Consider the following 57,671-nt stretch of genomic DNA (forward strand, 5'->3'; position numbering starts at 1 on the left):
CGAGACCGACTTTATTGGGCAGGCGCTTTTCGACGGCAATGTGCTGCGCCTCGCGGTTTTTTTGCGTCGCTGTTGTCGCATTCGTTTCAGTGCCCATCTGTTGGCTGAGGCAGCCATAGTCGGGCGCCTTATAGCCATCCACCGTGACCTCTGCGCAAGTGTCTGCATGGGCGATCAAGGGCAGGGCAGTGCACAGCAACAGGCTGGCAAGGGACGCTAACACTTTCATCGGAGCCTCCTGGCGGGCCCGCAGGAGTGGGCCAGTAAGGCTTGAGAGTCTAGTGCAGCTGGCTGCTCGTCACCGTGATGTTTTTTTTGCTATCACCGTAACATCAGGTTCATAAACTGGCCTCAGGATGACGGTTTTCTAGGGCGCGTCGGCCGTGCAGCGATGCAGAGCAGGGGGTGGACAGGGGGGCTGGCGGCGCGCCGTGTGCGCCCTGGTCTTGCTGTTGCTGCTGCTCGGTGGTCGCGCCGCGCAGGCCGAGGCTCCGCTGCTGTCGTTGAACCTTGCGGCGCAAGACCTGGAACACGCACTGCAAGCGTATAGCCGCGCCACCGGGATGGCCGTGCTGGTGGACCGCGAGTTGACGCGGGGCCGGCGCTCCATCGCGGTGCGCGGGCGCTTTACGGCGCAAGAAGCACTGGCAATGTTGCTGACAGGGAGTGGCCTGATGGCACGTTATGCACGCAGCGATGCATTTACCTTGCAGCTGCCCGATGTCAGCCCGCCACCCCCGACCCAGGGGACGGCGGCACGGCATATAGCGCGGATCAACACCAGCTATGCGACGGCATTGCAGCACGCCATCGAGACCAGCCTGTGCCGTTCGCCGCTGACCCGGCCCGGCGGTTTTCGTGCGCTGGTGCAAGTATGGGTCAACCCGGACGGGGTGATTGCACACAGCCGGTTGGTCAGCTCCACCGGCGATGAACAACGCGATGAAGCACTGGTACGCAGCCTGGCAACAACACGGGTCGAACGCCCCGCACCCAGCTCACTGCGCCAACCTGTGACTTTACTTTTGATGCCTGACACCACAGGAACGCGCATGGAATGCACAGTAGCGAAAGGAGCCTCGGGCGGATGAAAAACTCCGGGCACAGCACCATGGTCAGCTTGTTCCTGGCCTCCTACGAAGACTTCAAGGTGCGTTTGCGCAAGCGCCTGGGCTCGGAGGACCTGGCCAACGACGTGCTGCATGAAACCTACCTGCGGGTCGACCGCATGGAGGTGCCGCCGAACCTGCAACAGCCCAATGCCTACCTCTACCGCATGGCCCTGAACATCGCCGCCGACCGCCGCCAGGCCGACGCGCGCTTGCTCACCGGCAGCGAGGTCGAAGAATTGTTGCAAAGCGCCGACGAAGCCCAGGACCCCTCGCGGGTGGTAGGCGGCCAGAAAGAAATCCAATCCCTGGTCAAAGCCCTTTACGAGTTGCCGGCACGCCGCCGCAAAATCCTGATCGCCGCCCGCCTGGAAGAGGCGCCGCACCTGGAAATTTCCCAGCGTTTCGGCATCTCCACGCGCATGGTCGAGAAAGAAATCAAGGCCGCCCTGGGCCATTGTGCCAAGCGCCTGGAAAGAAAAGTGATTCAGCGGTTCGGTCCCGGTGCCGGAAAACCGTCTTAGTGTCGAGTCCCTGATAAATCCGTGAGTACGTGCGCGCTTGAATATTTTTAGCTTCTCCACCGCCCGGCAGTCCGCCGCCAGCCCCCTGCACGATGAAGCCCGCGACTGGCTGGTCCTGCTGACCTCGGGCCGCGCCACCGTGGCCGATGCCAAGGCCCTCAAGGCGTGGTGCGCGCAGAGCCCCGCGCATGCCCAAGCATTCGAACAGGCCAAGACGCTGTGGCAGCAAGTGGCACCGGCGCTCGATCACGTGTCGCAACCGCGCAGCTTTGGCCGGCGTGCTTTCCTCGGCGGTGCGCTCGCCGCTTCGGCGGCCGTGGTGATGGTGCGCGTCGGCGTACCGGGCGGTTTTGCCGGGCTCACGGCTGACTATCGCACCGCCGTTGGCGAGCAGCGCCAAGTGGTGTTGAGCGACGGGGTCAGCCTGGAACTCAATACCCAGACCCGCATCAGCCGGGTCGGGCAGGGCATTGAATTGCTCGAAGGTGAAGTCGAGGTGTTCGCCCACGTTGCCCAACCGCTCAAGGTCCAGGCTGGCGAGGGCTGGGTGAGTGCGGCGCAGGCGCGGTTCAATGTGCGCAACACCGACCATAACGTGTGTATCACCTGTATCCAGGGTTCGCTCTCGGTGGATATCGCCGGGCGCAGCGTGCGCCTGGACCAAGGCCGACAATTGACCTACGGCGCCGCCGGAATCAGCGACGTGACAAGCGTGGACACCCAGGCGGTGCTGGCCTGGCGCGAACAGGTGCTGGTGTTCAACAACGCCACGCTGGCGACGGTGGTGGATGAGATCAACCGGTATCGGCCGGGGATGCTGGTGTTGCTGAATAAACAACTGGGCCAGCGCCGGGTGCAGGCGCGGTTCAGTTTGCAGCAGCTGGCGGGCGTGGCGTTGTTGATCCGGGATGCCTATGGGGCCAAGTGCACGGAGTTGCCGGGTGGGGTGGTGTTGTTGAGCTGACTCACTTCAACGGCCCCACCACCTGCCTATACGTTTCCACCCCCTGCGGCGTCTGCCGCACCAGGCTGATTTCCAATCCCAACGGATCCTCGCGCCGATTCCCGCTTAACTGCCGCCAGCCCTTATCCGGTTCCCACACTCGCACCTGCAGGTCACTCACGCCGGTCAACACCACCAGCCCATCCTTCGCCGCCGGCAACGGGTAGCGGTCCCGTGTCGGCGCGGCGGCGCGATACAGGGCGTCGCCCTTGAGCCACCAGCGCACCCGTTGCAGGCCATCGCCTGCCACCGGGGCGCTGCGGATCACGTCGAGACGGAAGCCTTTGCTGTCGGAACTGCGCACCGTGATTGCGGCCAAGCCTGTGTCTTGCGGCGCGTCTGGGGCTGTCAGTTCAACACTGGCCCGCAGGCTGATATCCCGCTGCATCTGGTTCAACGCTCTTAGCAACACCTCGGTCTGCTCGGTACTCGCCTGCAAGTGCTGATCCGCACGGGTGACGCTGTCCAGCCCGCGCCAGGCGATCAGGCTGACCACCGCCATGAGCATGATCGCCACCATCACTTCGATCAGGGTGAAGCCGTGCTGGGATCGGTTCATGGCTGGCTCACCACGCGCATCAAGCCGGCGGCGTCGCGTTGCAGGCTGAGGCTGTGTTGCCCGTCGGACAGCACCACGCGCAGCGGTGGGTTGATCCATTCGGCATTAAGCACCAGGGGTTGCGGGGGTTCGATGTTGATTTGCATCGGCGTGCTTTCCCATAGGCGCGGGCGCAGTTGGCTGTCGCCCTGGAAGGATTCCACGCTCGCGCCATCATCGCTGCGGCGGTTGAAGCGAAAGCCCTTGGCGTCGGCGCGCCAGGTGATGGGGCGGCCGTCGGCGTGGGCTTCGGCCTGGGCGACTTGCAGCAGTTGGCTCAGGCGTTCGGCGTCCTTGCGCAGCAGGTGCAGCGGGTCGGGTTTGATCGTGAGGCTGATGGCGGCGCTGGCGATGCCGATGATCACCAGCACCACCATCAGCTCGATCAGGGTGAAGCCTTGCTGTTTCATCGCGTGCTTCCTGGAACACTGGGGAGTGTGTGAAATAAAAGCGTGCGAATTGACCTGTAGGCTGGTGCGACGGACAAACAGGAGGTCCTCCCCATGACATTTGCCCCTCGTATCACCCTGGCCCACGGCGTGCAGGCGCTGGGCGTATTGGCTGCCTTGGCGGGCGTGGCGGTATGGACGCCGCTGCTGCTCACCCGCGCCGAATCCCACACCCCGCAAGCCACGCCCCAGGCGTTGGCGGCGCGCAGCGATAACCCGGCGCTGCAATGGTTTTCGAATGCGCCGACGGCGTTGCAGGTCAAGGTCACGGGCGTGCTGGCGGGGGCCCGAGGCGCAGTGGCGATCCTCAGTCTGAATGACGGCCCGCCGCGCAGCTTTCTGTTGGGTGAGCGGCTCAGCCCCGGCGTGCGGCTGACGGCCATCGAAGGCGACGGTGTGGAGATCGAACGCGGTGGCGAGAAGCTGCGCGTCAACCTCGACAAGCTGCCGCAGGGCCCCGCGCTGCCGCTGCTCACTCGGCCATGACCTGGGTGTCCAGGCGCGCCAGGGGCGGCGCTTCGCGGCTGGCGTCGAGCACCTGCAGGTTGACCTGAAACAGGCGGCCATCGGCGTTGATGGTCTGCTCGCAACGCAGCTTCAAGCGGCCTTGGTCACACACGAAGGTGCGCTTGCCGCTGCGCAAGTGTCCCTCCAGGCGCAGTTCCGCCAGGCGACTCTGCGCCGCCAGCAACGCGATCGACTTGTCCCGCAGCAAGCCGTTGCTCTGGGTCATCAGCCCGGCCACGCGCACCGCGGCGGCCATGGCCACGGCGATAATCGCCAGCGCCACCAGCACTTCGATCAGGGTAAAACCTTGCGCGTTGCGACGGCCGTACATGGCGCTCTCAAAGCCGGGAAACAGGTCCGCAGACTAGCGCCGGCAGTTGACCGATTGGCGACCGAAACTCCCGAGGATTTTCAATACGACTGACATGTGTTCTTGCAACACTGCGCCACGAATTGCACTCAAGCCAAGGAATGTCGAGATGGATATCGCGCGCCCAACATCCCCATTGCCGGGCCCTCGCGGCCAGCGTGGCTTCACGCTGATCGAGATCATGGTGGTGGTGGTCATCCTCGGGATCCTGGCCGCCATGGTGGTGCCCAAGGTCCTCGACCGTCCGGACCAGGCGCGGGCCACGGCGGCCAAGCAGGACATCGGCGGGCTGATGCAGGCGCTGAAACTCTATCGCCTGGACCACGGCACCTATCCGAGCATGAACCAGGGCTTGAAGGTGCTGGTAGAGCGCCCGGCGGATGCGAAGAACAGCAATTGGCGCGCCTACTTGGAACGCTTGCCCAACGACCCCTGGGGCCACCCTTATCACTACCTCAACCCGGGCGCCAACGGTGAGGTCGATGTGTTCTCCCTCGGTGCCGACGGCCAACCGGATGGCGATGGCGTCAATGCCGATATCGGCTCCTGGCAGTTGTAAGGCCCGTCATGAAAGGGTATTCGCCCCCAGCGGCGAAGCAGCGCGGCATGGCGATTATCAGCGCCTTGCTGATCGCGGCGGTGGTGGCGGTTCTGGCCGGCGCCATGCTCACGCGCCAGACCGTGTTCACCCGCAGCCTGGAGGCCGAGCAACTGCGCATCCAGGGCCAGTGGCTGTTGCAAGGCGGCCTGGAACGCAGCCGGCAGATGCTCTGGGACGCGCGCCAAAAGGAGGTGCTGACGCGCCTTGATCAACCCTGGGCCCGTGCCCTAGGCGGCGCGTTCGAGGGGCGGATTGAGGACGAGCAAGGCAAGTTCAACCTGCGCAATTTGGTCAATCGCCAGCAGGTGGACAGCGAGCAGTTGCAGAGTTTCGAGCGGCTGTGCCAGTTGATCGGCGTCGACCCTGCGGTGAGTCGCCGCGTCAGCCAGCGAGTGATCGCCTCTTATCTCCCCCCGGTCAAATACCCGATGCTGCGCAGCCTGGATGACTTGAGTGGCCTCGAAGGCCTCGACCCCCTCGTGTTGCAGCGCATGCAGGCGTACATCAGCGTGTTGCCCGGGCCTACTTGGGTCAACGGCAACACCGCCAGCGCCGAAGTGCTCAGCGCGGTGGTGCCGCAGCTCAGCCTGTCCCAGGCCCATGGGCTGGTGGCTGAGCGTGACAGCGGGCAGTGGTTTATCAACCGTGGAGACTTCGTCAACCGCCTGCATTTACCCGAGGTGGTGATGGATTCGGTGCAGGTCGGTATTACCAGTGAGTGGTTTCGCCTGCAGGGCCAGGCCCGGCGTGAGCAGCGCCGGGTCACGATTGACGCGTTGCTGCATCGGCCCGAAGACCGTCAGCCACGAGTGATCTGGTCGCGGGTGGGCGTATGAAACGCTTGCGCATCGGCTTGCCGCCGCTGGATCAATTGACCGCCGAAAGCCAGGTCAGGTTTGCCTGGCTGGAGCGTGGCGTGATCGTTGAAGAGGGCTATGAACACCTCGCGCAGTTGGGTAAGTCCCGCCAGGCAGTGGACTGCTTCCTGCACCCCCAGGACAGTCTGCTGACCCGCCTGGATCTGCCGCCATTACCGGCGGCGAAAACCGCTGCCGCCGTGGCCTGTGCCGCGCAGGCGCTGATACTCGGCCCGGTGGACCAGATGCAGGTGGCCCACGGCCCGCGTGACAGCGATGGGGGCGTGCAGGTGGCCTGGGTGCCCAAGGCCGGGTTGGCGCGGCTGGCGCAACTGCCACTCAAGCTGCGCGGCCTGTACCCGGCGCCCTATGCCTTGCCGGTGGGCGCGGCGGCGTTGGACGAAGGCTATCTGTTGACGCGTGACAGCCTGCAACAAGGCGCGGTGCACCCGTTGGGGTTGCAGGCGCTGGATGTGCCGCTGGTGGAGGCCACGCAGCGTTGGAGCGGGCCGGTGCCGGCTTGGGGGTTGCACGGTCGCCTCAACCCACCCTCGACCGGCGGATGGGGCAGGGCGCTGGCCTGTGTGGCGATGGCCACGGCCATCTGGACCGTCGGCCTCAACCTTTACGCGGCCCGCCAGGTGGAGGAAGGCCAGCGACTCAAGGCATCGATGAGCCAGCAGGTGCGCCAGGCCTTTCCCGAATTGCCGGTGGTGCTCAACCCGTTGCAACAGGCGCGTCAGCAATTGGCCGCCCGCCAGACCGGCGCGGCGGCCGACCCAGGGCAACGCTTCGCCAGCCTGGTGCAACTGGCGGGCAATAACCTGCCCTTCATGGTGGGCAGCGTCGACAACCTGAGCTTTGAGCAGGGGCGCCTGCACGTTGAATTACTCGCCGACAGTCGCAACCCAAAGGCCGAAGGTGAATGGCAGGCAGCGTTGGCCCAGGCCGGTTTTACCGCCAGCCGCGATGAGCATGGCTGGACCCTTGCCCCGGCGCAGGCCGCAGAACAACCCGCAGGGGCCGGTGATGAATAAAGTCCAGCGACTGCGCAGCCAGGCCCAGGTGTTCTGGAACGGCCTGGCCCTGCGCGAAAAGCGCCTGCTCGGCGGGGCCGGCCTGGTCCTGGCGAGCCTGCTGACCTGGCTCGTACTGGTGCAGCCCGCGCTGAAGAAGATCGATTACTGGCAGGCCGAAACCCCCAAGCTGCGCGCCCAGGCCGAAGCCTTGCAAGTGCTGTTGCAAGATGTCGCCGCGCCCAGGCCGGGCGACGACACCGCACTGCGCCAAGCCCTGGATGGCGCCGGTCTGCAAGGCCATTACCAATTGCAGGCACTGGAATCCGGCGGTTGGCGCCTGACCTTCGACAACGCCCCGGCGGATGCGGTGGTGGGCTGGCTGTTGGGCAATGCCCGTTCGTTTTCCCTGGAGGTGTCCGAGGCGCGTTTGCAGCGCGCCCTCGATACCGTCGATAACTCGGCCGGCACTGTGTCCGGGACCGTTCGCATGGATCAGGCGCTTGGCGCTAAGGAAGCTTCATGAAGTGGTCAGTCACCTCTTTTCGTAGGGTCGCGCCTTTACTGGTGCTGGCGTTGAGTGCGTGCAGCAACCCGTCAACCACGCCGTTGCTGGTGGACAGCGAACTCGGTCAACCGTTGGCGGACACCCAGCGCAGCGGCGAGAACGTGTTGGACCGCCAGCGCGACCTCGCACCCAAGCCGCCCGTACAGCACCGCGTGACCAACAGCGCCCGTGGCCACGCCCCGGCGGCCGTGAAGGCGCGCAACCCGCTGGGTGACCAGCCGGTGCAACTCAATTTCGTCGATGCGGACATCCAGGCGGTGGTCCGCGCACTGTCCCGCGCCACCGGCCAGCAGTTCCTGGTGGACCCGCGTGTAAAGGGCAACCTCACCCTGGTCAGCGAAGGCCAGGTGCCGGCGCACCAGGCCTACGACATGCTGTTGGCGGCGCTGCGCATGCAGGGCTTCAGCGTGGTCGATGTGGGCGGTGTCGCCCAGGTCGTGCCCGAAGCTGATGCCAAGTTGCTCGGCGGGCCGATCTACAGCGCCGGTAGCAGCGGCATGCAGACCCGCACCTTTCGCCTGCAATATGAAAACGCGGTGAACCTGATCCCGGTGCTGCGCCCCATCGTGTCGCCGAACAACCCGATCAATGCCTACCCCGGCAACAACAGCATCGTCATTACCGACTACGCGGAAAACCTTGCGCGGGTGGCGCAGATCATCAGCGGCATCGACACCCCCAGCGCCATCGACACCGACGTGGTGATGGTCCAGAACGGCATCGCCGTGGACATCGCCGCCATGGTCTCGGAGCTGCTGGAAACCCAGGGTGCCGACCAGACCCAAAAGATCAACGTGATCGGCGACCCGCGCTCCAACTCGATCATCATCCGTTCCGGCAGCCCGGAACGCACGGAACTGGCGCGCAACCTGATCTACAAGCTCGACAACGCGCAGAGCAACCCCAGCAATATGCACGTGGTGTACCTGCGCAACGCCCAGGCGAGCAAATTGGCCCAGTCGCTGCGCGGATTGCTCACCGGGGAAAGCGATTCCGGCGTCAGCGACGACGCGCGTGGCAAGCTCAGCGCCATGGGCGGTAATGGCAAGAACACCCAAGGTACCAGCAATGCGCAAAACAGCAGCGGCACGCCGACTGGCAGTGGTGTGCAGTCGGGGTATGGGCAAACCACCGGTTCGACTCCCAGCACCAGCGGCACCTCCACTGAGAACCAGGACACCGCGTTCAGCGCCGGCGGCGTGACCATCCAGGCGGACGCCACCACCAACACCCTGCTGATTTCCGCGCCGGACCCGCTGTACCGCAACCTGCGCGAAGTGATCGACATGCTCGACCAACGCCGCGCCCAGGTGGTGATCGAAAGCCTGATCGTGGAAGTCGGCGAAGACGATGCCACCGAGTTCGGCGTGCAATGGCAGGCCGGCAACCTCGCCGGCAAGGGCGGTTTTGGCGGGGTCAACCTGGGCGGTAGCGGCGTGAACAGCACGCCGACCAGCAAGACCAGCATCGACGTGTTGCCCAAGGGCCTGAACGTAGGGCTGGTCAACGGCACGGTGGATATTCCCGGTATCGGCAAGGTACTCGACCTCAAAGTCTTGGCCCGAGCGCTGAAGAGCAAGGGCGGCACCAACGTGCTGTCGACGCCGAACCTGCTGACCCTGGACAACGAAGCGGCGAGCATTTTCGTCGGCCAGACCATTCCGTTTGTCACCGGCAGCTATGTGACCGGTGGCGGGGGGACCAGCAACAACCCGTTCCAGACGGTGCAGCGTGAAGAAGTGGGGCTCAAGCTGAATGTGCGGCCGCAGATTTCCGAAGGGGGCACGGTGAAGCTGGATATCTACCAGGAGGTCAGCACCGTGGATACACGGGCGTCGGTGGACGCGGGCACGGTGACCAACAAGCGGGCGATCGATACCAGTATTTTGTTGGATGACGGGCAGATCATGGTGCTCGGCGGGTTGCTGCAGGATGGGTATAGCCAGAGTAATGATGCGGTGCCGTGGTTGTCGGATATTCCGGGGTTGGGGGCGTTGTTTCGTAATGAGAAGCGCAGTGTGAACAAGACCAACCTGATGGTGTTTTTGCGGCCGTATATTATTCGGGACAGTGGGGCGGGGCGCAGTATTACCTTGAACCGGTATGAGTTTATGCGCAGGGCGCAGGGGGGGCTGCAGCCGGAACATAGTTGGGCGATGCCGGATGTGCAGGCGCCGCAGTTGCCTTCGGTGGAGAAGGCGATTCCTGGGGGGCAGCAGCAGGGGCCTAGGGCTGTGATTCGGGCGGTGCCTAAGTGAGCGTACCTATCCGTTGCTGCGGTAACGGCCGCTTAGGGTTCCGCTCTTACAGCGGGTCACTTTTGGCAAACGCCCCAAAAGTAACCAAAAGGTCTTCGCCCCACCACTCGGCACCTCGCCTGGGCTCGGTGTGCCCTCACTCCGGCTTGAATCCGTGGGCCGCCGCCACGCGCCATCCATGGCGCGGGGCGGCTAACCCGGCGTCCTGCCGGGTTACCCACGGATTCAAGCCTGCGTTCGGCCAGCGTGGTTTTACGGGGCGCCGAAGATCAAGAGCAAGATCAAAAGCGGCTCGCTACGCATCGTGGGTACACTGTTTTGTCGGCGTCGGATTGCCGGCGAAAAACGGGCGGGCATTGCGTTCTGTCTGGTGTTTTATGAGTTCAAATAAAGATCCAAATGTGGGAGGGGGCTTGCCCCCGATAGCGGTGGTTCAGTTTCAAATGGGTTGGCTGACACACCGCCATCGGGGGCAAGCCCCCTCCCACATTGGCACTGTGTATTCCTGCGGGAGAAGGGTATGAGCCTGCTCCCCTACGCCTGGGCCAAATCCCAACGCATCCTCCTGCGCCCCGGCGAGGACGGCATGCTGCTGACCGTCTGCCCCTCAACCCCCGGCTGGTCGATCAGCGAAGTGCAGCGCCAGTTCGGTCAGTCGCAGGTTGAGCAGATACGCGATGACGAACTCGACGGCCTCCTGGCCAGCGCCTACGCCGACACTGGCAGCGCCGCCGCCGTAGTGGGTGCGGCGGAAAACGAGGTGGACCTCGACCGCCTGATGCAAGACATGCCCGAAATCACCGACCTGCTCGACACCCAGGACGGCGCCCCGGTGATCCGCATGATCAACGCGTTGCTCACCCAGGCCGCCCGCGACGAGGCCAGCGACATCCACATCGAACCCTACGAAACCCACTCCGTGGTGCGCTACCGCGTCGACGGCACCCTGCGGGACGTGGTCTCACCCCGCAAGGCCTTGCATGGCGCGCTGGTGTCGCGGATCAAGATCATGGCCCAGCTCGATATCGCCGAAAAACGCCTGCCCCAGGATGGACGTATTGCACTGCGTGTGGCCGGGCGGCCCATCGACATTCGGGTGTCGACCGTGCCCACCGGGCATGGCGAACGAGTCGTCATGCGGCTGCTGGACAAACAAGCCGGGCGCTTGCAGCTGGAAACCCTGGGCATGGAGGCGCAGTTGCTGGCGCGCCTGGATACGCTGATCCGCCAGCCCCACGGCATCGTGCTGGTCACTGGGCCTACCGGCAGCGGCAAGACCACCAGTCTGTACGCCGCCTTGGCACGGCTGGACGCGAGCACCAGCAATATCCTCACCGTGGAAGACCCGGTGGAATACGACCTGCCGGGCATCAGCCAGATCCAGGTCAACGCCAAGATCGACATGACCTTCGGCCTGGCCCTGCGCGCGATCCTGCGCCAGGACCCCGACATCATCATGATCGGTGAGATCCGTGACCTGGAGACCGCACAAATCGCCGTGCAGGCTTCGCTCACCGGTCACCTGGTGCTGGCGACATTGCACACCAACGATGCGGTGTCGGCGGTCAATCGCTTGATCGATATGGGCGTTGAACCGTTTCTGTTGGCTTCGTCATTGCTCGGCGTGTTGGCCCAGCGCCTGGTGCGCCGCCTGTGCCCGCACTGCAAGCAGGAGGACCCTGCGGCGCCCGGCACCTGGCGCCCGGTGGGGTGTGCGCAGTGCAATCAGATCGGCTACAGCGGGCGTACCGGTATCCATGAATTGTTTTGCGTCGACGACGATGTGCGCAGCCTGATCCACCAGGGCGCCAACGAGCAGGACTTGCGCCTGGCCGCACGCCGCGCCGGGATGTTCAGCATGCGTGAAGACGGCGAACGCTGGGTGCGCAGCGGTGCCACCGCGCCCGAAGAAATCCTGCGCGTGACACGGGACGCCTGATGAATCGCTATCGCTATGAAGCCGCCGATGCCAGCGGCAAAGTCGAGGCCGGGCATGTGGAGGCCGACAGCCAGAGTGCGGCCTTCGCCAGTTTGCGCAGCCGGGGTTTGACCGCGTTGCTGGTGCAGATCGAAGGCGGCCAGCCAGCGGCGGCGGGCAGCAGCCTGTTCACTGCCAAACTCTCAGACAATGATTTGGCCTGGGCCACGCGGCAACTGGCGAGCCTGCTGGGCGCCAGCCTGCCGTTGGAGGCGGCGTTGAGCGCCACGGTGGAGCAGGCCGAGAAAAAACACATCGCCCAGACCCTCGCCGGTGTGCGCGCCGATGTGCGTGGCGGCATGCGCCTGGCGGAGGCGTTGGCGGCGCGGCCACGGGATTTTCCGTCGATCTACCGCGCGCTGATCGCGGCGGGGGAGGAGTCCGGCGACCTGGCCCAGGTGATGGAGCGCCTGGCCGATTACATCGAGGAGCGCAACAACCTGCGCGGCAAGATCCTCACCGCGTTTATTTACCCCGGTGTAGTGGGACTGGTGTCCATCGGCATTGTGATTTTCCTGTTGAGCTACGTGGTGCCCCAGGTGGTCAGCGCGTTTTCCCAGGCGCGCCAGGACCTGCCGGGGCTGACCCTGGCGATGCTCAACGCCAGCGACTTCATTCGCGCCTGGGGTTGGCTGTGTTTCGGCGGGATCGTCGGCGGTTTCTGGAGTTGGCGCCTGTATTTGCGCAACCCGGTGGCGCGTTTGAATTGGCATAGCCGCGTCTTGCGCCTGCCGCTGATCGGGCGTTTTGTGCTGGGCCTGAACACCGCGCGGTTTGCCTCGACCCTGGCGATTCTCGGCGGGGCCGGCGTGCCATTACTAAGGGCCTTGGAAGCGGCGCGGCAGACCCTGTCCAATGATCGCCTGAGCCAGTGCGTCAACGACGCCACCGCCAAAGTGCGCGAAGGCGTCAACCTGGCCCCGGCACTGGCAGTGGAGAAAGTGTTCCCACCGGTGCTGATCCACCTGATCGCCAGCGGCGAAAAAACCGGCTCGCTGCCGCCCATGCTCGAGCGCGCGGCGCAGACGCTGTCGCGGGACATCGAACGCCGCGCCATGGGCATGACCGCGTTGCTGGAGCCGCTGATGATCGTGGTGATGGGCGCCGTGGTGCTGGTGATCGTCATGGCGGTGCTGTTGCCGATCATCGAGATCAACCAGCTGGTCACCTGAATACACGCGGTCAAAAAAGTGTGGGAGCTGGCTTGCCTGCGATGGCCATAGGTATCTACACCCCTTTGTAGTGAGCGGGCTTGTCCCGCGCTGGGTGGCGAAGCCGCCCCAATAAGGCCTCCGCGGTTTTTCAGAAAGACCGCAGCGCCTGGGTTTGGGGCGGCTTCGCCACCCAGCGCGGGACAAGCCCGCTCACTACAGGGAAACTTTTCAGTCTTTGAAAGTTGTTTAGATACCTATGGCCATCGCAGGCAAGCCAGCTCCCACATTTGGATCAGGTTTCTTCAGTTGCGTTTTCCGGTACTCGATGCCGCCACGTCCAACCTCGGGTTCCTCATTCCGTCACATCTCGCCCCCTACGCGGTCTCTAGGCCCGCAAGCTGAAACCTCGCTGTCACTTCCCTCCAAACCGCTCAAAACCATGACCAAAACACCCGAGAATCTTTTTAAAAATCAAGCCCTTCCTCCCGAGGTTTTTTCCTTTTGCTGTCATCGGAAGCTGCGAAATTTCCTACCCATGGCCTCACCCCTCGCCACCCCCGCAAACCGGCTCGGGACCGAAGCCATGGCGTCATGCAAGAGCCATCTACCCCAACGTACAAACACGACGAAAGGAGATTCTTCATGTTTAAGCGCAACGTTCTCGCGGTATCCATGACCCTCGCTGCACTGTGCTCGGCACAGGCTGCAATGGCTGACATCAACGGCGGTGGTGCCACCCTGCCACAAGCGCTGTACCAGACCTCCGGCGTGTTGACTGCCGGTTTCGCCCAGTACATTGGTGTCGGCAGCGGTAACGGCAAGGCAGCCTTCCTGAACAACGACTACACCAAGTTCCAGGCTGGCGTGACGAACAAGAACGTGCACTGGGCGGGCAGCGACTCCAAGCTGAGCGCCACTGAGTTGTCGACCTACGCGTCTGCCAAGCAACCGACCTGGGGCAAGTTGATCCAGGTGCCATCGGTGGGGACTTCGGTTGCCATTCCTTTCAATAAAAGCGGTTCCGCCGCTGTAGACCTGAGCATTCAAGAGTTGTGCGGCGTGTTCTCGGGCCGTATCAATACCTGGGACGGTATTTCCGGTTCTGGCCGTACCGGTCCGATCGTTGTGGTTTATCGCAGCGAAAGCAGTGGTACCACTGAACTGTTCACCCGTTTCCTCAATGCCAAGTGCAACGCAGAAACAGGCAACTTCGCCGTCACCACCACCTTCGGCACCAGCTTCTCCGGTGGCTTGCCTGCCGGCGCCGTTGCTGCTACTGGCAGCCAAGGTGTAATGACTGCCCTGGCCGCCGGCGATGGCCGCATCACCTACATGAGCCCTGACTTCGCCGCCCCTACATTGGCCGGTCTGGACGACGCTACCAAAGTGGCTCGCGTGGGCAAAAACGTCGCCACTAACACCCAGGGCGTTTCGCCTGCCGCCGCCAACGTGTCTGCCGCTATCGGCGCAGTACCGGTACCGGCTGCCGCTGATCGTTCCAACCCGGACGCCTGGGTTCCAGTCTTCGGTCCGGACAACACCGCCGGTGTACAGCCTTACCCAACCTCGGGCTACCCTATCCTGGGCTTTACCAACCTGATCTTCAGCCAGTGCTATGCCGACGCGACCCAGACCACCCAAGTGCGTGATTTCTTCACCAAGCACTACGGCGCCTCCAACAACAACGATGCAGCCATCACCGCCAACGCTTTCGTTCCACTGCCAACCGCTTGGAAAGCCACCGTTCGCGCCAGTTTCCTGACCGCGAGCAACGCCCTGAGCATCGGCAACACCAACGTCTGCAACGGTATCGGTCGTCCGCTGTAACCCACGCTTTCAACGACCTGCACCCCCTGATCAGCAACGGCCCGTGCCGTTGCTGATTTTTGCGTTTGTGCGGTTTTCGAGCCGTTACCAGCCCTATATGAACTTTGCATGACAGAAGTTCAGTCGCGCCCCTCGCCAACCGCCTAACCCTCATACGTGAGCCTGTCTTGCTCCCTGCGTGATAACAAAGAAGGAAGAACCCCGATGGTCCGCTGCAAATCACCGGTCAACCTGAAAGCCCAAGAAACCGTGCTGCGCCTCAAGCCCCTGGCTCAGGCCATTGCCTTGTTGATGGTGGCCGGTAATGCCCATGCAGCCACGGCGTTCAGTTCCAGTTGGTTTGCCGAAAAAGGCGCGACCCAGGCGGCAACGGCGGCGCGGCTCAGTGCCGGGCAGGTGCCGGGGATTCCGTCGCTGAACGAGCAAGCGCGGGTCAACCAGCAGTTGGCGCGCTCCATCAGTACGCTGAACACCAGTGTGGCGGCGATTGCCGCGCAGCAGGCCGCGCAAGCGGCGGGACGCCAGGCGGCGTTTGGCCAGGTCTCGACGATTCCGGATGGCCTGGGCAAGGGCGGCCTGCGGGTCGACAACAGCCTGACCCAGGGCTGGATCAACGCCAAGAACCCGACCCAGAGCCAGTCCGGCGGCAAGACCACGGTGACCATCGAGCAGACCGCCGACAAGGCGATCCTCAACTGGGAGACCTTCAACGTCGGGCGCAACACCACCGTTGATTTCCAGCAGCAGTCCAGCTGGGCCGTGCTCAACCGCGTCAACGACCCCAATGCGCGGCCCAGTGAGATCCAGGGCCAGATCAATGGCGCCGGTACGGTGATGATCGTGAACCGCAACGGTGTGGTCTTCAGTGGCACCAGCCAGGTCAACGTACGTAACCTGGTGGCCGCCGCCGCGAACATCACCGATGAGCAGTTCACCCAGCGCGGGATTTATGTCGATAGCACGGGCTCCCAGCCGACCTTTACCGACGCGGCGGGCAAGGTCCAGGTGCAGCGCGGTGCATTGATCCAGACCCACAACCCGGCGACCTCCACCGATTCGGGCGGCTACGCCCTGCTGCTCGGTTCGGAAGTGGAAAGCGCCGGCACGATCACTACCGCCAAGGGCCAGGCCACCCTTGCGGCCGGCGACAGCTTCTACATCCGCAAGGGCGTGGGCACCACCGGCAACGATCGTTCCACTACCCGTGGCAACGAAGTGGCAACTAGCCTCAACGCCGGCAGCAGCGCCGGCAAGGTCAGCAACAGCGGCCTGATCATGGCCTCCACGGGCGACATCACCCTGACCGGGCATCAGGTGCAGCAAAACGGCGTTGCGCTGGCCAGCACGTCGGTGGATACCCGCGGCACCATTCACTTGCTCAACGCTGCCAGCGACAGCACCGGCAGCGTGACCCTGGGCGAAGGCAGCACCACCGCGATCCTGCTGGACAGCAGCGGCAGTACCGCGCTGAACAGCCAAAAGGGCAACGGCCTGATCAAGCTCGACGGCACCCCCGCCAACCTGATTACCGGCACGTTCAACAACCTCAGCGCCGTGGCCGACCGCACCGACCAGTCGCGTATCGAGATCGTCAGTGGCGGCACCGTGGACTTCCAGAAAGGCTCGACCACCCTGGCCACGGGCGGGCAGGTGGCGGTCAGCGCGGCCGGGCGCAGCCTGGTGCGTGATGGGGCGATGATCGACGTGTCTGGTGCCATCGGCGTCAGGGTGTCGATGGAGTCCAACAACATCAAGATCAACGTGCAGGGCAACGAGCAGCGCGATGCGCCGGTCAATCGTGACGGCGGCCAGTTGATCAACAATGATGTGTGGGTCGACCTGCGTGAGCTGGTGTTTGTGCCGGCCGGTACCAACGGTTACGCGACGGATCGCTGGTACACCGCCGGCGGTTTGCTGGAGGTGGGCGGTTACCTCGGTACCCAGGGCCACTCGGTCGGCGAATGGATGGCCCAGGGCGGCACCGTGACCTTTACCGGCAAGGATGTGGTGACCCAAAAGGGCGCGCAGATCAACCTGTCGGGCGGCACCGTGGATGTGCAGGCCGGGTATATCCAGCAGACCTGGCTCAAGGGCCCGGATGGACGCTTGTATGAGCTGTCCAATGCGCCGGGCGATATTCTCTATTCCGGGTTCTACAAGGGCTACGAAGACACCAGCAAGCGCTGGGGCCAGACCGATTACTACTACAACCCGATGATTGCCAAGCAACGCCGTTTCGAGAGTGGTTACACGGTGGGCCGCGATGCGGGCAAGCTGGTGATCGGCACCACCAGCGCAGTGCTCGAAGGCCAGGTGATCAGCGACGTGTTCCAAGGCACCCGCCAGACCCAGGCCCCGAACATCAACCTAGACGGTTACCAACAGTCGCAGAAGGCCATGGCCCAGCGCGCGCAGTTGATCATTGGCGGGTACACGCCGGTCTACAACAAGACCACCGGTACCCTGCGGTATGCCCTGACCGGCAACGCCGACCAGGTACTGATCGACAGCAATACGCAGAAAATCGCCGACGGCCTGGACCTCACCACCGCCTTGCCGGCGGATCGCCAGGGCAAGATGGTGCTCGACAGTGATCAGCTCAATGGCTATGAGCTGGGCGCGATCAAGGTCGGGGCCACCCGGCAGATCACGGTCAACGGCGCACTCCAGGTGGCGGACGGTGGTGATATCACCCTGTTCGGGCCTGGCGTCAATATCACTGCCAATCTCACCGCCCACGGCGGCAGCATCAATGCCGGTAACATCCTCAACCAGGTCGATCCGCTCAAAGGCACTGTCCTCGATGCAATCGTGGCGGGGAATGGCGGCGTCAACCTGGCCTCCGGGGTCAAGCTGGACACCACTGGGCGCTGGAGCAACCTGCTGCTGGAACCGACCAACAACAGCGGCGTGGCTTATGTGAACGGCGGCAAGGTGTCGTTGCGCAGCACCGGCAACGTGAACCTGGCGGCCGGCAGTGTGGTGGATGCATCCTCCGGCGGCATCCTCGGCCTGGATGGCAAGCTCATCGGTGGCAAGGGCGGCGATGTGACCTTGGCGTCCCTCAGTAGCCTCGGGCTGGACGGCGAGATTCGCGGCTATGGCGTCAGCGGTGGCGGCACCCTGGCGTTGCAGGCACGCAAGGTACAGATCGGCACCCGCGCCACGGCACCCGACGCGGGCACCGTGCAACTGGCGGGCGACTTCTTCAATAAGGGCTTCTCGGCCTATGACATCACCGGCAACGAAGGGCTGCTCGTCACTGACGGCACCCAGGTGGATGTCACCACGCCGGTCTACCGCGTGGGCGAGCAGACACTGGCTGCGTCGAGTGGCAGCGACCCCGCCACCGCACTGGAACGCTGGACGCCAGCGCTCTACCAGGAAAACCCGACCCAAGGCGTCCTGACCCAGCGTCGCGGTGCCAGCCTCACGTTGACGGCTGGCTCCAAGGACTCCACCGCCGCACAACTGGCGACCACCGCCCTGACCGTGGGCCAGGGCGCGGTGATCAATGTCGACCCCGGCCAGGGCATTAACCTGCGCAGCGTTGGCCAGTTGACCCTGAACGGCAGCCTGAATGCCTGGGGTGGCAGTGTCAGCCTGGGCGGCCTGAGCGTGTCGCCACAGGCCTGGGAACAGCCGATTGCGGCTGGCCATGACCGCTCGATCTGGGTGGGAGAAAATGCGCTGATTGACGTTGCATCGCGAGCGGTCACGGCGGTGAGCAATCGGGGCAACGTGTACGGCCAGGTCCTCAATGGCGGCAAGATCAGCATTGGCGGCGATATCAACCTCGCCACCGGCATTGCCAGTGCCGGCGATGTGTTTGTGGTGGTCCGTGAGGGCGCGCGCCTGGACGCGTCCGGTGCCCAGGCGATGCTCGACGTGCCCGGTCAGGGCCGTGTGCCGGTGTCCAGCAATGGCGGCAGTATCAGCTTTGCGTCGAACAACGGCCTGTACCTGGACGGCAGCTTCGTTGCCCGTGCGGGCGGGGCGGGGGCGGCGGGCGGCAGCTTGGCCCTTGCGCTGGAAAGCCCGTATTACCTCAAGGCCGGCGTCAACGACAGTGTGCTCAACGTGCGTGAACTGGTGCTCAGCCAGACCCATCAAACCAGCCCGAACGCCAACCTGGAATACGGCCATGGCCATCTCGGGGTGGACCAGGTCACCGCCGGCGGCTTTGACAATCTTGCGCTGCTCAGCAACGGCTTGCTGAGTTTTGACGGTGATGTGTCGTTGAACATGGGCCAGAGCCTGCGCCTGTACGGTGGCAGCTATAACCTCAGTGAAAGCGCCGCGGCCAATTCACGGGTCAACCTGTCGGCGCCGTACCTGCTGTTGGCCGGCCTGCTCGCGCCTGCAGAAACCGGCAAGGAGGCCTACACCCGTGCAGTGCCGGTTTTGCCCAATCCATCGGTGCTGGCCACCACGGCGCAGTTCAACGCCAACGCCAACCTGATCGACGTGCGTGGCAATGTGGTGTTCGGCAACAAGAGCTATCTGTTGCGGCCCGACAACAGCCAGGCCAGCCTTGAACGGCGTGGGTTTGATGATGTGCAACTGACCAGCCAGGGCGACTTGCGCTTCCTGGCGGGGGCCGGTGCGGATGTGATTGCCCAGGGCATCAGCACGCAATTAGTGACCGGTGGTGACATGACCCTGCGTGCGGCGCAGTTGTATCCGGCGACTGAAGTCGGCGCCCGGGTACTGGCGGGCTATGTGAATAATGCTGCCAGCAATGGCACAGGCTTCAATTATGATCCGACACGCACCCTGACCCTCGCACGCACCGCCAATAGCAATGCCGCCATGCCTTACTCGGTCTTTGGTCGTCTGCAATTGGGCGGGCCGACCATCAAGCAGGGCGGGGTGGTGCGTGCGCCCCTGGGGCTGATCGAGATCGGCAACCTGGGTTCTACAGACGTGCAACTGCTGCCGGGCAGCCTCACGTCGGTGAGTGGCAAGGGCCTGGTATTGCCTTACGGCGGGACCGTGGATGGGCAGATCTACAAGTACAACGGCAAGACAGTAACGTTTATAGGCCAAGGTGGCGGCAACGTTGCAGGCAGTCTGAACGTCGGGGTGATTCTCGGTGGCCAGGCGGTGGAGGTGCTGCCGCAGGCGACGTTGGATCTGTCCGGCGGTGGTGAGCTGCTCGGCGCCGGATTTATTTCCGGGCGCGGGGGGTCTACGGATGCACGTTACAACCCACTGGTACAGTTCGGTGCGAACGGCGGGTTTGTACTGCCGGGTCTGAGCACCAACCCGGTCTATGCGATTGTGCCGGGCGTGCAACCGGGCTATGCCCCGGTGGCGCCGGAAGGTGGCGCGGTCGATCCGTTGATCGGCCAGCAGATCACAATCGGCGCCGGCGTGCCGGGCCTGGCGGCCGGCACCTATACCCTGATGCCGTCCACCTATGCGTTGATGCCTGGGGCTTTCCGGCTAGAGATCAACGGCCTGGCCGGGATGGGCGCCGACGGTGCGACCCAGGCATTGCGCAATGGCTCATGGGCCACGGCAGGGCGCTTGTCCATCACCAATACTGGTATCAGCAACAGCACGGCCAGCCAGGTGATTCTCACGTCGGCCGATATGTTGCGTCGTTACTCCCAATACAACGAAACCGGCTACGCACAGTTCGCCGTGGCCGACGCCACCAGGCTGGGTATACCTCGGGCACTGCTGCCGGTGGATGCCAAGACCCTGCAACTGGCCCTGCGGCCAGGCGCAGGTGCGGATGCCTTTTCGTTCCAGGGGATCGGCCGCTTCGAGGCCGCTGATGGCGGTTATGGCGGTACCGTATCGCTGATAAACGAAGAAAAGGGCAGCTTGGGAAGGGACATCGAAATTGTCGCGGCAGGCAACGCGGCTACCGCCAATTTCAAAGGCATTACGGTGGATGCGGACAGCCTGAATGCAATGGGCGCGGCTCGCCTGCTGATCGGTGGGATGACCTATGTCACGTACGGCCAGGGTGGCAACTACATCAACCTCCCCAGCAGTATCACCAGTTCCATCATCCTGCGCGACGGCGCGAACCTGGCGGCACCGGAGGTATTACTGGTGACCTCCACCGGAAAAATTGCGCTCGAACAAGGCGCCTCGATCAACACGATAGGCCAGGGCAAGGCCAGCTACGACGCACGTGACGGCTTTATCTACAACCTGAGCAATGTGCTGGCGGTGTCCAACGGTTTGCTCAACGTAGTCGCCGCGCCGTCATTGGGCGAAGTCATCAGTGGGGGCATCCAGTTAGGCGTGTGCAACAGCGCGCCCTGCAGCGGCCAGACAGCCCTGTATTCCGAAGGCAGCATCGTTACCTTGACCGACAGCTCCCTGCAGATGGGCGATGAGGTGCGCTATGGCACCCGTCACCTGAACCTGGGCGTGTCCAGCATCAACGTCGGCAGCCCCGAAGCCCTGGCCGATGCAGCCGCCAACAATCGCCTGCCGGTAGGCATGACCCTCAACCAGCAAGTGCTGGAACGCCTGCTGCGCGGTGACACCCAATTCGGCGCCCCGGCCCTGGAAACCCTGCAACTGTCGGCGCGTGACAGCTTTAACTTCTACGGCACCACCACCCTGGACACTTATGACGCCGTGACCGGCAAGTCGATGCTGAGCAACCTGATGCTCTCCACGCCGGCGATCTACGGCTCTGGCGGCTTGAACGACGTGGCGACTGTCCACACCGCCAACCTGATCTGGCAAGGTGCCGTCGCGCCGCCTGTGGCGGCGGTGACTGGCGGTGCCGGCACCGGCAGCGGGCGCCTGGACATCAATGCCGAGCGTATCGAATTCGGCTATGGGGATTTTGCCCAGCCGAGCACGACCAAGACCTTCGACCGCCTCGCCTTGGGCTTTGCCAACGTCAACCTCAATGCCAGTGAGCGCATCACCGCCAACCACAAGGGCAGCCTCTCGGTGTACCAGAGCCAGGGCGCGTTTGATGCGATCAAGGGCTTTGCCTACAGCGGCGGCAACCTGAATATCCTCACGCCGCTGATGACCGGTGAAGCCGGTTCGGTCAACCGTATTACCGCCGGTGGCGCGATTGATGTCAGCGCCTCGGCTGGCGCAGTAGGCAAGGTGGACGGTATCGGCGGCGAATTGTCACTGCAAGGCGATAGCCTTCGCCTGGCCACTGCCGTGGTACTGCCCAGCGGCAAGGTGACCTTGGGCGCGCGGGGCGACGTGGTGTTGACCGATGCCGCCTCGATTGATGTGTCCGGCCGGGCCATTGCCTTCAACGACCTGACCAAATACAGCGCAGGCGGCGAGGTCTTGCTGGAAAGCCGTGCCGGCAATGTGCAGCAGGCCGCCGGTTCGACCATCGACCTGTCGGCGCAGCACAACCAGGCGGGCAAGTTGCGCGCGGTGGCGGTGGACGGCGCTGCGGGGATCGTCGACTTGGCAGGCAAGATCATCGCTGGCAGCAGCGGTGACTACGATGCCGGTGGCACGCGGGTGCCCTACCTCGCGGGTGCGGTGGAGATCCAGGCCCAGCGCCTGGGCGGCAGCGGTACGCTCAGCGACCAGTTCGCAGCGCTCAACCAACGCCTCAACCAGGGCCAGGTCTACGGTGCGCGCAGCTTCCAGCTCAAGCAGGGCGACCTGACGATCGGTAATGACGTCAAGGCCAACAGCGTCAACGTCTCGATCGACAATGGCAGCCTGCGCGTGACCGGCCTGGTGGATGCCAGCGGCGAGCGCGTGGGCAGCATCAACCTGGCGGCCAAGAACGGCCTGAGCTTGGACGGCACGGCGGTGCTCGACGCCCATGGCAGCCAACTGCGGGTGGACAGCTACGGCAAGATCATCGATTCGCCCAACCGCGCCATCGTGGTGCTGGGCTCGGGCCTGGGCCAACTGACCCTGGCCGAGGGGGCGCGCATCGACCTGCGTCACGGTACTGCTGCTGCGACCGGCAATGACGGGCGCAGCCGTGGCACGCTGGAACTCAACGCGCCGCGCGTGGGCGGCAATGACATCGCCATCGACGCCCGTGGGCCGTTGACTATCCAGGGCGCGCGTTCGATTGCGCTCAACGGCATGAGAACCTACGACGATGCCCCGACCAACACCGATGAAACGCCCAATGGGCGCCCGTACCAAGTGATTGATCAGGACTACCTCACGAAAATCGTCGATCCAGCAAATACGAATTTCATCAACGCCGCGCGTGTTAACAGCAACTTGCTGCAGAAGCTTGCCGGCTTGAACAACGCCACGTACGGCGATGTTTTCCACCTGCGCCCCGGCGTAGAGATCATCAGCAAAACCCCGGATGGCGACCTGGTAGTGCAGGGCGATCTGGACCTCTCCAGCTATCGCTACGCCAGCCTCAAATCAACGGCCAAGACCGAGTCCGGCAGCCTGACCCTGCGTGCCGGTGGCGACCTGAATATCTATGGCAGCATCAACGACGGCTTTGCCGCGCCACCGACCACCGACGATGACAATGGCTGGGTGCTGCGCGCCGGTATCGACTACACCGGCGGCACCGTGGTGATACCGGGCAGCGGCGTGACCCTGGAGGTGGGCACCGTGTTCCCCGCGGGCGCTGCGCTTAATTTCGATGTACTGACCAACCCCCTGTTTTTGCCGCCGGGCACCCGATTGCCCGTCGCGGCTACGCTCAAACAACCGTTGGTACTCCCGGCGGGTACGGTGTTGGCGGCGGCTGTTCGGGATGCCTCGGGCAATGTGCTGTTCGCGGCGGGCACGTTGCTGACTCAGAGCCAGACCCTCGCCATCGGCAGTGTCCTGGATGCCGGCAGTTTGTTGAGCACGTCAGCCAGTGTCGACGGCTTGATCTGGCCCAAGGGCGTGCCATTGGCCACCAAGGTGACCCTGACCGCCAGCCAAGTGCTGCCCCGGGGCGCCCTGTTGCCGTCGGGGACAGACGTGAAGCTGCCGGGCGGCGTGGAGTCGGTGACGTTGCGTGACGCCGGCCATCCGGGCAAGAACTGGGCAATTGCACCCATGCTGGAGGAGGGTGCGCAGTCGTGGTCGATTCGCCTGGTCGCGGGGGCCGATACCGAGGCGGCGGACAGTCGCCTGCTGCAACCACATCCGGTAAGCGGCAATCTGCGATTGGCGGACAGTCACTATGGGGCGTTCGGGAAAGGAGCCCAGGTCTGGACCGAGGAGGGCTCTATAGGGTGGTTCGGCGATGACAGCATGGTAGGCCAACCGGTTGATTTCGACGCAATACAATACCCAGGTGTATGTGACGACTTCCCGGAATACTGCGTTGTCAGTGGTGAGGCCTATACGCTGCTGGTGGGCGGCAGTAGTCGCTTCAGCGTAATCCGCACTGGCGCTGCAGACCTTGACCTGCTGGCCGCCGGCAACCTGAGCATGGAGTCGCTGTTCGGCGTCTACACGGCAGGCAGCTCGTCCACCGGCACCTCGACCAACGATCCGTATAACCTCAAGCGAGCCCTGGGCAGCAATGGCAAGGTATTGGCTAACGCCGGGGGCAACGAAAAGCTGGTCAACGCAGACACCGGCAGTCTGTACCGTGCCTGGTACCCGGATACGGGCGGCAACTTGCTGCTTAAAGTGGGCGGCAACCTGACGGGTAATATCACCAGCCCGGCGCAGAATGGCGTTGGTCGTCCGGTACCGAGCGACCAGGGTCAGGATTCAGCCAACGTCGGCAACTGGCTGTGGCGTCAGGGCAATGGGCTCAGTGGGAGCCAGGCGCAAGCCACCGCCTGGTGGATCAATTTTGGTTCCTACGTCGCTACCGACCGGGCGGACCAGATGGTCGGGTTCACCGGGTTTGGCACCCTGGGAGGCGGCAACCTGAATGTTGATGTGGGTGGCGATGCAGGACTCATCAGCCCTGTCTCGTCAACAGCTCTGAACGTCAGCCGGCGCAGCCAAGGCCTGGTACTGGCAGTCGGCAGTACCGGTCGGGTCGGGGCCGATGGCAGTGTGCAACTGACGGGTGGCGGTGATCTGAACCTGCGGGTCGGCGGAGCGGTTAACCCCGCCAGCCAGACCTTTGCAGAGCACCTCAATGGTGCACTGGTGAACCTGCGTGGGCACGTGCAATTGACCGGCGGCGCCCTGGGCAGTCTGACGCTGCGGTATGGCATTCAACGCAAAGACCAGAGTCCCAGTGAGGTACGCGCCTATGATCCGTTGCGCGCCACTTCGGCCTTTGCTGCGGGAGGTTTGAGCCTATTGCCGGGCGACGCCACTTTCAGCCTGTCCACCCGTGGCGACCTGGTGTTACAGGACGTCGCCGACCCTGGGCGCGCGCCGCAGATGAACGCCTTGACCTACGTCAATAAGGGGGTCAACGGGATTGGGCAAAGCTGGTTCAGCCTGTGGACCGACCGCACAGCAGTGGACCTGTTCTCTGCCGGGGGCAACCTCACGCCCCTGACCCAGACCCTGGAAACCGATATGGCGGCGGTCTATCCCGCGACATTGCGTGCGGTTGCCGCTAACGGCAGTCTCTATTACGGCAGCGCCTCGACCAGTAATCCTGGCGACGTGCAGCCGCTCAGGGCGTTGGTACTCGCACCTTCGTCCAATGGGCAACTGGAATTGCTGGCCGGTGATTCGATCTCCGGCGGCGATCTGACGATCAGCCGCTCCAGTGCGGCACCCAATAGCCTGGCGACTATTCTGCGTCCGGCCTTCGCCGGTTTCCTGACTGATCAAAAAACGGCAATAGTGGGCAGTGGCAATCTTTCCAGCGATGGCAACATTGCAACCTTAACGGTTTCTCCACTGTTTGCCTTTGGCCCCAACACCGCCAGCATGGCTTGGGGTGATGCCCTGGAGCCCGCGCGTTTCTATGCGCTGAGTGGGGACCTGCTGGGCGTCAACAGTGGGCGCGCCCTCACGATCACGGGGGCGGGTGACGCTCGGTTCGGGCAAACCTTTTACGAAGGCGCAGGCCCGGTATGGATGCAAGCCGGACGCGATATTGTCGGCAGCGGCACGCGCTTGAGCGGTGCCAGCGCAGGTGTCACGGATACGGGTCAATACACCTTTACCGGCAACCTGTTCGTGCACAACAGCCCCACCGATATCTCCATCGCCAGCGCTGGCCGCGACATCCTCTACAGCAGCTTTAACGTTGCCGGCCCCGGTACCCTGGAACTGACGGCGGGGCGCAACATTCAGATGGAAGACAAAGTCGCGGTGAACAGCCTGGGCGCTGTCGCGGCCGGCGACAGCCGTCCTGGCGCAAGCATCGTCATGCAAGCCGGCATGGGCCCCAACGGCCCGGACTACCGCCGCTTTGTCGAGGCCTACCTGAACCCCGCCAACCTGGCGCAACCGGGTGAGTCGTTGCAGGGCAGCAAAGTCGCCAAGACCTACGAGAATGAACTGGTGTCCTGGCTCACCGAACGCTTCGGCTTCGCCGGCGACAGCGAACAGGCCCGTACCTACTACGCCGCACTGCCCGCCGAACAACAACGGATCTTCGCCCGTGACGTGTACTTCGCCGAACTCAAGGCCGCCGGCCGTGAGTACAACCAGGACGGTAGTGTGCGCCAGGGTAGCTATGTGCGTGGCCGTACGGCGATTGCCCGGTTGTTCCCCGAGACCGACGTGGCCGGCAATCCGATCACCTACAAAGGCGACATCACGATGTTCGGCGGTGCCGGCGTGCACACCAACTTCGGCGGTTCGATCCAGATGCTCACCCCTGGCGGCAGCCAGACCTTCGGCATCGAAGGCGATGCACCACCGTCGACGGCTGGCGTGATCACTCAGGGCGCAGGCGATATCCAGTTGTATTCGCTCGGCAGCATCCTGCTTGGGCAGAGCCGCATCATGACCACCTTCGGCGGCTCGATCATGGGCTGGACCAGCGAGGGCGACATCAACGCCGGTCGTGGTTCCAAGACCACGGTGGTGTACACGCCGCCCAAGCGCGTCTATGACAACTGGGGCAACGTGAGCCTGTCGCCATCGGTGCCGAGTACCGGTGCGGGGATCGCCACGCTGAACCCGATTCCGGAAGTGCCGGCGGGGGATATCGACCTGATCGCGCCGATGGGCACCATCGATGCGGGGGAGGCGGGGATTCGGGTGTCGGGTAACGTCAACATCGCCGCTTTGCGCGTGGTGAACGCGGCGAACATCCAGAGCCAGGGTAAGTCGTCCGGGATACCGGTGTCTGCCACGGTCAACACCGGTGCAATGAGTTCGGCCAGCGCGGCTGGGGCGGCGGCGTCCCAGGCGGCGGAAGATGCGGCGCGCAGTCAGCAGGCGGCGGCCAAGCAGGGTCGGCCGTCGATCATGACGGTTGAGGTGTTGAGCCTGGGCAGTGAGCCGTTGCCGCGTGAGCCGGAGCCGGCGCAGAAAACCTCCGGCTACAACCCCAGCAGCCCGGTGCAGGTGCTGGGCGCGGGGCCGCTGAGTGAGCAGGCGCGGGCGCGGTTGACGGATGAGGAGCGTCAGCAGATCAGTTTGTAAGGCTTTGGAAAGGACCTCTCGATGTACCGTTTGGGGCGATCAATGATCGCCCTGTTTTTTTGGGTAGTGCTTGGTCTTGAGTTGGATAAAGACAGCAAGGGTATTGATCGCAGGATGTGCTCTTTTGTCGACGTTGGTGGTGTGGGTGGGGTACATATCCGTTGTTTAGGTAACGGCTGAAATGGGTTCCGCCCTTACGGCGGGTCACTTTTGGAAGAGCGCCAAAAGTAACCAAAAACGCTTCGCCCCAACACTCGGCACCTCGCCTAGGCTCGGTGTGCCCTCACTCCGGCTTGAATCCGTGGGCCGCCGCCACGCGCCATCCATGGCGCGTGGCGGCTAACCCGGCGTCCTGCCGGGTTACCCACGGATTCAAGCCTGCGTTCGGCCAGCGTGTTTGACGGGGCGCCCCAGATCAAGATCAAAAGCAAGAGCACGGCGGCCTGGTAGCCGACCTGAGTGGTGTAGAGCAAAAGCAGATTTGAGTGATCCCTCGGCCCAGAGCGGCGGCCTTAGAGCCGGCCGGGTTCTTACTGTCGATCTCGGTTAAGTGTGGGAGGGGGCTTGCTCCCGATGGCGGTGGGGCAGTCACAGATGCATGAGCTGACACACTGCTATCGGGAGCAAGCCCCCTCCCACAGTTTGATCTCCATGCATCAGGTAGATATCAGCCTGCTTTTGATCTGGCTTGTGATCTTGATCTTAGGCGCCCAGCGTGTTTGACGGGGCGCCCCAGATCAAAAGCAAGAGCACGGCGGCCTGGTAGCCGACCTGAGTGGTGTAGAGCAAAAGCAGATCTGAGTGATCCCTCGGCCCAGAGCGGCGGCCTGGAGCCGGCCGGGTTCTTACTGTCGATCTCGGTTAAGTGTGGGAGGGGGCTTGCTCCCGATAGCGGTGGGGCAGTCACAGATGCATTAGCTGACACACTGCTATCGGGAGCAAGCCCCCTCCCACAGTTTGATCTCCATACATCAGGTGGATGCCCCGGTGTCAGGGCGGAACCCATACCAGTCACCCCCCAAATAACGGATATAGACACCACAAAAAATTGCCCCCCACCCAATCCAAAATGAAGCTTTCATGACAAAAGTTCGGTAGTCCCCAGCCACTCCCGTCTCTCCTGTGTAACGCGCTTGAGCCCACCAGAAAGGTGGGCTTTTCAGCCGCAAGCAGGATGCCAGGAGTGGGGCGATGGGAACTATGGAACGTTACTCGAAAGTGGGCATGCAGGAGCTCGACCAGCGCCTGTCGAAGATCGTCGAAGCGGCGCGCAAGAAGCCGGTGTCGGTCTATCGCTACGGCGCGCCTTGGGTATGGATTGTCTCCCAGGACGATTGGCAGGGCACCCGCAAGGAAGTCTCCAGCTACATCCCGGCCAGCCATTCCCTGGTGTTGCTGCGCCCGCAGATCGATGAAGTGCTCGACCAGCACCGCGACTGGCTGGTGGCCGAAGCCCCGATGTCGATCGCCCCGCAGACCGTGCTGCAGATCCTGCTGCTGCAATTGCTGTATTCGGTACCCAGCGAGCAGCAACTGCATGAACAGCTGAACTACAACCTGCTGTTCCGCTGGTTCGTCGGCCTGGACCTCAACCAGAAGGTCTGGAGCATCCAGGCACTGACCCGCGACATCGCCACGCTGTTGAACAACCCGCGTGCGGTGCAACTCATCCAGAAAATCATCGGTGACGTGTTTTGTGGCGCCCTGCTGCACATGCCGGAGTTCTCGCTGAACTTCGCCCTGTTGCACACCTGGCTGGCCCGCCACGGCAACACCTCGATCACCAGCAATTGAGCAGGCCTTGCGCCGGGCAATCGGCGGCGGCGGATAAAATCAGAATGTCAGGGGGCGGTGTGGAGCATCTGTTCAAATTAACGCTGGCGCTGTGTTGCGTGACGCTGGGGAGCCTGGCGCAACCGGTGTTGGCCGAGGAAGAGGCGGCGGCGCGCAAGGTCGACGTCAACGAGTACTTCGTGCGCGGCAACACGGTGCTCGATGCGGCGACGATTGAGGAGGCGGTGTATCCGTTCCTCGGCCCGCAAAAGACCTTGGGCGATATCGAAGGCGCCCGCGATGCCTTGCAGAAGATCTACCAGTCGCGTGGCTACCAGTCGGTGTTTGTCGAGCTGCCGGAGCAGAAGGTCGATGACGGCATCGTCTACCTGCAAGTCAGCGAAACCAAGGTCGGCCGTGTGCGCGTGGTCGGCGCCAAGCACTATTCGCCGGTAGAGATCCGCGAGCAGGTGCCGGCCCTGGAGGAGGGGGCGGTGCCGGATTTTGCCACGGTGCAGACCCAGCTGGCCGGGCTCAACCGCAGTGCCGGGCGCCAGGTTACGCCGCTGGTACGCGAGGGCCAGCGCCCGGGCACCATGGATGTGGACCTGCAGGTCGAAGACCAGAACCCTTGGCACGCCAGCATCGGCCTGAACAACGACTACAGCGCCGACACCGAGAAGCTGCGGTCGGTCGCGACCCTGGGCTACGACAACCTCTGGCAACTGGGCCACAGCATTTCCCTGACTTACTTCACCGCCCCCCAGGACACCGAGAATGCCAAGGTCTGGTCGGGTTCCTACACCGCACCGTTGAATGAGCGCTGGACCTTGCAGTTCTCCGGTTACCAGTCCGATAGCAACATTGCCACCATCGGCGGCAGCAACGTGTTGGGCAAGGGCTATTCCTACGGTGTGTCGGCCATCTACAACCTGCCGGCTGCCGGTAACTGGGCCAACTCATTCTCGTTCGGGATCGATTTCAAGGACTTCGACGAGGAAATGAAATTCGGCGCCAGCAGTGACCAGGTGCCGCTCAAATACGCGCCATTCACCCTGGGCTACAACGGCTATCGCTACACCGAGCAATCCCAATTGGGCCTCGGCCTGAACCTGATCGTCGGTACCCGCGCCTTCTTCGGCTACGGCAGCGATGCCGAGGCGTTCGACTACAAGCGCTACAAGGCCAGCGCCAGTTTTGCTGTGCTCAAGGGTGACCTGAATTACACCTACACCTTCGCCAACGATTGGCAGTCGGCGACCAAAGGCGGCTTCCAACTCGCCTCGGGACCGCTGGTCTCCAACGAGCAGTACTCGGCCGGCGGCGCCACGTCGGTGCGCGGCTATTTGGCGGCCGAGCGCACCGGGGACGAGGGCTACTTGCTCTCCCAGGAATTGCGCACGCCGTCCCTGGCCAAGTTTCTCGGCAGTTATGTGCAGGAGTGGCGCTTCTACGCGTTTGCTGAAGGCGCGCGCATGCGCCTGCACGACCCACTGCCCGAGCAAGAAGACGAATACAGCCTGGCCAGTGTCGGCCTGGGCACCCGCGCCAGTTTGAGCAAATGGTTGTCCGGCAGCCTGGATTGGGGTTACCCGCTGCTCGATGGACCGAACACCCAGAAACAGGACTCGCGACTGCACTTCAGTGTGCAGGCGACTTTCTGACTTTTTCTTCCGGAGACTTCACCCATGCAACGCCTATTCCTGAGCCTGTTGATCTGCCTGGGCTTCGCGCTCCCGGCCACCGCCCATGCCTGGTGGCAGGACGACTGGCACTACCGCAAACAGATCTCGGTCGACACCACCGCGCAAGGGGCCGCGATCAACCAGGCCCTGGGCCGTACCGCGCTGTTGGTGCGCCTGCACACCGGTAATTTCACCTTTGACGGGGTCAAGGATGACGGCGCCGACCTGCGCTTTGTGAGTGCCGATGACAAGACCGTGTTCAACCATCAGATCGAAAGCTTCGACCCGTTGATGGGCATGGCGCTGATCTGGGTCGATGTGCCCAAGGTCGAAGGCGGCCAGCGCCAAGACCTGTGGATGTACTACGGCAACCAGAAGGCCCCGGCCACCGCCAACGGCCAGTTGACCTTCGACCCGAACTACACCGCGCTCTACCATTTTGATGGCGCCAACGGCACGCCGGCCCGGGACACCACGGCCTACGCCAACACCGCGTTGAACGCCACCGGCGCCGCCATCGATGGCGTGATCGGCCGCGCCTTGCAGTTCGGCGGCCAACCCCTGATGTTGCCGGCCAGCCCCTCGTTGCAACATGCGGCAGGCGGCGCGTTCACCTTCAGCGCCTGGTTGCGCTTGGACCAAGCCAGTGGCGAGCAAGTGGTGCTGGCCCGGCGTGACGGCACCCATAGCCTGTTGCTGGGCTTGAACCAAGGCATGCCGTTTGTGGACATCGACGGCCAGCGCGCTGTCTCGACCCAGCCGCTGAACCCCGGCCAATGGCAGCACCTGGCGTTCACCGCCGAGGGTGAAAAGGTCACGCTGTATGTGAATGGCCGCGAAACCGCGACCCTCGCGGTGGCCATGCCGGCCTTTAATTCCCAGCTGGCCATCGGCGCCGACCTGCCGGAAGCGGGCAGTACGCACCTGCCATTCGCCGGGGCCATCGATGAGCTGCGCCTGTCCAAGGTGGCGCGTCCGACCGCGCTGCTGCTGGCCGATGCCAGCGCCCAGGGCGCCGAATCGAAACTGGTGGCCTATGGGGTGGATGAAGAACAGTCCGGCTTCGGTTTCGGCAGCCTGGGCTTCTTGCTCAACGCCGTACCGGTGGACGCCTGGGTGATCATCCTGGTGCTGGTGGCGATGATGTTTCAGTCGTGGGTCATCATGCTGCGCAAGAACCGCCAGGTCAGCCGTTTAAGCAGTGCCAACGAAGTGTTCCGTGAGCACTTTGCGCAGATCGGCACACGCCTGGAGATGTACGCCGACGACGCCCAGTTGGGCGAGCGCCTGACCCATTCCTCGCTGTGGCGCCTGTACCTGGTGGCGGTCAAGGAGATCCGCACCCGTCGCGCCCAAGGCGCCGACACCTCATCGGTGTCGGCCGCGACCATCGAAGCCATCCGTTGCTCCATGGACGGCGTGCGCACCCGCGAAAACCAGGCGCTCAGTTCCAAACTCTCGACCCTGTCCAACGCCATCGCCGGCGGCCCGTACATCGGCCTGCTCGGGACGGTGCTGGGGATCATGGTGGTGTTCCTCGGCACGGCCATGGCCGGTGACGTGAACATTAATGCCATCGCGCCGGGCATGGCCGCAGCCTTGCTGGCCACGGCCATGGGCCTGTTCGTCGCGATCCCGGCGCTGTTTGGCTACAACCGCTTGATCACCCGCAACAAGGAAGTCAGTGCGGATATGCGCGTGTTTGTCGACGAGTTCATCACCCGCCTGGCGGAGATGCACGGCGAGAGCCAGCACAGTGAAGCCGCGCACCGCGCACCGCATCACGCATCCGTTCCGGCCTGAGGAGAATCGCCATGGCTTCCGTAAATGCCTCCCACGACGATGACGACGATGCCGCCGTCGACAGCATCAACATCACGCCTCTGGTGGACGTGCTGATGGTGGTGCTGGTGATGTTTATTTTGACCGCCACCGCCCAGGTCTCGGGCATCCAGATTCACCTGCCCAAGGCCAGCGCCTCGGTGTCGTTGTCGGAGGCCAAGACCAAGGCCATTTCCGTGAACGACGGCGGCCAGGTGTTCCTCGACGCCTACCCGGTCACCCTCGGCGAGCTGGAAGAGCGCCTGCGTATCGAGAAAGCGTTGAACCCGGACTTCCCGGTGATCGTGCGCGGCGACGCGATGGTGCAGTACCAGAAGGTGATCGAGGTACTCGACTTGCTGCGCCGGCTGGAGCTGTCCCAGGTCGGGCTGGTCACCGGCAAACCGAGCCAGGGCTGAGTCATGACCGCACAGATCCCGATTGCGCCAATACCGGTGAAAAAGAAACCGCCGTTGCGCCCGTTGAAGTGGGGCGCCGGCCTGTTGTTGGGGGCCGTGGCGGCCTGGTTTTTATGGCAGTGGGCCAACGACATGAGTGGCGTGCGCCGCGAAGCGCCGAAGGTGCCGACGATTATCCCGTTGCCGCCACCACCACCGCCGCCGCCGGAAAAACCCAAGGAGCCCGAGCCCCAGGTCGAAGAAAAAGTCCCGGAGCCGGTGCCCAGCCCGGAACCCGAAGAGGTCAAGCCGGCCGAGGAAGCACCGCCTTCACCTAACGAAGACCTGGCCAACCCGATGCAGATCGACGGCGACGCCCAGTCCGGCAATGACGGTTTCAACATCGGCGCGGGTAAGGGCGGTGGCATGGCCGGCAGCGGTGGCGGCGGGCTGGGTACCGGCACGTACAAGCAGTATCTGGCCGGCACCTATCAACGGCTGATGCGCGAAGACCCGGAATTACGCAAGAAGGCTTTCTCGATACAGATAGACCTGTGGTTGGGCACCGATGGCCAGGTCACTAAAGCGCTGGTGGCCAAGTCCAGCGGTGATGCCGAGACCGACGCCCAGATGCTCGCGCTGATACGTGCACCGCGTGCCGCACAGAAGCCGCCGGCGTCACTGACGCTGCCCATGCGCCTGTCCCTCAAGGGCCGGCGCCCGGATTGACTGAACCTTTTTTAACGGATTTTTACAGGAGTTGCGTACACATGATTTCCCCCGTGAATCGACTGACCCTGGCGGTTGGCATGGTCATCGCGACCCTGGTTGGCCAGGCGGCTGCAGCCCCGGTTGCGCCTTCGGAAAACGTCACCATCAACCTGATCCGTCTGCTGGTGCAGCAAGGTGTGCTGACCCAGGCCACCGCCAATGGGCTGATCGCCCAGGCCGAGAAAGAGGCCCAGCAGGCACGCCAGGCCAATGCCGTGCCGGTGGTTGCCGCAGGACCGACCGCAGGGCCCGGCGATGTGCGTGTGCAGTATGTGCCGCAGGCGGTCAAGGATCAGATTCGCGACCAGGTCAAGGCCGAGGTCATGGCCACCGCCAAGCAGGAAAACTGGGCACAGCCCAATACCTTCCCCGATTGGATCTCGCGTATCAGCTTTGATGGCGATATTCGTTTGCGCGATGAGTCACGCTACTTTTCGGGTAATAACAGCAACAACATCACCGACTTCGCCAAGCTCAACGACACGGGGCCCTACGACGTCAACAAAAACTCCAACACTAAGTTGCCGCCCTTGCTCAACACCCGCGAGGACCGCGAGAACCTGTTCCGCCTGCGCGCACGCCTGGGCATGAAAGCGGTGATCTCGCCGGAGTGGACCGCCGGCATTCGCATCGCCACCGGCTCTGACAATAACCCGGTGTCGACCACCCAGACCCTGGGCGGCGGCTTCGGCAAAAAAGACATCTGGCTGGATCAGGGTTACCTGACCTGGAAAACCACTGACTACATGACGTTGACTGCCGGGCGCATCGGCAACCCGTTCTATTCCACCGACATGATGTATTCCAACGACCTCAACTTCGACGGCGTGGCCGCGATCTTCAACCACCGCCTCAACAGCGAGTGGGGGCTGTTCGGGACCCTCGGTGCCTTCCCGGTCGAGTACACCGCCGACACCGCCAGCACCAATGGCATCGACAAGGAAGACAGCGACACCAAATGGCTGTTTGGCGGGCAGATTGGCGCTGACTGGAAGATCAACCGCAGCAACCGTCTCAAACTTGCCGCCGCTTACTACCAGTTCCAGGACATCGAAGGCGAGCGTTCCAGCCCTTGCTCCACATGGCGGGGCGCGCCCGCCTGTGACACTGACGGCACGCGTGTTGCCTTCATGCAAAAAGGCAACTCGGTGTTCAACCTGCGCAACAACACCACCAACCCGACTGACCCGGCCAAAACGCCTGACCCTCAATTCGTCGGCCTGGCGTCCAAGTTCGATGTGCTGGACCTCAACCTGGTCTGGGACAGCGACCTGCCCAGCGATTTCAAGCTGCGCACCCAGGGCAACTTCATCCACAACCTGGCCTACGACAAGGGCGAAATGCTCAAGCGCAGCGAAGGCGAGATCGTCAACAACATCAACAGCAAGGGCCAGTTTGAAAGTGGCGGCAATGCGCTGATGGTGTCGTTCACCCTGGGCAGCGCGCTGGAGATGCGCAAGCGCGGCGACTGGAACGTGTTGGCCGGCTACAAGTACATCCAGCCCGACGCCTTGCCCGACGGCTTCAACGACTCTTCGTTTCACCTGGGCGGCACCAACGCCAAGGGTTACTTCATTGGCGCCAACTACGGAATCGACAAGAACATTTACGCCAGTGCGCGTTGGTTGAGCGCCTCCGAAGTGTATGGCCAGCCGTTTGAAGTCGATGTGATGCAACTGGAACTCAACACGCGCTTTTGATGCGCAGGGAGATGCCACATGAACATGCGAATCTGCGGGCTGTTACTGCTGCTGGTCACCACCGGCGCTGCGGCCGAAGGCATGGAGGAGCGCCTGCGCACGCAACTGCGCAGCACCACTCAGCAATTGCAGGCACTGCAAAGCGAGCAGGCCCAGGCCAGTGCGGCGCGTATCGCTGCTGAAACCCAAGCCAAGCAGGCCCAGGCGCAAATCAAGCAGCTGACGGCTGAGCTGGAGAAGACCCGTGGCGCGGCCGAGCAATTGGCCGGCCAGCAACAGAGCCTGCACAGCCAGGCGCAGGCCCAGGTGGCGGCCAGCAACGAGCAGATCGGCAAGTTCAAGAAGGCCTATGACGAACTGCTGGTGCTCGCCAAGGGCAAAGAAGCCGAGCGTGCCCGCTTGCAGGCGCAACTGAGCGAACGTGACACACAAGTGCAGCAATGTTCAGTCAAGAATCAACAGATGTACGGCGTGGCCCAGCAACTGCTCGCGGCCTACGAAAAGATCGATGTGGCCGAGGTGATGAGTATTCGCCAGCCGTTCGCCAGCAGCGCGCGGGTCAAGTTCGAGGAACTGGCCCAGGGTTTTGGCGACGATTTGTACAAGAGCCGTTTTGATGCACCCCAGGCAACCGCCAATCATTGATAGACAGGGAAGAGATCACCATGAGCGAATTGATCACCAGCGTCACCACCCAGCGCCTCACCGAGTTGCTGCAGGAAGCCGGCTACCGGGTAAACCCGAGCGAACAAAATGGCGTCGTGCAATTGCTCAGCGCCAGCCAGGGCATCGGCTTTGCAGTGCGCTTCGGCAACCCGGCGGCAGAGCAGGGCAGCTATGTGGATTTCACCTACAGCTGTGCGCTGCGTATCCAGGGCGAGTTGCCTGAGGGCCTGGCCCAGGTGTGGAACGCGTCGCGCCGCTTTGCGCGGTTGTCGGTGCAGGGCGAATTCCTGCTGATGGAAATGGACGTGGTGGTGGCCGGCGTCGGCGCCACGCACCTGCGTAGCCAGTTGGAGTTGTGGGACCGCCTGTTGCAGGAATTCATCGTCTACCTGCGTGAGTACAGCCAGCAGGCCGCGCAGTTGCAGGCCGCAGCGGTGGGCGAAGAGGCACCCGTATTGTGAAAAAACCAACCCTGATGGTCGGCGCGGGTGCGCTGGCCTTGCTGGTGGTGGCGGTGGGCTTGAGCTTGCGGCCGGGCAGCGACCCGGTGGCGGCGCAGCAACCGGCGCCGGTGATCAATCCAGCCGCGAGCGGGCCGGCGGTGGCGCGCTTGGGCAACCAGCAAATCGACCTGCCTGAACTGAAAACCGTGTTGGCCAGCCTGCCGGCCGAATCCCGTGAGCAACTGCGCGGCAACCGTGGTGCGTTGGAAACCTGGATCCGCTCACGCCTGGCGCAGAAGGCCGTGCTTGAACAGGCCGACGCCCAGGGCTGGCGCCAGCGCCCTGAGGTAGAGCAACAGACCCGCGCCGCCACCGAGCAGATCGTGTTCCGCGACTACATGCTCTCGGTCAGCCAGGTGCCGGCGGATTACCCCAGCGCGGCTGAATTGCAGCAGGCCTACGACAGCGGCAAGGCGCAATGGGTAACGCCACCGTTGTACCGTGTGAGCCAGATTTTCCTCGCGGCGAATGACCCGCAAACCCTCGACACGGTACGTCGCCAGGCCCAGGAGCTGAGCCGTCGGGCCCAGGCCGCACCGGGTGATTTCGCCGCCTTGGCCACGCAGTTTTCCCAGGACACGGACTCCGCCGCACGCGGTGGCGACTCGGGCATGCAACCCCTGCAGCAACTGGTACCGGAAGTGCGCAGTGCGGTGTCGCGCCTCAAGGTCGGGGCCGTGTCGGACGTGGTGCAGAGTGCGGCGGGGTTCCATGTGCTCAAACTCACCGGCCAGCAACCGGCACGCACCGCGACCCTCGACGAACTGCGTGAGCGCCTGACCCAGGCCCTGCGCGCCCAGCGCCAGGAGCAGATCGCCAAGGCTTACCTCGAAGGCATGCTTAACACCGCGACCCTTAGTATCGACGGCGCCGAGCTGAACAAGGTGCTGGAGTAACACGCGTCAACCCGCATTGGATGCACAGACCACAAGACAGGGAGTCTCCCATGGCATTTCTAGAACCGTCTGCCCCCCAGGGGCCCGCCGCTTATCGCGCACCCGCCGAGGGGCGCAGCCGCTGGCTGGCCTTGGCCGATGAGATCGACCCGGAGGTGGCGCGCTACTTTCTGGTGAGTGCGCGCTGCGGGTGTTTCATGCAAGCGGCGCGCAGCTTGAATATCAAGGCGACGCTGCTGCGCAAGCGCCTGGCGCAGTTGGAAGAGCAGCTGCGGCATTCGCTGTTCAGCTACCAGGGCAATGGTTTGGTGCTCAGCCGTGACGGCCAGCAATTGCAGGCGCAGCTGATCGCCCTGGCCCATGAACGCCGCTTGCCGGTGACGGAGCAGCCATTGATTCGGCTGGCGGTGGCGGAGCCGATCCTGCATGACATCCTGGGTCGCGACCTGATAGCCTTGCTGCGCCGCAATGCCAGCGTGCGCCTGGAGATCATCTCCATCGACAGCCAGTTGTCCCTGCAAGCGGTGGATGTGGATGTGGTGCTGTGGTTGTCGGATGCCGACGGCCCGAGCCCCGGCCCGAGTTTTCCCACTGAACCGCCGCGAGCCCTGGCGCGCTTGCAGTATCTGCCGCATATCGCCAAGCGTTATTCGCGGTTGACGACACGCCCGGACAGTGTGGAAGACCTCGACGATTACATGCTGGTGCAATGGCAGCCCGATGCGCAGGTGGAGGCTTTGCAGGCCTGGAACCAGGTGGTGCAGCAACGCTTGGCGGCAGTGGTGCAGGTGCATGCGTATTCGCTGATGCTGGAGATGATTCGCTGCGGTGCGTGCATTGGGTTGCTGCCGCATTACATGAGCAGTTTTGACCGAGGCTTGGTGGCGTTGCCGGGGTTGTTGGAGGCGCGCATGCAGCGGCAGGTATGGTTGGCGGTGAATACGCAGGTGGAGGATGCTGAGGCAGTGCGGATGATCGTAGAGTTGATCGTGGGCACATTTGAAGGCCGGCGCGAGTGGTTTGACTCCACCGCACCTACCTTGTAGTGAGCGGGCTTGCCCCGCGCTGGGTGGCGAAGCCGCCCCAATAAGGACAGCGCGGTTCTTCAGAAGGAATAGCGGCGCCTGGTTTAGGGCGGCTTCGCCACCCAGCGCGGGGCAAGCCCGCTCACTACGGTGTGCGGCGGGCCAGGCAAAGTGACAGAAAGGCAGGCGGGCCAATCTGAACTCAGCGTTGCAATGCACCCCGGAAGGTTGCGCTTAATGCGCGCAAGGTTTCCTGGGAGCGGCCATCGCTGATACGGCTGTAAAGCACCACTTCACTCACGGGTAGGGCGGGCAAGCCGTATTGCTCGCTCACGTCCACCGCGCCAGACGGTGCCACGCGGTGGGCGAGGGCGGCGACGCCGAGTCCGGCGCTGACGGCGGCGCCGACGGCCATCACGCCGCCGCCGACAAATACTTCGGTCCAGTCGATGCGCGCCGTGTCCAGTGCACGGGTCGCCAAATGGCGCACGCCGCAGGGCGCGGCCATGGTCGCCATGCGCAGGGGCGTGCCGGGGCTGTGTTGCCAGGTGGGGGCGGCGAACCAACCAAAGCGTTCCACCGCCAATACTTCGCCGTTCTGGCGGTCGCCCTCGTTGCGCACGATCACGGCGTCCAGCTCGTTGCGATCGAAGGCAGCGACCAGCTCGCGGGAGGAGGCGATGCGCACTTCGAGGATCACTAACGGGTCGTAGGCGGCCAAGCGGCTGAGCCAGGTTGGCAAGTCGGGGCCGGCCACGTGGTCGCTGATACCGATCACCAGACGGCGGAGTGCGTGGCTGCCCATATCGCCCAGGGCGCGTTCATGGGCGTTGAGCAAGGCGCGGGCGGCGACGATGAAGTGTTCGCCTTGGGGCGACAGCCGCACGTGCCGGGGCGTGCGTTCGAGCAAGCGATAGCCGAGGCGTTCTTCCAGGCGCTTGAGCTTGAGGCTGATCGCCGCCTGGGAGGTGTCGAGGGCTTCGGCGGCGCGGGTGAAACTGGCGAAATCGGCCACCAGCACGAAAGCCTGGACGGTGTCGATGTCCAGCGGTTTGAGCACGTCAGTCATATTCAATCCTTATCGCACTTATATCGGCTGATATCTTGTTGAAATCATCGCGGCTGCGCAAGCTGAACCCTCATCTTGCACAGGAGTTCTCGCATGTTTGCCAAACAGTATTCACACCGCTTGCCTGCCGACTACGACATGGGCGTGATTCGCCGCCGCGCCGCGCAATTGGGGCCATTGTGGGATAACGCCGAGGGGTTGCTGTTCAAGGCGTTTATCGCCCAGGAGCGCGGTGGCAATGTGTATTCGTCGGTCTACTTGTGGGCCGATCCGTTGCAGGCCGCTGACTTTTTACTCGGCGAGCGTTTTCAGAAAGTGCTCGACAGCTTTGGTCGCCCACATATCGAGAGTTGGTTACCGCTGGATGTGCAGTGGGGGCCGGCGCAGGGCGCGTTGAGTGTGTATCGCGAGGCGTGGCCGCTGGAGCCCGGAGCGGACCGCGCCAGCCTATTGGCCGAGGAGAAACGGCGTAATCAGCAGGTGGCGGGGCGCAGTGACACGTTCGCGGTGTTCCTGGCGCTGGACGTACAGGCTTGGCGGTTGGTTCGGTTTACGTTGTCGTCCGCAGCGCTGGACGAGGCGCGTCAAGGCACGGGTTACCACGTGCTCTACCTGGCACAAGGCGTTGCGCCCCAGCCATAACTGCGCCAGTCTTGAGGCCTTATCTTTTTGGTCTCAAGCACTCTGCAATGCACACCACTCGTTTGACGCTCATTTGCCACGCCGTCACGCCTCTGCAAAAACAGGGGCGTTTTCCTGATGACGAGGCGGTGGTGATGGATTGGCAAGGCTCGGCGTTGTCGCTGGCTGATCGCTATAAGAAAACCCGGCGCCTGTTATGTGGGCCTGAGGCCAGGACGCGGCAGACGGCAGGCTTGTTCGGCGATGATGGGGTGATCGAGTTCGCGTTGCGCGATGGTGATTTCGGGCAGTGGAAGGGCCAGGACATCGGCCAGTTGGAGAGTGACACGCTGAACACTTGGCTCACTGACGCCACGTGCGCGCCCCATGGGGGCGAGTCGGTCGAGCAGATCTGCTGGCGGGTGGGTGAGTGGATGAAAACCCTCGAATCCCAGCCCGGCCATGTCGTGGCCATCACTCATCCCTTTGTGATCCGTGCCGCGATGTGGCATGTCATGCAGTTTCCACTGTCGATGTTCTACCGGATCGACGTCGAACCGCTGTCCGCCACTGAGCTGCGTTTCAACAACCTCTGGCGCCTGCGCCTGGACACTCACGCCTAGGCGCCTGAACATGGCAAAATCCACGCCCCGCACTGAGAGCAACCCATGAAACGCATCCTGATCATCGGCATTGGCGCCGGCAACCCTGACTACATCACGATGCAGGCCGTGAAGGCGCTCAACCGCACCGACGTGTTTTTCTTGATGGACAAGGGCCAGAGCAAAGACAAGTTGATCGACCTGCGCCGCGAGATCTGCGAGACCTACATCACCGAGCCGGGCTACCGCTTCGTCGAGGCCGATTGCCCCGAGCGTGTGCGCGGCGACATCGATTACACCACCGCCGTGCAGGACCTCAACCGCGACAAGCAGCAGACCTTCGAACGCATGATCAACGAAGAAATGGCTGACGGTGAAGTGGGCGCTTTCCTGGCTTGGGGCGACCCTGCGTTGTACGACAGCACCATTCGCATCCTGCAGGCGATCCTGGCCAGTGGCCGCTGCACCTTTGAGTTTGAAGTGATCCCCGGCATCACCAGCGTGCAGGCCCTGGCCGCCCAGCACAAAGTCCCGCTGAACCGCATCGGCAAGTCGGTCGAGATCACGACCGGGCGCCGTCTGGCGGCGGGGCAGGCCAGCGACGCCGACACCTTGGTGGTCATGCTCGACGCCGAAGACTCGTACCGTACGGTGGCGGCGCAGGATCTGGATATCTACTGGGGTGCCTACCTGGGCACCCCGGACGAGATCCTGATCAGTGGCAAAGTGAGTGAAGTGGCTGAAGAAATCGAACGGGTGCGCAAGGCGGCGCGCCTGCAAAATGGCTGGATCATGGACACTTATCTGCTCCGCAAACCCTGAGGTAACGTCCCATGCTCAAATTGTTTGCCCTGGCGCTGACCCTGGTGGCCGGTGCCGCTCATGCCGACGATACGCTGCACACCGACTTGCCGTTGTCGTACCTGGAACAGACCCAGGGCGATGCGCGCAACCAGCCACTGGTGATCTTCCTGCACGGGTTTGGCAGCAACGAGGAAGACTTGTTCGGCATCAAGGATGCGCTGCCGTCTACCTGGACTTACCTGTCGGCCCGTGCGCCGATGCCGGTGGACCCGCACGGCTATCGCTGGTTTACCAAGACGCCCGGTGACGGCGATTACGATGGTGAGACCGCCGACCTGCAGCGCAGCGCCACGTTGATCGAGGATTTTGTCGGCAAAGCCACCACCAAGTACCACACTCAACCTGACCGGGTGTTCCTGGTCGGCTTCAGCCAGGGCGCGATCATGTCCTACGAGGTGGGCTTGCGCCGGCCGGAGCTGGTGCGTGGGATTGCGGCGTTGAGTGGCAGCGTGTTGCCGGTGCTCAAGGCTGAGCTGAAGCCGGATGAGTCACTGGGTAAATTGGCGATTTTCATCGGCCACGGCACGTTGGACCAGGCGTTGCCCTTTACCTCGGCGACCCGGGCGAATGAGGTGTTGACGGGGTGGGGGTTGAAGCCGGAGTTTCATGGTTATTCGGGAATGAACCATACCGTCAGTGCAGCGGAAGTGCAGGACCTCAAAGCCTGGCTGGAAAAAAGCCTGGATTAAACGCGGTCGAACACTGTGGGAGCGGGCCTGCTCCCACATTTGGACCGAGTTGTTTGGAAGACTGTTATTTACCGCCGGTAATCTGCTTCACCAGCGCCGCATGGCCCTTCGCATCATCCGCGCGCGAAATCGCCTGAATCACCAGCAAGTGATTGCCCGAACCGGCCAGGAACGTCGAGTTCAGCGTCTTGCCGCCGCCTTGGGTGGCGGTGCTGTCCACCTGGCGCAGGCCCAGGCCCTTGAAGGTCAGTTTCTTCTCGCTCTGTTTCTTGAAGTCAGGCAGCGCAGCGCCTTGGTCCTTGACGAAGCCGGCCACGGCGCCATCAAGGAATTTCGCGTCGTTATCACCGATGGTTACCCCATCGTTGCGCACGGTTTCGGCGACGATCACCACACTTTTCGTGGTCTGGTTGGCGTACATCGTGCCTTGGGTATCGGCGGTGCCATCTTCGGCTTTGCTGGCGGGCAGGGTGTCGGCAGCGTAGGCCTTGGGCAGGTTGAAGGTGAACTTGCCGCCCAAGGTGGAGATGGTTTGCGTGGTTGGCTTAGCGGCGGCGAACACGCTGCCGGCGGTCAGCGCGAGGACCAGCAAGGCGGCGGTCTTGGTGAAAGTGGCCATGAAGCGCTCCAGGGATGAACGAAATTGCGGCGTATTCTGTCAGAATTTTCGCAAAATCGTTCATCCGAAGCCTCACACCTTGTCGGACTCTTCCTCAAGCCGATCCATTTCAAACAGCCTTGCCAATTCAGCCCGGGCTTCCTGGGCGGTTTGCATGACTTTGGCGGCGTCGTCGTAGACCGCGTGTTGCGCGGCCAGCACCTGCAAGTCGTGGTTTTTGAAGCGGGTGATGCGCGCATCGGCCTGGGCCTGGCTCAACCCCAGGCCGACCAGGGTGCGGCGGCTCATTTCGAGGCTGGAGTAGAAGGTCTCGCGAATCGGCGAGGCATCCAGGTCGACCAGGCGGTGCACGTGCTGGCGGTTACGTGCGCGGGCGATGATCTTCATGTGCGGGTAGAGGTTGCGCACCAGCTCGGCGGTCTTGATGTTGATCTCCGGGTCGTCCATGGCGATCACAAAAAACTCCGCCTGGTCGACTTTGGCCGCGTGCAGGATCTCGGGGCGTTGCGGGTCACCGTAGAACACCGGCATGCCGCCGAAGCTGCGGGTCAGCTCGATGGTTTCCACCGAGGTGTCCAGCGCGATAAACGAGATGTTCTGCGCGCGCAGGATCCGCGCCACGATCTGGCCCATACGGCCCATCCCGGCGATCACCACACGCGGCGCGTCGCTTTCGATGGTGCGGTATTCCTCGGGCACTTCCACGGTCTTGACCTTGGGCTTGAACAGCTTCGGGCACACCAACAGCAGCAGCGGCGTCACTGCCATGGACAGGGTAATCGTCAGTACGAGCACATCGTAGAGGTGGGGTTCGAACAGGCCTTGGTCGCGGCCGATCTTGAACACCACAAAAGCAAACTCACCGCCCGCTGCCAGCACCACACCCAGGCGCAGGGCGCTTTCGCGATTGAGATCACCGACCATACGGCCTACCGCGTACAACAGCGGCAGCTTCAGGCCGATCAGCAGCAGCGTCAGCCCGATCACCACCAGCGGCGAACTGAGCAGCAGGCTGAGGTTGGCGCCCATGCCCACGCTGATAAAGAACAGGCCCAGCAGCAGGCCCTTGAACGGTTCGATCTGGGATTCCAGTTCGTGGCGGTATTCCGAATCCGCCAGCAGCAGGCCGGCGAGGAAGGCGCCAAGGGCCATGGACACGCCTACCAGTTCCATCAACCAGGCGGTGCCGATCACCACCAGCAACGCCGTAGCGGTGGAGACTTCACGCAGGCCGGTCTTGGCGACGATGCGAAACACCGGCCGCAACAAGTAGCGACCGCCGATGATCACCACGGCGATGCTGCCGAGGATCTGCAACACATGCTGCAGGCCCTGGGCTTCGGTGGTCGGGTGATCGCTGCCGGCCAGCAGCGGCACCATGGCGATCAGCGGGATCGCAGCGATGTCCTGGAACAGCAAAATGGCAAACGCCAGGCGACCATGGGGTTGGTTCAGCTCTTTGCGCTCGGCCAGGCTTTGCAGGCCAAACGCGGTGGAGGAGAGCGCCAGGCCAAGGCCGAGCACGATGGCACTGTTCCACGACTGGCCAAACAGCCATAACGCGACGACACCCATCACCAGGCCCGTGAGCAGCACCTGGGCCAGGCCGACGCCGAATACCGCCTTGCGCATCACCCATAAACGCTTGGGCGACAGCTCTAACCCGATGATAAACAGCAGCAGCACCACGCCCAGCTCGGAGAACTGCGCGACACTTTGCGGGTTGCCGATCAACCCCAGCACCGACGGGCCGATGATCACACCGGCGAACAGATAGCCCAGCACCGCGCCCAGTTGCAGGCGTTTGGCCAGGGGCACGGTCAGCACGGCGGCGAGCAGGAACACCACGGCTGCTTGTAACAGGTTGCCTTCATGGGGCATTGCGAACTCCAGGATCTTTAAAACCAATCAACAGGCGGGTATTAGAGCGCTTTTTACAGGTCGATAATTGTGTTTTTGCAGCGCGTGATCGTGCTGAGGGGCATTGCTGTAGCGCAATGCGCGTGCTGCTGTCAGGGCGGAAGGATGTACAAACAATTTCCCAAGGGCGGCGGGTGGCGGCTCGTCCAATTTATCTACTACGTTTTATGTTCTTGAGTTTATATTCCTTGGATGGCATATTTGCATGGATTGGGACATTGAATACACGGATGAATTCGGAGACTGGTGGGCGGGTTTGGGGACAAAGGAGCAAGTGTCGGTATCCGCCAGCGTTGACCTGCTGGGGCTTTTCGGACCGGGCTTGGGCTTTCCCCACAGCAGCGATATCAAAGGTTCCCGGCACGGCAACCTGCGGGAACTGCGCCTACAACACGCGGGGCGCCCTTATCGGGTGCTGTACGCATTTGATCCACGGCGATGCGCGGTATTACTGATAGGTGGGGACAAGACCGGGCAGCACCGCTGGTATGACCAACACGTCCCGGTGGCAGAAAAGTTGTACGACGTACATTTGCAAACTTTGTGTAGAGAGGGCCGTAACCATGGCTAAGAAATTCGCCGAACTTCAAGCCCGCATGACGCCACAAGCGCGTGCTGAAGCCAAGCAGTTGTTCCAGCAACACCTCCAGCAAATGCCCCTGCATGAGCTGCGCAAAGCCCAGCAGTTGAGCCAGCAAAGCCTGGCGAAGGCGTTGAACATCAACCAGGCGGCCGTCTCCAAGATGGAGCGGCGTACCGACATGTACATCAGCACGTTGCGCGATTACATCCGTGCAATGGGCGGCGAACTGGAGATTATCGCGACCTTCCCCGATGGCCAGGTCAAGATCGACAATTTCGCGTATTGAAGGTTGGCAGTCGCCCGGCCATGCGCCGGGCGTTTTCGGGCGGGCTTACTTTTCCGCCTGCATCACCGCGCCTTGGCTGGTTGGAGCCAGGTTCGCCGGCCGGCGATACAACCCCACCGCCAACCCGGCGATGATGATGCCGATCGAGATCAGGTTAGGCGTGGAAATGCGCTCGTCGAGCATCAGCATGGAGCTGGTAATGCCGAATACCGGGATCAGCAACGACAGGGGCGCCACGGTGGACACCGGGTACAGCTTGAGCAGCGAGTTCCAGCCCCAGTACGCAAAGTGCGTGGCCAAATACACCTGGAACAGGATCGACAGGATCGCCGTCAGGTCGAGGCTGGCTTGCAAACCTTCGAACGCGGCGCTGCCGTGCATCAGCCAGGCCGTGAGGAACAGCGGAATCGGCGGGATCAGGCTGGCCCACACCATGAACGAGAAGATCTCTTTCACCCCGGACTTCTTGATGATCACATTGCCCACGCTCCAGGCCACCGCACTGAGGACGATCAGCATCACACCCAGCACGGCATGGTTGCCTTGCTGGGTGGAAATGATCCCTGCCAGGCCAATCAAGGCCAATACCGCGCCGATCATCTGCGCGCCACGGATCTTCTCTTTGAACAGCACAAAGCCCCAGCCCATGGTGAAGAACACGCTGAGTTGAATGATCAATGAGGCAATACCAGGGCTCACACCCACCTGGATGCCGTAGTTGATCACGCCCCACATGCCCAACCCGAAGATAAAACCGTAGGCGGCCACGTAGCTGAATTTAACGGCAGGACGCTTGATAAAGAACACCAGCGGCAGGGCGGCGAGGGCAAAGCGGATACCCGTGAGCACAAAAGGATCGATGGCGCGCAGGCCCAGTTTGGTGATGGGAAAATTGACCCCCCACACCAGGGTGACGAGCACGGCAAGTGACAAATGTTTTTTCAGCATGGACCCTCCTTGGGTCAGGCGGCACAGCGCAATTGCGATGTGCCGCCGGAAAGTCAGTTCAAGGCGAACCGTTTTTGCATCAGGCACAGCCCGGCGATTTCCATCAGCAGATTGTCTGCCGAGGCGCGTTGGGCGGGGGACAAGCTTGGCAGGGTTGCCAGCAAGGCGCGTACTTTACGTGGCTCGAAGAACGGCACGTTGCTCAGTGCCGGGCCGCTCAACACGTCGTTGATCATTTCATACAGCTTCGATTGTGGGCTCTCGGACGCCGGCGGCGCGCGGAAGTATTGCTTCTTGCGGTCCAGCACGGCCTGCGGCACATACGGGCGCATGGCTTCGCGCAGGGCGTATTTCTCGGTGGCGCCGCGCACTTTCATGTTCACCGGCAGGCGGCACGCGGCCTCGATCACTTGGTGGTCGAGCAGCGGTGGGCGGCCTTCCAGGCTGCCGGCCATTTCCATGCGGTCGCCCAGGGAGGTCAGCACCACGTTGGGCAGGCTCGACTTGGCGACCATGTATAGCGAGCGGTTGACCGGTTCCCAGCCGTTCAGCGCCCGTGGGCTCAGACGGTCGTAGAACTCGCGATAGGCGTCGGTATTGCTGAAGCGCTCACGGAAGTCATCGCTGTACAACTGCGCCAGGGGCCCGAACAACGCCGATTGGGTTTGCAGCCAGGACACGCCGTGGCCCAGTTCGTCCTGCACCCATTTCACATCGTTCTTGCCGCCGGGCAGGTAGCGATCTTCGCTGGCGTGCAGGCGGCGGGCGAGCTCGGCGATTGCCGTCGGGTCTTGGTTTTCGTGGTTGTACAACACCATGTCGCGGCGATAGTGCGGGTAGCCACCGAACACTTCGTCGGCGCCTTCACCGGTCAATACCGCGCGCATGCCCTGGTTCTGCACGTATTTGCACAGCAGGTACTTGGCCACGCTATGGGCGTTGGCGAAGGGCATTTCGGCGTGCCACAGGGCGTTTTCAAAGTTGTCCGCCATGTCAGCGGAGTTCACCGACAGCACATTGAGGTGGGCGCGGTTATGCCGGGCGGCAATTTCAGCGTACTGGCGTTCGTCGTAGGCCTGCTCGCCTTCGAAGGACAAGTGGAAGGCCTGCAGCGGCTGGCCGGTCAGTTCGGTGGCGATGCCCAGCATGGCCGAGGAGTCCAGGCCGCCGCTGAGGCACACACCCACCGGCACATCGGCGTGCAAACGCAGGCGCACGGATTCTTCGATGGTGTGGCGCAGCGAGTCGATTATCTCGGCTTCACTGCGTTGCTCGGTGGCCTGGGCGTCGGGGAAATCCCAGTCCCAATACTGTTCGGTTTGCAGGCCGCTTTCGTCAGCGATGATCCAGCAGCCGGGTTTGACGCTGCGAATGTTGTTGAACACGGTACGGTCGCGCAGGATAAAGCCCCGGTTGGCGTAGGCTTCGTGGTCCCACTCTGCGGGCACGCCGGCGGCGAGCAAGGCTTTGATTTCGGACGCGAAGTACCAGGCGCCTTCATGCTCGGTGTAGTACAGCGGCTTGACGCCCACCCGGTCACGCACGGCAAACAGCTTTTTGCGCAGGCGATCGAAGATCAGAATGGAGAACTCGCCGCGCAGTTGCTTGAGGCCGCGTACGCCGTGACGGCGGTACAGGTGCATGGCGATTTCGCTGTCGGACGAGGTCTTGAAGCGGCAACCGTAGCCCTCCAGCTCCGTACGGATGCGTTGATAGTCATAGAACTCGCCGTTGACCATCATCACCAGGTCGCCTTCATCGGCGACGATCGGCTGGGTGCCGTTACCCAGGCCGACCAGGCCCAGGCGCACATAACCGAAAGCGGCCTGGCCCTTGGGGTCGAACCACTGGCTGGAGCTGTCCGGGCCACGATGATGGATCGCACGCAGGGCGGCATCGAACAGGTTGGGGTTGAACGCACGAGGTTGTTTGGCAAAGACGCCAATGTATCCACACATGACAATTACTCTATTGAATTTGTAGTGATCAGCGACACGCTGGGTTCAAACGGTGATGACCGGTTCGTTCATCCCATGCAGCTCAGGCAGCACCGCTTCGGGGCGTATACCGATGGAACTGAGGATCTCGGGCATGGCCGAGTAGTCCGCTTCGCCGGTCTCGGTGAATTGGGTCGGCAACAGCAGTGAGCGATCACCGAACACTTCAAGCAGCTGCGGCAGGATGATTCGCCACGCCGAAATCTCGCGCATCGGGAAGATCCGGATGGAGTTGGCGATGCCGCGGGTGAACAGCGTGGTTTGCTGCGGGGTGAAGTCACCCACCACCTGCTGCACGAACAGCGGGAAGATGTGTTTGTGCACCAGCTCGTCTTTTTTATGCAGGGCCACCACGTGACGAAACACCGGCTGGATGTCCGGCGCGTCACTGAGGTCGGCCAGGTAGTCGCTGATAAAGGTTTCCGAGACCAGCGAGAACGCCAGGCGGTAGATTTTGAAGTCCGCCTCGGACATCGTGGCCTGGGCCTGGCTGAGGTGGCGGGTCAGTTCCAGCTCCGGCCATTTAATGCGCATGCCGCGCTGGGTAATCGCCAGCTCACACATGTTGATCGAGAACAGTGTGTGGTAGGCCTCATCCGCCAGGGTTTCGGAAATCGTCGCGGCGCTGGCCGAGCTCAGGCGCGAGCCCAGCTGCAGCAGGTCGATGCAGGACGGGCAGATGATTTCGGTTTCGATGGCGATGGTTTTCTGGTTGTAGATCACCCAGCCGGCCGACAGGATCAGCAACTTCAGGGCATGGGGGTAGTGTTGGTAGTGCGGGTCATGGGCGAAAGGTAACAGGGCCTCGAGAAAGTCCGGCGCTTGCAGGTCAAGCTGGATATCCGGGCGTTGGGAGTCGAGCTTGATCTGTGCGCGTTTGTGCCAGCTGCGTTCGATTTTGATCAATCGTTCATCGGTCGCGTCATTGCTGCGATAAAGATCGTCTTGAGTGCTGTGCTGAAACATGGTTTCACCGGTTGATAGTGAGTTGTGAAGGCCATCCATGGTTTGCCGAGGTGCGCTCGGCAACGTTCACGACCGGGAGTTACACCGCTGGCGCGGTCTGGATCTTGTCCTTCTTGCGATCCAGGAAATCCGCCAGGCGATCCTGTGTGCGGGTGTCGGAAGACACCACGGCGGCAATCAAGGCTTCCGTCATCAGCCCGTCCTGCTGGCTTTGATCAACAATGCGTGGCAACACATGGGTCACCGCGTAATTGGTCATGGGCAGGTTGCCGGCGATCTTGTGCGCCAATTCGGTGGCCTTGAGCACCGCCTGGCCGACCGGCACCAGGTACTGGGCCACGCCGCGCTCGTAGCTTTCCTTGGCGTAGAGCGTGCGGCCGGTGAGCATCATGTCGGTCATCAGGGCAATGCCGGCGATGCGTGGGAAGCGCACCGAGGCGCCGACGCCGACATACAGGCCGCGCATCGCTTCGGGCAGCGAGAAGAAGGCGCTGTCATCGACCACGCGCAGGCTGCAGGCGGTGGCAATCTCCAGGCCGCCACCGATGGCGGCACCAGTAATGGCGGCTACCACGGGCACCTTGCCGAACTGGATCAGTTCGAAGGTCTTGTGCCATTCGCGAAAGGCCTGGACGTTATCGATGACCGACTGGTCGCGGATTTCCGACAGGTCCAACCCCGTGCAGAAATGCTGGCTGGTGCTGTAGAGCACCGCAGCACCAATGCCTTCTGGGATGTGGGTGAAGGTCTCGCGCAGTTCGTGCATGACTTCCAGCGACATGGCGTTGCGCTTCTGCGGGCGGTTGAGTCCCACCATCAAAACAGCGCCGTCCACGCGTACGTCCAAGTAGTTTTTGACAGTCATTTTCCGAATATCCCTTCGATATGAACCCAACTTGGGGAGCGATGATTCTAGGTGGCGGGGTGATGGCCCGCTTGCTATGTCAGGTCATACTTTGACAAAATCGGGCCATGCCGCCGACCTTCACCTTTTCGCCTTACAAACCGGACAGCCCCGAAGCGGTGGTGACGTTGCGCGAGTACCCGTCCGGCACAGTATTTCCACGCCACACTCACCGACGCGGGCAGTTCGCCTACGCCTCCACAGGCGCGTTGAAAATGTTCACCGACCTGGGTAATTGGGTCGTGCCGCCCCAGCGGGCGATCTGGGTGCCGGGTGGGGTGTCGCATGAGATGCACATGCGCGGCGACGTGGTGATGCTCAACACCTACTTGGACGACGCCGCCGCCCGGCGCGCCGGGTTGCAGGACTATTGCCAGGTGTTTGGCGTCTCGCCGCTGCTGCGTCATCTATTGGAAGCGGCGCTGGCGATTGGGCCATCGGCCTCGCCCAGCGTGCGTGATTGTTGCGTGCTGACCCTGCTGATCGACGAAATCGGCACGATGCCCGAGTTGCCGTTGAGTGCGCCGCTGCCGTCGGAATCGCGCCTGGCCCGTTCTTGTCAGCGCTTCCTTGACGCGCCCACGCAGAAAATCTCGATTGGCGAGATGGCCGATTGGTCGAGCATGAGCCGGCGTACCTTCACGCGTAATTTTCGTGAATGCACGGGCATGACCTTTGTGTCGTGGCGCCAACAGGTTTGCCTGCTGGAAGCCACTGCGCGGCTCAGCCATGGCTCGTCCATCACCGATGTGGCCTTCGAGCTGGGGTTCAGCAGCTCCAGTGCGTTCACCTCGGTGTTTCGCCGTAACCTGGGGGATTCACCGGCGCGTTACCTGGCCAAGTCCAAGGCCGCTTCCATCTTCTGAAAGGAAGAGGGGGCCAACGTGGTGAATGCCAGTCAGTTAAGAAGCAGCAAGAGCGAAAAGTAACCCGTGGCGAGGGAGCTTGCTCCCGCTGGACTGCGTAGCAGTCCCAGTCTTTTGAAACAAAGCGCTGGGGCCGCTTCGCGACCCAGCGGGAGCAAGCTCCCTCGCCACAGGTACTGTGTTCATCCTTAACTGACTGGCATTAGCCAACGTAGTGCCTTTTCCCCCAGCGGTACCGCGCTGAGCCGCGCCCTTTGTTACTATCGCCGTCCCTTGTCACCAGGAGTCACCGCCCCATGCAGCACCAGTGGGATGAAATGCACCGCACCCGCAAGCCCACGTTCCTACTGTGCGGCGAGCCTCAGGGCGATGTGCTCAATCTCTATGTTCACGGTTATTCGGCGTTCTTCAACCGGCAACAACTGGGCAGCTTCAAGGCGCAGTTGGCGGGCATCGAAGGCTCGACCAACCTGATGCTGTTCTGGCCGGCGGGGCATTTCCTGGAAAACCTGTTTGCGCCCTTCAAGGACGTCATGGGCGCGATGCTCGGCGGTGGTAGCCTGGGCGCGGCGACCGTCGGCGTGGGTAAGGCGATTGCCTATTTTCTCGACCACTACAAAAGCGTCGAGGCGCGGGTGGACGAAGTCGCGAGGAGCCTGCTGCCTGAACTGGCTAACTACCTGCACGGCGAGTCCCTGGCAGTCCGGCGTATCAACCTGATCGGCCATTCCCTTGGCGCGCGCATTCTGGTCAAGAGCCTGCTGGCCAGCCCTGAGGCCGCCCGCGAGCTGCCATTGGACAATCTGTTGCTGATGGGCGGGGCGATCTGCACATCGAGCCCGTGGGACGACGTCTCGGCGCCGCTTAAAGGGCGTGTGATCAATTGCCACTCCAGCAAAGACTGGGCCTTGGCGCTGAAACCTGACACTGAACGGTGTATCGGCCGCTATGCGATCCCGGTGACGCCGGCGCTCAAGGCCAAGGTCACCAACGTGCACTTGGCGACGTTCGATCACGCCGCCTATTGGCCGCAGTTGCAGACGGTGGTGCAGTACACCGACCTGCTGCACGAGCGACGCGGCATGATCCGTTCCGACCAGCGCAGCCCTGAAGTACGGTTTGCCGAAGAGGACGCGGAGCTGTTCCCGGCGCTGGTGCAGGCGCGGCCCGAAGAGTTGAAGTTCCTCGCCGAACTGATGGCGCAAAAACGCAGTGCATCTATAGACGGTAATGTCCGCGAGCCCCTCAAGCTGGCCATCGAGTTGCAGCGCATGGGCGGTGACAGCTTCATGAACATGGCCCGCGGGCACGGCGTGAGTTATCGCCAGATCGCCGAAGATGTGGTGCAACGGCTGGGTATCAAGTTCGACGAGTCTCTGGATACCGTTGAGTTGGCCGAGCTCGAGGCCCGGGTCGCCGAGAAGCTCATTGAGCAGTACAAAGACAAACTCAGCAACGCTGACCGCCAGGTGTTCGACGCGGAACTCAAGGCCGCCGCGCAGAAGGAGCAGGGGTTGTTCAGCCGGTTCGATGTCGGCCGATCGGCCACCACCGCGTTGAGCGGCACGGCGCTGGCGGGGCTGACCGGGTTTATCCTGCGTCGTGGTGCGGCCACGGCTATTCCTGTGGTCGGCCAGGCCCTGGCTGCGGCGATGCTGCTGGTGAGCGGGGTGCGTGCGTTTTCCGGTCCGGCGTATTCGATCACCACCCTGGCGGTGCTGGTGATTGGTGTGATTCGCCAGCGCATGGAGCGTGAAGCGCTGAACCAGGAGATGGACCTGGTGGTGCAAGTGGTAGAGACGTTCGACCTGCCACGGGAGACGGTGATGCGCACGGTCGCGTCCGACTGATAAGCTGCGTCTCTATCGAGTGTGTTTGCCTGGGATACCGTGTGAAATTCAGCCTGCCAAAAATCGCTACCGCCCCGTTTTGCCCGCCGGAAGTGGCTGGCTCCGTTGCCGTTGACCCCAAGGCTTCGTTCTTCAAGCGCATGCTGATGTTCGCCGGCCCGGGCCTGCTGATTTCCATTGGTTACATGGACCCCGGCAACTGGGCCACGGCCATCGAAGCCGGCTCGCGCTACGGTTACAGCCTGTTGTTCGTGGTGCTGCTGGCCAGCCTGGCGGGGATGGCGGTGCAGTGCCTGTGCTCGCGGTTGGGCATCGCCACCGGCAAAGACCTGGCGCAACTGTGTCGCGAGCGCTATAGCAAGCGCTCCGCACGCACCCAATGGGTGCTCGCGGAAATCTCCATCATTGCCACCGACCTTGCCGAAGTGCTCGGCTGTGCGCTGGCTTTTCACCTGCTGCTGGGGGTGTCGCTGACCACCGGCATTGTCATCACTGCCTTCGATACCTTACTGATCCTTGCCCTGCAAAATCGCGGTTTCCGCCGCCTGGAAGCGATCATGCTGGCGCTGGTGGCGACCATCGGCGTGTGCTTCTTTATCGAGTTGGTATTGATCAAACCTTACTGGCCGGACGTGTTCAGCGGTTTCACCCCATCGCTGTCGGCCATCAGCGATGCTGCGCCCCTGTACCTGGCCATCGGTATTCTCGGGGCCACGGTAATGCCGCATAACCTCTACCTGCACAGCTCCATCGTGCAAACCCGCCTGATCGGCAAGGACCTGGCCAGCAAACAGGACGCGGTCAAGCTGGCGCGCATCGACACCATCGGTTCACTGGCCCTGGCCCTGCTGGTCAACGCCGCGATCCTGGTGCTCGCCGCTGCCGCCTTCCATAAGACTGGCCACACCGATGTGGTCGAAATCCAGGACGCCTACCACCTGCTCGACCCCCTGGTGGGCGGCGCGTTCGCCAGCATCCTGTTCGGCATCGCCTTGCTGGCGTCCGGGCAAAGCTCAACCTTCACCGGCACCATCGCCGGGCAGGTGATCATGGAGGGCTACCTCAACCTGCGCATTCCCTGCTGGCAGCGGCGCCTGATCACCCGTGGGCTGGCGCTGATCCCGGCGTTCCTGGGGGTATGGCTGATGGGCGACGATGCCATCGGCAAGCTGCTGATCCTCAGCCAGGTGGTGCTCAGCCTGCAGTTGCCGTTCGCGCTGTATCCATTGATCCGCATGACCGGCGATAAACAGTTGATGGGGCCGTTCGTGAATCGGTTGCCGACACGGTTATTGGCGTGGTTCCTGTTTGCGGTGATCAGTGGGGCGAATGCCTGGCTGATTGGGCAGTGGGTGTTCTGATCGAAGCGGTGCAGCCATTGAAATGATCTAAACCAGGATCGCCAAGGACGTGTATTGGGCGACTTGCGGATCGGCCGTCAACAGCTTCATCGGCTCGCTCATGGCTGTTGCCACGATGAGCCGATCAAAAGGATCTTTGTGATGATCCTCAAGATCCTTAACCGCGATGGCATGTTCTGAGGTGACGGGCAGTTCGACGAATCCGCTTTCGAGGCAGTACTCACGGATTTCCTCCAGATCTACAGTGAGTTTCCCCAGGCCGACCTTGATTGCCATCTCCCAGAATGTTGCAGCGCTGATGTAAATCTCTGCTGCATTCTCAATCAGCTTCCTGGCTTTGCTGGACAGCTTCGGGTCTTCAGTCAGCGCCCAGAGCAGGATATGGGTATCCAACAACACTCTCATGGACGGCTGCCTTCAAAGGCATCCAGTAGATCGTCGGGCAACGCTGCATCGAAGTCTTCGGGAATGACGAGCTTACCTTTCATAGCTCCGATTCGCCGACCCTTGGATTTCCCGAGGGGCACAAGCTGTGCCATCGCACGTCCATGCTTGGCAATGGTAATGACCTTGCCCGCGGCGGCCTCATCAACCAATTTCGACAGATTATTTTTAGCTTCACCCAGAGGAACGGTAATCATGTGGTTGCCCCCATATTTTGGCCAAATATAGCCAAAACTAGGTGCGCTATCAAAGACGGCACGACCGCCGGTTGAAGCGACTCGCTCATAGCGCGATATTTTCTGGTACGTGACTTCCATGGCAGATCTCTCATGGCAGATCTCTCAAAAAGATGCCCTCAAAGTCTGCCGCAACATACCCAGCCGAGAAATACTGGCCCAAAAATTCAGAACGGACCTACCTATTGCTGTAGGGGGATTTACTTCGTAGCTGGGTTCTTTTCGACAGCTTGGTTCTCCTCGACCCTGACAGGTCACCGATCCCAATACGGCACCCCCCCAAAGCATTCCACAAAGTAATCAATCACCGTCCGCACTTTCAGCGACAAGCGCCGGCTGCCCGGCCACAGTGCCGCAATCTGCTGCGGCTCCAGGGTAGTCGCCACTTCATACTCCGTCAGCACCGCCTGCAACGTGCCCGCACGCAAGCCTTCGCCGATCAACCAGGAAGGAAACACCACCAGCCCCAGCCCTTGCTCGGCGGCGTGGGTCAGGGTGTCGGCGTGGTTACCGGTGATTGGGCCCTTGACGCTACAAGGCGTCCACTCAGCCTGGCCCTTGCGGAAGAACCAGCGTTGCTGGCCGGTGATGCCTTTGTAGGCCAGGCACTGGTGTTTGATCAGTTCGTCAGGGTGTTGGGGCGTGCCGTGCCGAGCCAGGTAGGCGGGGCTGGCGGCGAGGCGAAAGCGCTGGGGCGCGAAGATGCGTGCCTGCATGCTGGAGTCGTTGAGCACGCCGATACGGAACAGGAGGTCGGTGCCATCTTGCAGTGGGTCGACGTAGGTGTCGGTTTGCTGGATATCCAGTTGCAGCTTGGGGTAGCGCCGGCACAATTCGCCCAGCCAAGGGGAAATGTGGCGCTGGCCGAAGACCATCGGCGCATTGATGCGAACCAGTCCGCTGGGTTCGCTTTCCTGTTCCTGCAGGGCCTGGCCGGCGGCTTCCAGTTGTTCCAGCATCAACCGCGCATGCCGCCCGAGCAGGCGCCCGGCCTCGGTGGGGCTGACCGCGCGGGTGTGGCGATACAGTAACTGTTGGCCGAGCGCCTGTTCCATCAACTGTATTTGCCGGGAAATGGAGGAGGGCGCCAGGCCCTCGCGGCGTGCCACTTCGGAGAAGCTGCCAAAGTCCAGCACGGCGACAAACAGGCGCAGCGCCTTGAAACTCAATTCATTCAAGCCTTGCATCACGTCTCCAGGCTGTGCGTTTTACGCAAAGGTGTTGTCGGCATGCTCCCATTTATCGCACAGGACGGCCACTGGATAATGCGCGCCATCCAATCCTTTGTTGATGTGCAGGTGATGTATGCAAGCAAGTTCTCTCGAGGGCGTGGCGCACGCCAAGCCGAAAAATAAAGGCCTACGGCTGCTGTTGTTGCCGCTGGTGATCCTGGCCGGCATGGGCCTGTCGGTGGAGGCGGGTTTGCTGGGGCCTTTGGGTGTGCAGGTGGGGCATTTGTGGGCGACGTTGAGCATCTTCGGTGTCGGTTCGGCGATCCTGTTTTTGCTGCTGCTGTTCAGCGGCCCGCAAAAGGGCCCGGCGCTGTCCGAGCTGCCGCGCTGGCAGTTGATCGGCGGCTTCCTGGGGCCGATCTACGTGGTGGTGCTGACGCTGGCCACGCCGCATATCGGTATCGCGATGACCATGATCGCGATTTTGTCCGGGCAGGTTGGCAAGAGCGTGCTCATCGACCATTTCGGCTGGTTTGGCGCGGCGCGCAAGCGGGTCAATAGCGAGCGCTGGATTGCCCTGGCGCTGATTGTGGTGGCACTTGTTCTGATTGCACGAGGTTAAGGCGATGAATCTGATTCTGTTACTGGTCGTGGTGGTTGCCGCAGGGGCGGTATTGAGCGTGCAGGCCGCCATCAATGGGCGCTTGGGCCAAACGGTAGGTGTATTGCGTGGCAGCCTGGTGACCTTCGTGGTGGGCGCGATTGTCACCGCGTTGCTGATTCTGTTCATTGAACCCGCCCAGGCAGTGAGCCTGCTGGACGTGCCGAAATGGCAACTCACCGGCGCACTGTTCGGCGTGGTCTACATGATGGTGATGGTCGGCGCAGTGCCGGTGGTCGGTACGGCTGTTGCCACGGTCGCGGTCATCGTCGGTCAATTGGGTATGGGCATGCTGATCGACAACTTCGGCTGGCTGGGCAACCCGGCCATCGAACTGTCGGGCAGCCGGATCGTGGCAATGGCGTGTTTGGCGCTGGCGCTGGTGTTCATGTACCGCAGCAATACCCGCACCGACTGATGGTTTGAACCATCGACGACGGGCCGTAGTCACTGCTTAAGGTGCCGGCGCCCGCCGCACCGGGACGACCATGAAGAAG

General features: G+C 62.7%; 49 protein-coding genes (1 of these 49 cut by a window edge). 35 read left to right on the forward strand and 14 right to left on the reverse strand.

All coding sequences use genetic code 11. The annotated features are described in order from the left end of the window. Positions 1–229, reverse strand: partial view of a hypothetical protein gene (locus ACI512_RS15090; protein WP_236381962.1) — the 5' portion only. 71 nt of this gene lie to the left of the window's left edge; 229 of the gene's 300 nt are visible here — the first part of the coding sequence; the start codon lies at positions 227–229; its stop codon lies off the left edge, out of view. Between the two features lie 202 nt (positions 230–431). Here ACI512_RS15090 and ACI512_RS15095 point away from each other — a divergent pair, with 202 nt between their 5' ends. Genes ACI512_RS15095 through ACI512_RS15105 form a run of 3 tightly spaced genes read left to right on the forward strand, consistent with a single transcriptional unit; the run spans position 432 to position 2,597 of the window. Beyond that, positions 432–1,091: a secretin and TonB N-terminal domain-containing protein gene (locus tag ACI512_RS15095; RefSeq protein ID WP_236381965.1), complete on the forward strand. Its 660-nt coding sequence runs from the start codon at positions 432–434 to the stop codon at positions 1,089–1,091. Further along, on the forward strand, positions 1,088–1,633 hold the full coding sequence (locus ACI512_RS15100) for an RNA polymerase sigma factor (RefSeq protein WP_046036215.1): 546 nt from the start codon (positions 1,088–1,090) through the stop codon (positions 1,631–1,633). The genes ACI512_RS15095 and ACI512_RS15100 overlap by 4 nt, the downstream gene beginning before the upstream one ends. Positions 1,634–1,670: 37 nt before the next feature. After that, on the forward strand, positions 1,671–2,597 hold the full coding sequence (locus ACI512_RS15105) for a DUF4880 domain-containing protein (RefSeq protein ID WP_102060605.1): 927 nt from the start codon (positions 1,671–1,673) through the stop codon (positions 2,595–2,597). A 1-nt stretch (position 2,598) separates the two neighbouring features. Here ACI512_RS15105 and ACI512_RS15110 read toward each other — a convergent pair whose 3' ends face one another. Together ACI512_RS15110 and gspH are read right to left on the reverse strand one after the other, a co-directional pair. Then, the gene (locus ACI512_RS15110; protein WP_046036214.1) at positions 2,599–3,195 is read right to left on the reverse strand and encodes a prepilin-type N-terminal cleavage/methylation domain-containing protein; all 597 of its coding nucleotides are present in this window, start codon (positions 3,193–3,195) and stop codon (positions 2,599–2,601) included. Further along, the gene (gspH, locus tag ACI512_RS15115; protein ID WP_236381967.1) at positions 3,192–3,644 is read right to left on the reverse strand and encodes a type II secretion system minor pseudopilin GspH; all 453 of its coding nucleotides are present in this window, start codon (positions 3,642–3,644) and stop codon (positions 3,192–3,194) included. The genes ACI512_RS15110 and gspH overlap by 4 nt, the downstream gene beginning before the upstream one ends. 93 nt (positions 3,645–3,737) lie before the next feature. On the opposite strand from gspH, the gene ACI512_RS15120 reads away from it, so the two are divergent. Continuing rightward, on the forward strand, positions 3,738–4,169 hold the full coding sequence (locus tag ACI512_RS15120) for a type II secretion system protein N (RefSeq protein ID WP_012723639.1): 432 nt from the start codon (positions 3,738–3,740) through the stop codon (positions 4,167–4,169). On the opposite strand, the gene gspI is transcribed toward ACI512_RS15120, so the two are convergent. Then, positions 4,156–4,521 (reverse strand): type II secretion system minor pseudopilin GspI, encoded by a 366-nt coding sequence (gene gspI, locus ACI512_RS15125; protein WP_012723640.1) that lies wholly within the window; start codon positions 4,519–4,521, stop codon positions 4,156–4,158. The two genes, ACI512_RS15120 and gspI, sit on opposite strands and share 14 nt — an antisense overlap. 148 nt (positions 4,522–4,669) lie before the next feature. On the opposite strand from gspI, the gene gspG reads away from it, so the two are divergent. The 20 genes from gspG (at position 4,670) to ACI512_RS15225 (ending at position 38,537) form a co-directional block, all read left to right on the forward strand. Then, complete coding sequence (gspG, locus tag ACI512_RS15130) at positions 4,670–5,119, forward strand: type II secretion system major pseudopilin GspG (RefSeq protein WP_012723641.1); 450 nt, start codon at positions 4,670–4,672, stop codon at positions 5,117–5,119. An 8-nt stretch (positions 5,120–5,127) separates the two neighbouring features. After that, positions 5,128–5,997, forward strand: coding sequence for a type II secretion system minor pseudopilin GspK (gspK, locus tag ACI512_RS15135; protein WP_231810191.1), 870 nt, complete (start codon positions 5,128–5,130; stop codon positions 5,995–5,997). Further along, positions 5,994–7,055: a type II secretion system protein GspL gene (gene gspL / locus ACI512_RS15140; RefSeq protein ID WP_236381969.1), complete on the forward strand. Its 1,062-nt coding sequence runs from the start codon at positions 5,994–5,996 to the stop codon at positions 7,053–7,055. The genes gspK and gspL overlap by 4 nt, the downstream gene beginning before the upstream one ends. Beyond that, complete coding sequence (gene gspM, locus ACI512_RS15145; RefSeq protein ID WP_012723644.1) at positions 7,048–7,560, forward strand: type II secretion system protein GspM; 513 nt, start codon at positions 7,048–7,050, stop codon at positions 7,558–7,560. Before gspL ends, gspM begins: the two co-directional genes overlap by 8 nt. Next, on the forward strand, positions 7,557–9,860 hold the full coding sequence (gene gspD, locus ACI512_RS15150; protein ID WP_236381975.1) for a type II secretion system secretin GspD: 2,304 nt from the start codon (positions 7,557–7,559) through the stop codon (positions 9,858–9,860). The genes gspM and gspD overlap by 4 nt, the downstream gene beginning before the upstream one ends. Before the next feature lie 520 nt (positions 9,861–10,380). Further along, positions 10,381–11,799, forward strand: coding sequence for a type II secretion system ATPase GspE (gene gspE / locus ACI512_RS15155; RefSeq protein ID WP_236381763.1), 1,419 nt, complete (start codon positions 10,381–10,383; stop codon positions 11,797–11,799). Then, positions 11,799–13,010, forward strand: a complete 1,212-nt coding sequence (gene gspF / locus ACI512_RS15160; RefSeq protein WP_093546588.1) for a type II secretion system inner membrane protein GspF — start codon at positions 11,799–11,801, stop codon at positions 13,008–13,010. The genes gspE and gspF overlap by 1 nt, the downstream gene beginning before the upstream one ends. 624 nt (positions 13,011–13,634) lie before the next feature. Then, positions 13,635–14,819 carry a substrate-binding domain-containing protein gene (locus ACI512_RS15165; RefSeq protein ID WP_236381764.1) on the forward strand — a complete coding sequence of 395 codons (1,185 nt, stop codon included), beginning with the start codon at positions 13,635–13,637 and terminating at the stop codon, positions 14,817–14,819. Positions 14,820–15,023: 204 nt separating this feature from the next. Then, complete coding sequence (locus ACI512_RS15170; protein WP_236381766.1) at positions 15,024–27,278, forward strand: filamentous haemagglutinin family protein; 12,255 nt, start codon at positions 15,024–15,026, stop codon at positions 27,276–27,278. 42 nt (positions 27,279–27,320) lie between these two features. Continuing rightward, positions 27,321–27,458, forward strand: a complete 138-nt coding sequence (locus tag ACI512_RS15175; protein ID WP_405121860.1) for a hypothetical protein — start codon at positions 27,321–27,323, stop codon at positions 27,456–27,458. Positions 27,459–28,478: 1,020 nt separating this feature from the next. Further along, complete coding sequence (locus tag ACI512_RS15180) at positions 28,479–29,072, forward strand: transposase (RefSeq protein ID WP_043205185.1); 594 nt, start codon at positions 28,479–28,481, stop codon at positions 29,070–29,072. 59 nt (positions 29,073–29,131) lie between these two features. Next, positions 29,132–30,715, forward strand: a complete 1,584-nt coding sequence (locus tag ACI512_RS15185; protein ID WP_236380372.1) for a ShlB/FhaC/HecB family hemolysin secretion/activation protein — start codon at positions 29,132–29,134, stop codon at positions 30,713–30,715. A gap of 24 nt (positions 30,716–30,739) precedes the next feature. Beyond that, positions 30,740–32,539, forward strand: a complete 1,800-nt coding sequence (locus tag ACI512_RS15190) for a DUF2341 domain-containing protein (RefSeq protein ID WP_236380356.1) — start codon at positions 30,740–30,742, stop codon at positions 32,537–32,539. Between the two features lie 11 nt (positions 32,540–32,550). After that, positions 32,551–32,976, forward strand: a complete 426-nt coding sequence (locus tag ACI512_RS15195) for a biopolymer transporter ExbD (protein ID WP_010211136.1) — start codon at positions 32,551–32,553, stop codon at positions 32,974–32,976. A gap of 3 nt (positions 32,977–32,979) precedes the next feature. Next, entirely contained in the window at positions 32,980–33,684 is a 705-nt protein-coding gene (locus tag ACI512_RS15200; RefSeq protein ID WP_012723653.1) for an energy transducer TonB, read from the forward strand. Between the two features lie 41 nt (positions 33,685–33,725). Then, positions 33,726–35,426 carry a putative porin gene (locus ACI512_RS15205; RefSeq protein ID WP_236380357.1) on the forward strand — a complete coding sequence of 567 codons (1,701 nt, stop codon included), beginning with the start codon at positions 33,726–33,728 and terminating at the stop codon, positions 35,424–35,426. Between the two features lie 18 nt (positions 35,427–35,444). Next, positions 35,445–36,071, forward strand: a complete 627-nt coding sequence (locus tag ACI512_RS15210) for a hypothetical protein (RefSeq protein ID WP_064054403.1) — start codon at positions 35,445–35,447, stop codon at positions 36,069–36,071. 20 nt (positions 36,072–36,091) lie between these two features. Continuing rightward, on the forward strand, positions 36,092–36,553 hold the full coding sequence (locus ACI512_RS15215; protein ID WP_064054404.1) for a YbjN domain-containing protein: 462 nt from the start codon (positions 36,092–36,094) through the stop codon (positions 36,551–36,553). Next, entirely contained in the window at positions 36,550–37,491 is a 942-nt protein-coding gene (locus ACI512_RS15220) for a peptidylprolyl isomerase (protein WP_046036725.1), read from the forward strand. Before ACI512_RS15215 ends, ACI512_RS15220 begins: the two co-directional genes overlap by 4 nt. Before the next feature lie 50 nt (positions 37,492–37,541). Beyond that, positions 37,542–38,537 carry a LysR family transcriptional regulator gene (locus ACI512_RS15225; protein ID WP_236380358.1) on the forward strand — a complete coding sequence of 332 codons (996 nt, stop codon included), beginning with the start codon at positions 37,542–37,544 and terminating at the stop codon, positions 38,535–38,537. Positions 38,538–38,718: 181 nt separating this feature from the next. Here ACI512_RS15225 and ACI512_RS15230 read toward each other — a convergent pair whose 3' ends face one another. Further along, positions 38,719–39,585: a LysR family transcriptional regulator gene (locus ACI512_RS15230; protein WP_236380359.1), complete on the reverse strand. Its 867-nt coding sequence runs from the start codon at positions 39,583–39,585 to the stop codon at positions 38,719–38,721. Positions 39,586–39,678: 93 nt separating this feature from the next. On the opposite strand from ACI512_RS15230, the gene ACI512_RS15235 reads away from it, so the two are divergent. Genes ACI512_RS15235 through ACI512_RS15250 form a run of 4 tightly spaced genes read left to right on the forward strand, consistent with a single transcriptional unit; the run spans position 39,679 to position 42,361 of the window. After that, positions 39,679–40,227: a DUF4865 family protein gene (locus ACI512_RS15235; RefSeq protein ID WP_231809996.1), complete on the forward strand. Its 549-nt coding sequence runs from the start codon at positions 39,679–39,681 to the stop codon at positions 40,225–40,227. 47 nt (positions 40,228–40,274) lie between these two features. Further along, positions 40,275–40,829, forward strand: a complete 555-nt coding sequence (locus tag ACI512_RS15240; protein ID WP_231809998.1) for a histidine phosphatase family protein — start codon at positions 40,275–40,277, stop codon at positions 40,827–40,829. Positions 40,830–40,874: 45 nt separating this feature from the next. After that, on the forward strand, positions 40,875–41,630 hold the full coding sequence (gene cobF / locus ACI512_RS15245) for a precorrin-6A synthase (deacetylating) (protein WP_012723662.1): 756 nt from the start codon (positions 40,875–40,877) through the stop codon (positions 41,628–41,630). Between the two features lie 11 nt (positions 41,631–41,641). After that, on the forward strand, positions 41,642–42,361 hold the full coding sequence (locus tag ACI512_RS15250; protein ID WP_236380360.1) for an alpha/beta hydrolase: 720 nt from the start codon (positions 41,642–41,644) through the stop codon (positions 42,359–42,361). A 64-nt stretch (positions 42,362–42,425) separates the two neighbouring features. On the opposite strand, the gene ACI512_RS15255 is transcribed toward ACI512_RS15250, so the two are convergent. Together ACI512_RS15255 and ACI512_RS15260 are read right to left on the reverse strand one after the other, a co-directional pair. Beyond that, positions 42,426–42,980: a hypothetical protein gene (locus ACI512_RS15255; RefSeq protein ID WP_236380361.1), complete on the reverse strand. Its 555-nt coding sequence runs from the start codon at positions 42,978–42,980 to the stop codon at positions 42,426–42,428. Between the two features lie 72 nt (positions 42,981–43,052). After that, positions 43,053–44,861, reverse strand: a complete 1,809-nt coding sequence (locus ACI512_RS15260; protein WP_012723665.1) for a monovalent cation:proton antiporter-2 (CPA2) family protein — start codon at positions 44,859–44,861, stop codon at positions 43,053–43,055. A gap of 244 nt (positions 44,862–45,105) precedes the next feature. Between ACI512_RS15260 and ACI512_RS15265 the strand changes: the two genes are divergently transcribed. Together ACI512_RS15265 and ACI512_RS15270 are read left to right on the forward strand one after the other, a co-directional pair. Continuing rightward, positions 45,106–45,471, forward strand: a complete 366-nt coding sequence (locus ACI512_RS15265; RefSeq protein ID WP_231810004.1) for a type II toxin-antitoxin system RelE/ParE family toxin — start codon at positions 45,106–45,108, stop codon at positions 45,469–45,471. Further along, positions 45,464–45,769, forward strand: a complete 306-nt coding sequence (locus ACI512_RS15270) for an XRE family transcriptional regulator (RefSeq protein WP_012723667.1) — start codon at positions 45,464–45,466, stop codon at positions 45,767–45,769. Before ACI512_RS15265 ends, ACI512_RS15270 begins: the two co-directional genes overlap by 8 nt. A gap of 45 nt (positions 45,770–45,814) precedes the next feature. Here ACI512_RS15270 and ACI512_RS15275 read toward each other — a convergent pair whose 3' ends face one another. From ACI512_RS15275 to ACI512_RS15290, 4 genes are all read right to left on the reverse strand, one after another. Continuing rightward, entirely contained in the window at positions 45,815–46,717 is a 903-nt protein-coding gene (locus ACI512_RS15275; protein WP_012723668.1) for an amino acid metabolite efflux pump, read from the reverse strand. 53 nt (positions 46,718–46,770) lie between these two features. Then, positions 46,771–48,675 (reverse strand): asparagine synthase (glutamine-hydrolyzing), encoded by a 1,905-nt coding sequence (gene asnB, locus ACI512_RS15280; protein WP_236380362.1) that lies wholly within the window; start codon positions 48,673–48,675, stop codon positions 46,771–46,773. Positions 48,676–48,720: 45 nt separating this feature from the next. Further along, complete coding sequence (locus ACI512_RS15285; protein WP_046036719.1) at positions 48,721–49,680, reverse strand: diiron oxygenase; 960 nt, start codon at positions 49,678–49,680, stop codon at positions 48,721–48,723. A 79-nt stretch (positions 49,681–49,759) separates the two neighbouring features. Then, on the reverse strand, positions 49,760–50,545 hold the full coding sequence (locus ACI512_RS15290; protein WP_043205189.1) for a crotonase/enoyl-CoA hydratase family protein: 786 nt from the start codon (positions 50,543–50,545) through the stop codon (positions 49,760–49,762). A 107-nt stretch (positions 50,546–50,652) separates the two neighbouring features. Between ACI512_RS15290 and ACI512_RS15295 the strand changes: the two genes are divergently transcribed. From ACI512_RS15295 to ACI512_RS15305, 3 genes are all read left to right on the forward strand, one after another. Then, on the forward strand, positions 50,653–51,450 hold the full coding sequence (locus ACI512_RS15295; RefSeq protein WP_012723672.1) for a helix-turn-helix domain-containing protein: 798 nt from the start codon (positions 50,653–50,655) through the stop codon (positions 51,448–51,450). A gap of 296 nt (positions 51,451–51,746) precedes the next feature. After that, positions 51,747–53,300 carry a DUF726 domain-containing protein gene (locus ACI512_RS15300; protein ID WP_405121861.1) on the forward strand — a complete coding sequence of 518 codons (1,554 nt, stop codon included), beginning with the start codon at positions 51,747–51,749 and terminating at the stop codon, positions 53,298–53,300. Between the two features lie 41 nt (positions 53,301–53,341). Then, positions 53,342–54,661: an Nramp family divalent metal transporter gene (locus tag ACI512_RS15305; RefSeq protein WP_064054413.1), complete on the forward strand. Its 1,320-nt coding sequence runs from the start codon at positions 53,342–53,344 to the stop codon at positions 54,659–54,661. A 27-nt stretch (positions 54,662–54,688) separates the two neighbouring features. On the opposite strand, the gene ACI512_RS15310 is transcribed toward ACI512_RS15305, so the two are convergent. The 3 genes from ACI512_RS15310 to ACI512_RS15320 all read right to left on the reverse strand — a co-directional run bounded on the left by ACI512_RS15310 (position 54,689) and on the right by ACI512_RS15320 (position 56,528). Beyond that, entirely contained in the window at positions 54,689–55,066 is a 378-nt protein-coding gene (locus ACI512_RS15310; protein ID WP_236380363.1) for a type II toxin-antitoxin system VapC family toxin, read from the reverse strand. Further along, positions 55,063–55,422 carry a type II toxin-antitoxin system Phd/YefM family antitoxin gene (locus tag ACI512_RS15315; protein ID WP_236380364.1) on the reverse strand — a complete coding sequence of 120 codons (360 nt, stop codon included), beginning with the start codon at positions 55,420–55,422 and terminating at the stop codon, positions 55,063–55,065. The genes ACI512_RS15310 and ACI512_RS15315 overlap by 4 nt, the downstream gene beginning before the upstream one ends. 173 nt (positions 55,423–55,595) lie before the next feature. Further along, positions 55,596–56,528, reverse strand: coding sequence for a LysR family transcriptional regulator (locus ACI512_RS15320; protein WP_236380366.1), 933 nt, complete (start codon positions 56,526–56,528; stop codon positions 55,596–55,598). 118 nt (positions 56,529–56,646) lie between these two features. Between ACI512_RS15320 and ACI512_RS15325 the strand changes: the two genes are divergently transcribed. Together ACI512_RS15325 and ACI512_RS15330 are read left to right on the forward strand one after the other, a co-directional pair. Then, on the forward strand, positions 56,647–57,135 hold the full coding sequence (locus ACI512_RS15325; protein WP_064054415.1) for a DMT family transporter: 489 nt from the start codon (positions 56,647–56,649) through the stop codon (positions 57,133–57,135). Between the two features lie 4 nt (positions 57,136–57,139). Then, entirely contained in the window at positions 57,140–57,592 is a 453-nt protein-coding gene (locus ACI512_RS15330) for a DMT family transporter (protein WP_236380367.1), read from the forward strand. The last annotated feature ends 79 nt before the right edge of the window (positions 57,593–57,671 follow it).

Origin of the sequence: Pseudomonas petroselini (assembly GCF_045037875.1) — a bacterium.
Lineage (GTDB): Bacteria > Pseudomonadota > Gammaproteobacteria > Pseudomonadales > Pseudomonadaceae > Aquipseudomonas > Aquipseudomonas petroselini.

Coding starts and splice junctions, on each gene's coding strand:
- ACI512_RS15250 (WP_236380360.1), top strand. CDS start 41,642: ATGCTCAAATTGTTTGCCCTGGCGCTGACCCTGGTGGCCGGTGCCGCT.
- ACI512_RS15240 (WP_231809998.1), top strand. CDS start 40,275: ATGCACACCACTCGTTTGACGCTCATTTGCCACGCCGTCACGCCTCTG.
- ACI512_RS15190 (WP_236380356.1), top strand. CDS start 30,740: ATGCAACGCCTATTCCTGAGCCTGTTGATCTGCCTGGGCTTCGCGCTC.
- ACI512_RS15100 (WP_046036215.1), top strand. CDS start 1,088: ATGAAAAACTCCGGGCACAGCACCATGGTCAGCTTGTTCCTGGCCTCC.
- ACI512_RS15260 (WP_012723665.1), bottom strand. CDS start 44,861: ATGCCCCATGAAGGCAACCTGTTACAAGCAGCCGTGGTGTTCCTGCTC.
- ACI512_RS15110 (WP_046036214.1), bottom strand. CDS start 3,195: ATGAACCGATCCCAGCACGGCTTCACCCTGATCGAAGTGATGGTGGCG.
- asnB (WP_236380362.1), bottom strand. CDS start 48,675: ATGTGTGGATACATTGGCGTCTTTGCCAAACAACCTCGTGCGTTCAAC.
- ACI512_RS15180 (WP_043205185.1), top strand. CDS start 28,479: ATGGAACGTTACTCGAAAGTGGGCATGCAGGAGCTCGACCAGCGCCTG.
- ACI512_RS15205 (WP_236380357.1), top strand. CDS start 33,726: ATGATTTCCCCCGTGAATCGACTGACCCTGGCGGTTGGCATGGTCATC.
- ACI512_RS15120 (WP_012723639.1), top strand. CDS start 3,738: ATGACATTTGCCCCTCGTATCACCCTGGCCCACGGCGTGCAGGCGCTG.
- ACI512_RS15210 (WP_064054403.1), top strand. CDS start 35,445: ATGAACATGCGAATCTGCGGGCTGTTACTGCTGCTGGTCACCACCGGC.
- ACI512_RS15275 (WP_012723668.1), bottom strand. CDS start 46,717: ATGCTGAAAAAACATTTGTCACTTGCCGTGCTCGTCACCCTGGTGTGG.
- ACI512_RS15265 (WP_231810004.1), top strand. CDS start 45,106: ATGGATTGGGACATTGAATACACGGATGAATTCGGAGACTGGTGGGCG.
- ACI512_RS15215 (WP_064054404.1), top strand. CDS start 36,092: ATGAGCGAATTGATCACCAGCGTCACCACCCAGCGCCTCACCGAGTTG.
- ACI512_RS15230 (WP_236380359.1), bottom strand. CDS start 39,585: ATGACTGACGTGCTCAAACCGCTGGACATCGACACCGTCCAGGCTTTC.
- ACI512_RS15320 (WP_236380366.1), bottom strand. CDS start 56,528: ATGCAAGGCTTGAATGAATTGAGTTTCAAGGCGCTGCGCCTGTTTGTC.
- ACI512_RS15290 (WP_043205189.1), bottom strand. CDS start 50,545: ATGACTGTCAAAAACTACTTGGACGTACGCGTGGACGGCGCTGTTTTG.
- ACI512_RS15330 (WP_236380367.1), top strand. CDS start 57,140: ATGAATCTGATTCTGTTACTGGTCGTGGTGGTTGCCGCAGGGGCGGTA.
- ACI512_RS15225 (WP_236380358.1), top strand. CDS start 37,542: ATGGCATTTCTAGAACCGTCTGCCCCCCAGGGGCCCGCCGCTTATCGC.
- gspL (WP_236381969.1), top strand. CDS start 5,994: ATGAAACGCTTGCGCATCGGCTTGCCGCCGCTGGATCAATTGACCGCC.
- gspG (WP_012723641.1), top strand. CDS start 4,670: ATGGATATCGCGCGCCCAACATCCCCATTGCCGGGCCCTCGCGGCCAG.
- ACI512_RS15165 (WP_236381764.1), top strand. CDS start 13,635: ATGTTTAAGCGCAACGTTCTCGCGGTATCCATGACCCTCGCTGCACTG.
- gspH (WP_236381967.1), bottom strand. CDS start 3,644: ATGAAACAGCAAGGCTTCACCCTGATCGAGCTGATGGTGGTGCTGGTG.
- ACI512_RS15175 (WP_405121860.1), top strand. CDS start 27,321: ATGATCGCCCTGTTTTTTTGGGTAGTGCTTGGTCTTGAGTTGGATAAA.
- cobF (WP_012723662.1), top strand. CDS start 40,875: ATGAAACGCATCCTGATCATCGGCATTGGCGCCGGCAACCCTGACTAC.
- ACI512_RS15310 (WP_236380363.1), bottom strand. CDS start 55,066: ATGAGAGTGTTGTTGGATACCCATATCCTGCTCTGGGCGCTGACTGAA.
- ACI512_RS15325 (WP_064054415.1), top strand. CDS start 56,647: ATGCAAGCAAGTTCTCTCGAGGGCGTGGCGCACGCCAAGCCGAAAAAT.
- gspF (WP_093546588.1), top strand. CDS start 11,799: ATGAATCGCTATCGCTATGAAGCCGCCGATGCCAGCGGCAAAGTCGAG.
- ACI512_RS15195 (WP_010211136.1), top strand. CDS start 32,551: ATGGCTTCCGTAAATGCCTCCCACGACGATGACGACGATGCCGCCGTC.
- ACI512_RS15295 (WP_012723672.1), top strand. CDS start 50,653: ATGCCGCCGACCTTCACCTTTTCGCCTTACAAACCGGACAGCCCCGAA.
- gspK (WP_231810191.1), top strand. CDS start 5,128: ATGAAAGGGTATTCGCCCCCAGCGGCGAAGCAGCGCGGCATGGCGATT.
- ACI512_RS15285 (WP_046036719.1), bottom strand. CDS start 49,680: ATGTTTCAGCACAGCACTCAAGACGATCTTTATCGCAGCAATGACGCG.
- ACI512_RS15235 (WP_231809996.1), top strand. CDS start 39,679: ATGTTTGCCAAACAGTATTCACACCGCTTGCCTGCCGACTACGACATG.
- gspM (WP_012723644.1), top strand. CDS start 7,048: ATGAATAAAGTCCAGCGACTGCGCAGCCAGGCCCAGGTGTTCTGGAAC.
- ACI512_RS15315 (WP_236380364.1), bottom strand. CDS start 55,422: ATGGAAGTCACGTACCAGAAAATATCGCGCTATGAGCGAGTCGCTTCA.
- gspI (WP_012723640.1), bottom strand. CDS start 4,521: ATGTACGGCCGTCGCAACGCGCAAGGTTTTACCCTGATCGAAGTGCTG.
- ACI512_RS15255 (WP_236380361.1), bottom strand. CDS start 42,980: ATGGCCACTTTCACCAAGACCGCCGCCTTGCTGGTCCTCGCGCTGACC.
- gspD (WP_236381975.1), top strand. CDS start 7,557: ATGAAGTGGTCAGTCACCTCTTTTCGTAGGGTCGCGCCTTTACTGGTG.
- ACI512_RS15170 (WP_236381766.1), top strand. CDS start 15,024: ATGGTCCGCTGCAAATCACCGGTCAACCTGAAAGCCCAAGAAACCGTG.
- ACI512_RS15300 (WP_405121861.1), top strand. CDS start 51,747: ATGCAGCACCAGTGGGATGAAATGCACCGCACCCGCAAGCCCACGTTC.
- ACI512_RS15200 (WP_012723653.1), top strand. CDS start 32,980: ATGACCGCACAGATCCCGATTGCGCCAATACCGGTGAAAAAGAAACCG.
- ACI512_RS15270 (WP_012723667.1), top strand. CDS start 45,464: ATGGCTAAGAAATTCGCCGAACTTCAAGCCCGCATGACGCCACAAGCG.
- gspE (WP_236381763.1), top strand. CDS start 10,381: ATGAGCCTGCTCCCCTACGCCTGGGCCAAATCCCAACGCATCCTCCTG.